This is a genomic window from Rhodanobacter sp. G1, assembly GCF_055397855.1.
The window spans coordinates 56,432-112,526 of record NZ_AP039674.1 but is presented as its reverse complement, the minus strand read 5'-3'; the positions used below and the strand labels follow the sequence as shown (position 1 = coordinate 112,526).

The 56,095-nt window shown below is 68.0% G+C and carries 47 protein-coding genes, 2 tRNA genes and 3 rRNA genes (2 of these 52 cut by a window edge); 21 read left to right on the top strand and 31 right to left on the bottom strand.

The annotated features are described in order from the left end of the window. Both ACZ5Z2_RS00500 and ACZ5Z2_RS00495 read left to right on the top strand, forming a co-directional pair. A protein-coding gene (locus ACZ5Z2_RS00500; RefSeq protein WP_464760027.1) for a Tex family protein crosses the window boundary here: on the top strand, window positions 1-2,276 show its 3' portion. It extends 55 nt beyond the left edge of the window; 2,276 of the gene's 2,331 nt are visible here — the last part of the coding sequence; the start codon falls outside the window, past its left edge; it ends in the stop codon at window positions 2,274-2,276. Window positions 2,277-2,391: 115 nt separating this feature from the next. Beyond that, entirely contained in the window at window positions 2,392-4,230 is a 1,839-nt protein-coding gene (locus ACZ5Z2_RS00495) for an autotransporter outer membrane beta-barrel domain-containing protein (RefSeq protein ID WP_464760026.1), read from the top strand. Window positions 4,231-4,354: 124 nt separating this feature from the next. Here the strand turns inward: ACZ5Z2_RS00495 and ACZ5Z2_RS00490 are convergent, their stop codons facing one another. Further along, complete coding sequence (locus ACZ5Z2_RS00490; RefSeq protein ID WP_464760025.1) at window positions 4,355-5,221, bottom strand: YbaY family lipoprotein; 867 nt, start codon at window positions 5,219-5,221, stop codon at window positions 4,355-4,357. A 389-nt stretch (window positions 5,222-5,610) separates the two neighbouring features. On the opposite strand from ACZ5Z2_RS00490, the gene ACZ5Z2_RS00485 reads away from it, so the two are divergent. Then, window positions 5,611-6,189: a helix-turn-helix domain-containing protein gene (locus ACZ5Z2_RS00485; protein WP_464760024.1), complete on the top strand. Its 579-nt coding sequence runs from the start codon at window positions 5,611-5,613 to the stop codon at window positions 6,187-6,189. A 124-nt stretch (window positions 6,190-6,313) separates the two neighbouring features. Here ACZ5Z2_RS00485 and glyS read toward each other — a convergent pair whose 3' ends face one another. Then, window positions 6,314-8,467, bottom strand: coding sequence for a glycine--tRNA ligase subunit beta (gene glyS / locus ACZ5Z2_RS00480; RefSeq protein ID WP_464760023.1), 2,154 nt, complete (start codon window positions 8,465-8,467; stop codon window positions 6,314-6,316). Continuing rightward, a complete protein-coding gene (gene glyQ / locus ACZ5Z2_RS00475) occupies window positions 8,464-9,375 on the bottom strand; it encodes a glycine--tRNA ligase subunit alpha (RefSeq protein WP_464760022.1) in 912 nt (303 codons plus the stop codon). Before glyQ ends, glyS begins: the two co-directional genes overlap by 4 nt. Before the next feature lie 95 nt (window positions 9,376-9,470). On the opposite strand from glyQ, the gene tfpB reads away from it, so the two are divergent. Both tfpB and ACZ5Z2_RS00465 read left to right on the top strand, forming a co-directional pair. Next, on the top strand, window positions 9,471-11,306 hold the full coding sequence (tfpB, locus tag ACZ5Z2_RS00470; protein WP_464760021.1) for a type IV pilus assembly ATPase TfpB: 1,836 nt from the start codon (window positions 9,471-9,473) through the stop codon (window positions 11,304-11,306). After that, a complete protein-coding gene (locus ACZ5Z2_RS00465) occupies window positions 11,303-12,028 on the top strand; it encodes a glutamine amidotransferase (RefSeq protein WP_464760020.1) in 726 nt (241 codons plus the stop codon). Before tfpB ends, ACZ5Z2_RS00465 begins: the two co-directional genes overlap by 4 nt. Here the strand turns inward: ACZ5Z2_RS00465 and ACZ5Z2_RS00460 are convergent. From ACZ5Z2_RS00460 to tyrS, 7 genes are all read right to left on the bottom strand, one after another. Continuing rightward, window positions 12,025-12,708, bottom strand: coding sequence for a rhomboid family intramembrane serine protease (locus ACZ5Z2_RS00460; protein WP_464760019.1), 684 nt, complete (start codon window positions 12,706-12,708; stop codon window positions 12,025-12,027). The genes ACZ5Z2_RS00465 and ACZ5Z2_RS00460 overlap by 4 nt on opposite strands. 136 nt (window positions 12,709-12,844) lie before the next feature. Beyond that, window positions 12,845-12,957 (bottom strand): 5S ribosomal RNA (gene rrf, locus ACZ5Z2_RS00455). Between the two features lie 108 nt (window positions 12,958-13,065). After that, window positions 13,066-15,942: ribosomal RNA gene (locus ACZ5Z2_RS00450) — 23S ribosomal RNA — on the bottom strand. A 186-nt stretch (window positions 15,943-16,128) separates the two neighbouring features. Then, window positions 16,129-16,204: transfer RNA gene (locus tag ACZ5Z2_RS00445), tRNA-Ala, on the bottom strand. Window positions 16,205-16,271: 67 nt separating this feature from the next. Further along, window positions 16,272-16,348 (bottom strand) — tRNA-Ile (locus ACZ5Z2_RS00440). Window positions 16,349-16,432: 84 nt separating this feature from the next. Then, window positions 16,433-17,973 (bottom strand): 16S ribosomal RNA (locus ACZ5Z2_RS00435). The 16S, 23S and 5S rRNA genes sit together here with 2 tRNA genes alongside, the layout of an rRNA operon. Window positions 17,974-18,399: 426 nt before the next feature. Further along, a complete protein-coding gene (gene tyrS / locus ACZ5Z2_RS00430; RefSeq protein WP_464760018.1) occupies window positions 18,400-19,611 on the bottom strand; it encodes a tyrosine--tRNA ligase in 1,212 nt (403 codons plus the stop codon). Between the two features lie 184 nt (window positions 19,612-19,795). Here tyrS and ACZ5Z2_RS00425 point away from each other — a divergent pair, with 184 nt between their 5' ends. Together ACZ5Z2_RS00425 and ACZ5Z2_RS00420 are read left to right on the top strand one after the other, a co-directional pair. Beyond that, window positions 19,796-21,247, top strand: coding sequence for an OapA family protein (locus ACZ5Z2_RS00425; RefSeq protein ID WP_464760017.1), 1,452 nt, complete (start codon window positions 19,796-19,798; stop codon window positions 21,245-21,247). 13 nt (window positions 21,248-21,260) lie between these two features. Then, complete coding sequence (locus ACZ5Z2_RS00420) at window positions 21,261-22,388, top strand: anhydro-N-acetylmuramic acid kinase (RefSeq protein WP_464760016.1); 1,128 nt, start codon at window positions 21,261-21,263, stop codon at window positions 22,386-22,388. A 10-nt stretch (window positions 22,389-22,398) separates the two neighbouring features. Here the strand turns inward: ACZ5Z2_RS00420 and ACZ5Z2_RS00415 are convergent, their stop codons facing one another. From ACZ5Z2_RS00415 to ACZ5Z2_RS00405, 3 genes are all read right to left on the bottom strand, one after another. Then, the gene (locus tag ACZ5Z2_RS00415; RefSeq protein WP_464760015.1) at window positions 22,399-22,686 is read right to left on the bottom strand and encodes a hypothetical protein; all 288 of its coding nucleotides are present in this window, start codon (window positions 22,684-22,686) and stop codon (window positions 22,399-22,401) included. A 106-nt stretch (window positions 22,687-22,792) separates the two neighbouring features. Next, window positions 22,793-24,097, bottom strand: coding sequence for an AmpG family muropeptide MFS transporter (locus tag ACZ5Z2_RS00410; protein WP_464760014.1), 1,305 nt, complete (start codon window positions 24,095-24,097; stop codon window positions 22,793-22,795). Further along, complete coding sequence (locus tag ACZ5Z2_RS00405; RefSeq protein WP_464760013.1) at window positions 24,087-24,854, bottom strand: exodeoxyribonuclease III; 768 nt, start codon at window positions 24,852-24,854, stop codon at window positions 24,087-24,089. The genes ACZ5Z2_RS00410 and ACZ5Z2_RS00405 overlap by 11 nt, the downstream gene beginning before the upstream one ends. A 37-nt stretch (window positions 24,855-24,891) precedes the next feature. Here ACZ5Z2_RS00405 and ACZ5Z2_RS00400 point away from each other — a divergent pair, with 37 nt between their 5' ends. Genes ACZ5Z2_RS00400 through ACZ5Z2_RS00390 form a run of 3 tightly spaced genes read left to right on the top strand, consistent with a single transcriptional unit; the run spans window position 24,892 to window position 26,736 of the window. After that, window positions 24,892-25,386, top strand: coding sequence for a GNAT family N-acetyltransferase (locus ACZ5Z2_RS00400; protein ID WP_464760012.1), 495 nt, complete (start codon window positions 24,892-24,894; stop codon window positions 25,384-25,386). 11 nt (window positions 25,387-25,397) lie between these two features. Continuing rightward, the gene (gene pyrE, locus ACZ5Z2_RS00395) at window positions 25,398-26,045 is read left to right on the top strand and encodes an orotate phosphoribosyltransferase (protein WP_464760011.1); all 648 of its coding nucleotides are present in this window, start codon (window positions 25,398-25,400) and stop codon (window positions 26,043-26,045) included. A 43-nt stretch (window positions 26,046-26,088) separates the two neighbouring features. Beyond that, complete coding sequence (locus tag ACZ5Z2_RS00390) at window positions 26,089-26,736, top strand: DUF4124 domain-containing protein (RefSeq protein WP_464760010.1); 648 nt, start codon at window positions 26,089-26,091, stop codon at window positions 26,734-26,736. Between the two features lie 62 nt (window positions 26,737-26,798). On the opposite strand, the gene ACZ5Z2_RS00385 is transcribed toward ACZ5Z2_RS00390, so the two are convergent. The 3 genes from ACZ5Z2_RS00385 to coaBC are packed head-to-tail and all read right to left on the bottom strand — an operon-like array spanning window position 26,799 to window position 30,862. After that, on the bottom strand, window positions 26,799-29,147 hold the full coding sequence (locus ACZ5Z2_RS00385) for a phosphomannomutase/phosphoglucomutase (RefSeq protein WP_464760009.1): 2,349 nt from the start codon (window positions 29,145-29,147) through the stop codon (window positions 26,799-26,801). A 45-nt stretch (window positions 29,148-29,192) separates the two neighbouring features. Continuing rightward, window positions 29,193-29,648, bottom strand: coding sequence for a dUTP diphosphatase (gene dut, locus ACZ5Z2_RS00380; RefSeq protein WP_464761741.1), 456 nt, complete (start codon window positions 29,646-29,648; stop codon window positions 29,193-29,195). Window positions 29,649-29,656: 8 nt separating this feature from the next. Continuing rightward, entirely contained in the window at window positions 29,657-30,862 is a 1,206-nt protein-coding gene (gene coaBC, locus ACZ5Z2_RS00375) for a bifunctional phosphopantothenoylcysteine decarboxylase/phosphopantothenate--cysteine ligase CoaBC (protein WP_464760008.1), read from the bottom strand. Between the two features lie 96 nt (window positions 30,863-30,958). Between coaBC and radC the strand changes: the two genes are divergently transcribed. The 4 genes from radC (at window position 30,959) to ACZ5Z2_RS00355 (ending at window position 35,350) form a co-directional block, all read left to right on the top strand. Then, window positions 30,959-31,630, top strand: coding sequence for a RadC family protein (gene radC, locus ACZ5Z2_RS00370; protein ID WP_464760007.1), 672 nt, complete (start codon window positions 30,959-30,961; stop codon window positions 31,628-31,630). A 534-nt stretch (window positions 31,631-32,164) separates the two neighbouring features. After that, the gene (gene argS, locus ACZ5Z2_RS00365; RefSeq protein ID WP_464760006.1) at window positions 32,165-33,853 is read left to right on the top strand and encodes an arginine--tRNA ligase; all 1,689 of its coding nucleotides are present in this window, start codon (window positions 32,165-32,167) and stop codon (window positions 33,851-33,853) included. Continuing rightward, a complete protein-coding gene (locus ACZ5Z2_RS00360) occupies window positions 33,853-34,569 on the top strand; it encodes an SPOR domain-containing protein (RefSeq protein ID WP_464760005.1) in 717 nt (238 codons plus the stop codon). Before argS ends, ACZ5Z2_RS00360 begins: the two co-directional genes overlap by 1 nt. A 28-nt stretch (window positions 34,570-34,597) precedes the next feature. Further along, on the top strand, window positions 34,598-35,350 hold the full coding sequence (locus tag ACZ5Z2_RS00355) for an SDR family NAD(P)-dependent oxidoreductase (protein ID WP_464760004.1): 753 nt from the start codon (window positions 34,598-34,600) through the stop codon (window positions 35,348-35,350). Between the two features lie 60 nt (window positions 35,351-35,410). Here the strand turns inward: ACZ5Z2_RS00355 and ACZ5Z2_RS00350 are convergent, their stop codons facing one another. The 6 genes from ACZ5Z2_RS00350 to ACZ5Z2_RS00325 all read right to left on the bottom strand — a co-directional run bounded on the left by ACZ5Z2_RS00350 (window position 35,411) and on the right by ACZ5Z2_RS00325 (window position 40,594). Beyond that, entirely contained in the window at window positions 35,411-36,580 is a 1,170-nt protein-coding gene (locus tag ACZ5Z2_RS00350; protein ID WP_464760003.1) for a DUF3734 domain-containing protein, read from the bottom strand. Continuing rightward, a complete protein-coding gene (locus tag ACZ5Z2_RS00345) occupies window positions 36,577-37,362 on the bottom strand; it encodes a 3-hydroxybutyrate dehydrogenase (protein ID WP_464760002.1) in 786 nt (261 codons plus the stop codon). The genes ACZ5Z2_RS00350 and ACZ5Z2_RS00345 overlap by 4 nt, the downstream gene beginning before the upstream one ends. A gap of 98 nt (window positions 37,363-37,460) precedes the next feature. After that, window positions 37,461-38,399: a c-type cytochrome gene (locus ACZ5Z2_RS00340; RefSeq protein ID WP_464760001.1), complete on the bottom strand. Its 939-nt coding sequence runs from the start codon at window positions 38,397-38,399 to the stop codon at window positions 37,461-37,463. After that, the gene (locus ACZ5Z2_RS00335) at window positions 38,396-39,037 is read right to left on the bottom strand and encodes a c-type cytochrome (RefSeq protein WP_464760000.1); all 642 of its coding nucleotides are present in this window, start codon (window positions 39,035-39,037) and stop codon (window positions 38,396-38,398) included. The genes ACZ5Z2_RS00340 and ACZ5Z2_RS00335 overlap by 4 nt, the downstream gene beginning before the upstream one ends. A 49-nt stretch (window positions 39,038-39,086) precedes the next feature. Then, window positions 39,087-39,632, bottom strand: a complete 546-nt coding sequence (locus ACZ5Z2_RS00330) for a DsrE family protein (protein WP_464759999.1) — start codon at window positions 39,630-39,632, stop codon at window positions 39,087-39,089. A gap of 89 nt (window positions 39,633-39,721) precedes the next feature. Beyond that, window positions 39,722-40,594, bottom strand: a complete 873-nt coding sequence (locus ACZ5Z2_RS00325; protein ID WP_464759998.1) for a helix-turn-helix transcriptional regulator — start codon at window positions 40,592-40,594, stop codon at window positions 39,722-39,724. A 276-nt stretch (window positions 40,595-40,870) separates the two neighbouring features. On the opposite strand from ACZ5Z2_RS00325, the gene ACZ5Z2_RS00320 reads away from it, so the two are divergent. Continuing rightward, entirely contained in the window at window positions 40,871-41,125 is a 255-nt protein-coding gene (locus ACZ5Z2_RS00320) for a hypothetical protein (protein WP_464759997.1), read from the top strand. An 11-nt stretch (window positions 41,126-41,136) separates the two neighbouring features. On the opposite strand, the gene ACZ5Z2_RS00315 is transcribed toward ACZ5Z2_RS00320, so the two are convergent. Next, window positions 41,137-41,955 (bottom strand): AraC family transcriptional regulator, encoded by an 819-nt coding sequence (locus ACZ5Z2_RS00315; protein WP_464759996.1) that lies wholly within the window; start codon window positions 41,953-41,955, stop codon window positions 41,137-41,139. 148 nt (window positions 41,956-42,103) lie between these two features. On the opposite strand from ACZ5Z2_RS00315, the gene ACZ5Z2_RS00310 reads away from it, so the two are divergent. From ACZ5Z2_RS00310 to ACZ5Z2_RS00290, 5 genes are all read left to right on the top strand, one after another. Continuing rightward, the gene (locus ACZ5Z2_RS00310) at window positions 42,104-42,352 is read left to right on the top strand and encodes a hypothetical protein (protein WP_464759995.1); all 249 of its coding nucleotides are present in this window, start codon (window positions 42,104-42,106) and stop codon (window positions 42,350-42,352) included. 161 nt (window positions 42,353-42,513) lie between these two features. Further along, on the top strand, window positions 42,514-42,885 hold the full coding sequence (locus ACZ5Z2_RS00305; protein ID WP_464761740.1) for a MarR family transcriptional regulator: 372 nt from the start codon (window positions 42,514-42,516) through the stop codon (window positions 42,883-42,885). A 22-nt stretch (window positions 42,886-42,907) separates the two neighbouring features. Next, on the top strand, window positions 42,908-44,371 hold the full coding sequence (locus ACZ5Z2_RS00300; RefSeq protein ID WP_464759994.1) for an efflux transporter outer membrane subunit: 1,464 nt from the start codon (window positions 42,908-42,910) through the stop codon (window positions 44,369-44,371). 8 nt (window positions 44,372-44,379) lie between these two features. After that, a complete protein-coding gene (locus tag ACZ5Z2_RS00295) occupies window positions 44,380-45,558 on the top strand; it encodes an EmrA/EmrK family multidrug efflux transporter periplasmic adaptor subunit (RefSeq protein ID WP_464759993.1) in 1,179 nt (392 codons plus the stop codon). 157 nt (window positions 45,559-45,715) lie between these two features. Further along, the gene (locus tag ACZ5Z2_RS00290) at window positions 45,716-47,245 is read left to right on the top strand and encodes a DHA2 family efflux MFS transporter permease subunit (protein WP_464759992.1); all 1,530 of its coding nucleotides are present in this window, start codon (window positions 45,716-45,718) and stop codon (window positions 47,243-47,245) included. Between the two features lie 46 nt (window positions 47,246-47,291). On the opposite strand, the gene ACZ5Z2_RS00285 is transcribed toward ACZ5Z2_RS00290, so the two are convergent. The 8 genes from ACZ5Z2_RS00285 to ACZ5Z2_RS00250 form a co-directional block, all read right to left on the bottom strand. Then, on the bottom strand, window positions 47,292-47,819 hold the full coding sequence (locus ACZ5Z2_RS00285) for a lipid A 3-O-deacylase (protein WP_464759991.1): 528 nt from the start codon (window positions 47,817-47,819) through the stop codon (window positions 47,292-47,294). Between the two features lie 190 nt (window positions 47,820-48,009). Beyond that, entirely contained in the window at window positions 48,010-49,503 is a 1,494-nt protein-coding gene (locus ACZ5Z2_RS00280; RefSeq protein ID WP_464759990.1) for a M16 family metallopeptidase, read from the bottom strand. Next, window positions 49,500-50,876: a M16 family metallopeptidase gene (locus tag ACZ5Z2_RS00275; protein ID WP_464759989.1), complete on the bottom strand. Its 1,377-nt coding sequence runs from the start codon at window positions 50,874-50,876 to the stop codon at window positions 49,500-49,502. Before ACZ5Z2_RS00275 ends, ACZ5Z2_RS00280 begins: the two co-directional genes overlap by 4 nt. 107 nt (window positions 50,877-50,983) lie before the next feature. Next, the gene (locus ACZ5Z2_RS00270) at window positions 50,984-51,316 is read right to left on the bottom strand and encodes a hypothetical protein (RefSeq protein WP_464759988.1); all 333 of its coding nucleotides are present in this window, start codon (window positions 51,314-51,316) and stop codon (window positions 50,984-50,986) included. Beyond that, the gene (locus ACZ5Z2_RS00265) at window positions 51,313-53,040 is read right to left on the bottom strand and encodes an ArnT family glycosyltransferase (RefSeq protein ID WP_464759987.1); all 1,728 of its coding nucleotides are present in this window, start codon (window positions 53,038-53,040) and stop codon (window positions 51,313-51,315) included. The genes ACZ5Z2_RS00270 and ACZ5Z2_RS00265 overlap by 4 nt, the downstream gene beginning before the upstream one ends. An 86-nt stretch (window positions 53,041-53,126) precedes the next feature. Beyond that, complete coding sequence (locus ACZ5Z2_RS00260) at window positions 53,127-54,140, bottom strand: YheT family hydrolase (protein ID WP_464759986.1); 1,014 nt, start codon at window positions 54,138-54,140, stop codon at window positions 53,127-53,129. Then, window positions 54,137-54,937, bottom strand: coding sequence for a lysophospholipid acyltransferase family protein (locus ACZ5Z2_RS00255; RefSeq protein ID WP_464759985.1), 801 nt, complete (start codon window positions 54,935-54,937; stop codon window positions 54,137-54,139). The genes ACZ5Z2_RS00260 and ACZ5Z2_RS00255 overlap by 4 nt, the downstream gene beginning before the upstream one ends. 12 nt (window positions 54,938-54,949) lie before the next feature. Continuing rightward, on the bottom strand, window positions 54,950-55,462 hold the full coding sequence (locus ACZ5Z2_RS00250; protein WP_464759984.1) for an Lrp/AsnC family transcriptional regulator: 513 nt from the start codon (window positions 55,460-55,462) through the stop codon (window positions 54,950-54,952). Window positions 55,463-55,695: 233 nt separating this feature from the next. Here ACZ5Z2_RS00250 and phhA point away from each other — a divergent pair, with 233 nt between their 5' ends. After that, window positions 55,696-56,095, top strand: the start of a protein-coding gene (gene phhA / locus ACZ5Z2_RS00245) for a phenylalanine 4-monooxygenase (RefSeq protein WP_464759983.1). 494 nt of this gene lie beyond the right edge of the window; 400 of the gene's 894 nt are visible here — the first part of the coding sequence; the start codon lies at window positions 55,696-55,698; its stop codon lies beyond the right edge, outside the window.

The following is a 56,095-nucleotide window of genomic DNA, read 5'->3' as shown; positions in this document are numbered from 1 at the left end:
TGCGCGCGGCGGTCGATCTGCTCGACGGCGGCGCCACCGTGCCGTTCATCGCGCGCTACCGCAAGGAAGTCACCGGCGGCCTCGACGACACCCAGTTGCGCACGCTGGAAGAGCGCCTGCGCTACCTGCGCGAGCTGGAGGAACGCCGTGCGGCGATCCTCGCCAGCGTCGAGGAACAGGGCAAGCTCAGCGATGCGCTGAAGGCCGACATCCTCGCCGCCGAAACCAAGGCCACGCTGGAAGACCTCTACCTGCCCTACAAGCCCAAGCGCCGCACCAAGGCGCAGATCGCGCGCGAAGCAGGGCTGGAGCCGCTGGCGCTGGGCCTGCGCGACGATCCCACGCAGTCGCCGGAAACCTTCGCCGCGCCCTTCGTCGACACTGACAAGGGCGTGGCCGACGTGCGCGCCGCGCTGGACGGCGCCCGCGCGATCCTGATGGAGTCGATCGCCGAGGATGCGCACCTGGTGGGCGAGCTGCGCGACTGGCTGTGGGACAAGGGCCAGATCCGCGCCAAGGTGGTCGCAGGCAAGGAGAACGAGGGCGCTAAGTTCCGCGACTATTTCGACCATGTGGAACCCATCGGCAAGATCCCCTCGCACCGCCTGCTGGCGCTGATGCGCGCGCGCAACGAGGGCATCATCGAACTCGACCTGCAGCCCGCGCTGGATGCCGAGCAGGGCCATGCCGAAGGCGAGGGCCGCGTGGCCGCGCATGCCGGCATCCACGACCGCGGCCGCGCCGCCGACGCGTGGCTGCGCGAGACCGTGCGCCTGACCTGGCGCGTGAAGCTGCACCTGCACCTCACGCTGGATCTGTTCGGCCGCGTGCGCGAAGGCGCCGAGGACGAAGCCATCCGCGTGTTCGGCGACAATCTCAAGGATCTGATGCTGGCCGCGCCGGCCGGCGCCAAGACCGTGCTGGGCCTGGATCCCGGCATCCGCACCGGCTGCAAGGTCGCCGTGGTCGATCCCACCGGCAAACTGCTCGCCACCGACACCATCTATCCGCACGAGCCGCGCCGGCAGTGGAACGAATCGCTGGCCGCGCTGGCCCGGCTGTGCCAGAAGCACGGCGTGGATCTGATCGCCATCGGCAACGGCACCGCCTCGCGCGAGACCGACAAGCTGGCCGGCGAGCTGATCAAGGGCCTGGCCAAGAGCCATCCCGAGCACAAGCTGTCGAAGGTCGTGGTGAGCGAGGCCGGCGCCTCGGTGTACTCCGCCTCGGAAACCGCCGCGAAGGAATTCCCGGAACTGGACGTGAGCCTGCGCGGCGCCGTCTCCATCGCGCGCCGCCTGCAGGATCCGCTGGCCGAGCTGGTGAAGATCGAGCCCAAGGCGATCGGCGTGGGCCAGTACCAGCACGACGTGAACCAGGTGAAGCTGGCCCGCGCGCTGGACGCCCGCGTCGAGGACTGCGTGAACGCGGTGGGCGTGGACGTGAACACCGCCTCCGCCGCGCTGCTCTCGCGCGTGGCCGGCCTTTCCGCCAGCGTGGCCGAGAACGTGGTGAAGCATCGCGACGCCAATGGCGCCTTCGCCAACCGCAAGGCGCTGCTCAAGGTGCCGCGCCTGGGCGACAAGGCGTTCGAGCAGTGCGCGGGCTTCCTGCGCGTGCCCAGCGGCGACAATCCGCTGGACGCCAGCGCGGTGCATCCGGAAGCCTATCCGGTGGTGGAACGCATCATCGCCCAGTGCGGCCGCGAGGTGCGCAACATCATCGGCGACACCGGCTTCCTGCGCGGCCTCAAGCCCGAGCAGTTCACCGACGAGAAGTTCGGCGTGCCCACGGTGCGCGACATCCTGAAAGAACTGGAGAAGCCCGGCCGCGACCCGCGCCCCGAGTTCGTCGCGCCCAGCTTCGCCGAGGGCGTGGAGGATGTGAAGGATCTGCGCCCCGGCATGATCCTCGAAGGCCGCGTCACCAACGTGGCCGCGTTCGGCGCGTTCGTGGACATCGGCGTGCACCAGGACGGCCTCGTCCACGTCTCCGCGCTGTCGCACACCTTCGTCAAGGATCCGCGCGACGCGGTGAAGGCCGGCGACATCGTCAAGGTGAAGGTGATGGAGGTGGATCTCCCGCGCCAGCGCATCGGCCTGTCGATGCGCCTCGACGACGAGCCGGGCCAGGCGCGCGGCAAGCCCGCCGGCGGCGATGCCCGCCCCGGCCAGCGCGACAACCGCGGCCCGCGCCCGGGCGCCGCGCCCAAGCCGGCGCCCGCCCCGGCCAACAGCGCCTTCGCCGACGCACTGGCGCGCGCGATCAAGCGCTGAAATCCCGGCATCGGAACCGCATGCCGCGCGCGATGCGCTGCAGCATGCGGTTCCGTATGGAATGCCTTACCGTAACGCCCAGCTAACAAGGCCATCCCGGCCCAGGAGTGTCTCCATGCTTCGTACCCGCCATCTGGCCGGCGCCATCGTCGCCGCCCTCGCGTTCAGCAGCGCCGCCAGCGCCACGGATTTCAGCAAGGTCGTCGTGTTCGGCGACAGCCTGAGCGACGCCGGCAACGTGTCGCTTTCGAAGGGTTCGACCACGCCGCTGCGCTTCACCACCAACCCGGGCAAGACGGCGGAGGAGCTGGTTGCCGCCGACCTGGGCGACCCGATCCAGGCCTCGCTGCTGGGCGGCACCGACTACGCCTTCGGCGGCGCCGGCGTGGTGCAGGGCGTGGCACCCGTGCCGACCCTGCCGCAGCAGTTCCAGATGTACCTGGCGGCCAACGGCGGCCATGCCGACGCGAACGCGCTGTACCAGGTCTGGGGCGGCGCCAACGACATCTTCTACCTGCTCGGCTCCACCACCGACAGCAACGCGCTGGCCGCCGGCACGATCAACGTCGCCAAGACCGAGCTCGGCCTGCTGAACCAGATGCAGACCAGCGGCGCCCGCTACGCGGTGGTCTACAACCTGCCGAACATCGGCGCGACGCCGGAATTCACCGCGCAGGGCGCCACCGTCTCCGCGGGCGTCACCCAGCTGTCGGTGCTGTTCAACAGCACGCTGAACTCCGGCCTGGCGCAGCTCAGCAACGCCGGCCTCAACGTGATCCCGGTGAACACCTACGCGCTGATCAACGAGGTGATCGCCAATCCGTCGGCCTACGGCTTCAGCAACGTCACCACGCCGGCCTGCGGCGCCGGCTCCAGCTCGGTGCAATGCGGCCCGCAGGGCTCGGGCCTGCCCTATACCTACGCCGCGGGCACCGACCAGACCTACCTGTTCGCCGACGGCGTGCACCCGACCACCGCCGCGCATGCGATGCTGGCCCAGGTCGTGTTGTCCGAAATCGCCGCGCCGGGCCAGATCTCCCTGCTGGGCGAGGCGCCGCTGGCCGCCAGCACCGCGCAGACCCGCGCGATCCGCAACGAGATGCTGGCCGACGGCAACGGCAGCGACACCCGCGTCTTCGTCAACGTGGACTACGCGCACCAGAGCTTCGACGCGCAGAGCAACTCGCCCAAGGCGACCAGCAACGACGTCAACCTCACGCTGGGCGTGGACGTGCGCGCCAGCGACAACGTCTCCGCCGGCATCGCGCTGGGCGTGGGCCAGAGCAATGCCAACACCGCCGGCGGCGGCGGCTACAAGCTGCAGGACATCAACGGCCTGGGCTACGTCACCTACCACCAGGGCGGCGGCTACGTGGGCGGCTACGCCAACTTCGGCCAGTCCAACTTCAGCGACATCGACCGCCGCATCCAGATCGGCGCCGCCTCGCGCAACGAGAGCGGCAAGGCCGACGGCTCGCACTTGGGCGGCGGCCTCACCGGCGGCTGGTGGTTCGACGTGGGCAGCCTGCGCACCGGCCCGTTCGCCAACGTGGAATGGCAGACCATCAAGATCAACGGCTACAACGAGCACGGCGACGACAGCACCGCGATGTGGTTCGGCCGCCAGCAGCGCAATGCGCTGATCGGCACGCTGGGCTGGCGCGTGCAGGGCCATTGGCAGGCCGGCAACACCGTGCTGTCGCCCTACGCCGAGGTGGCGTGGAACCACGACGACAAGGCCGAGGCGCGCGACATCACCGCCGGCCTCAACAGCATGAACGGCAGCTTCGCATTGAGCGGCTTCGTGCCGGACAAGACCTGGGGCAGCGCCGACCTCGGCCTGTCCGCACAGTTCAATCCGCGCCTCAGCGGCTGGGTGGGGTATAGCGGCCACTTCAGCGACGACAGCCAGAAGTACAACAGCGTCAACCTGGGCTTGAAGTACGCCTTCTGATGAGAAGTGCGGCCATGGATGGCCACCCGTTTGATCCTGACGATCAGGATGATCGCAAAAATACGGAAGTCCACGAAAAAGGCCGGCAATGCCGGCCTTTTTCGTGGGTTCGCGCTGCAGCGGCTTACTTCTTCCGGTTGCCACCGGCAAGATTGAAGATGGACAGCGCCTGCTGGCGCAGGCTGCCGGCATCGTCGGAACCCAAGTCGCTGGTGTTGCTGCCGGACTGCTGCTCGTGCAGCACCAGCATGCCGTTCTCGGTCCAGCTGGCGCGCAGGACGGTGCTGGCAGCGGCGTCCTTGCTGGCCTTCTTCTGCTGCACGGCCACCCACGGCGAACCGTTCTTGTAGGCGAAATCGGTGCTGGTGAAACCCTTGTCGCCGTAGTCCACCAGCTCGCGGATCACCTTCACCTCGCCGTTCTGGCGGAACACCTGCCAGCCGCGCGAGGCATTGGCGTCCAGCTTGGTGCCGGTGCTCACCTTCATGCCGCCGATCTGCTTGATCAGCGCGTTGAAATCGGCCAGATCCTTCTCGGCCGGGGTCTGCTCGGCCACCAGCTCGATGTTGGCCTGGTTCTTGTTGCCGCCGGTGAGCACCGGTGCCTGGATCGGCATGCTGTAGTGGCGCGCACCATCGGTGAGGATGGCCTTCACCACGTACACGTCGGCCGGCTTGATGTCGCCGGGCTTGAAGTCCAGCTGGAACGAATACGGGAAAGCGATGCCCGAGGCCACCGTCTTGCTTGCCACCGGCGCCGAACCGGCCGCGGAGGGCGACACGTCCACCAGGTTGATGACCAGCTGCGCATTCGGCGACGGCTGGATCGTGCCGCGCACCGAGATGGTGCCATTCACCGAGCTGGCGGTGACGGCAGCCGTCGAACTGGCGCTGGCGGTGCCGTCCTGCGACGGCGACGGCGCCGACGAGCCGCAGCCAGCCAGGGCGGCCAGCATGGCCAACGACATCACCGACAGAACCATCTTGCGCATGGGGTAAGCCTCGTCAACTGAATTGGGGGGTCGAACACGGAAACCGTGTGGCTATGCGCCTGGGGTTTCGTCGCGGGGGAAACGCCGAGAATAGCCGAAATGGCCAGTTGCGGGAAAGTCAAGCCGGTTCGACCGCAAATTTTCGTGAACGGACGCCAAACAGCCGCAGGCTCCTGTCAACCGAAATTTTTTGTGGGCGTTAGCCCATCCCGCGCAAGGTCTCGCTCCTTGGCTGCGGGAATGGCCACCGGCTCCAGTAATGGCCTATTCAACAAGAAAGCGGCGCGAAAGCTGTCCGGTTCAATACTGCGAATGCCCCATCCCTGATGTTTTCCCGCACGGAAGCGTACGATCTTGCGGCCATCCTCCTGCCCTGCCGACGCCACCCCATGAACACGCAAAAGCATCCCCACGACCCACTCCAGTCAAGCTTCGCCGACCGCATCAAGTTGCTGATCCAGCGCGTGGGCAGCGCCACCGAGATCGCCCGCCTGTGCGGCTTCTCCGAAGGCGTGGTGCGCAGCTGGCGCGACGGCAATACCGACCCCTCGCGCGCACGCTGCGTCACCATGGCGCGCACGCTGGGCATCTCGCTGGTGTGGCTGGTCGCTGGCGAGGGCGCCTTGCAGATCGACCCGAGCGTCACCGGCGGCGACGATGCCCAGTACAGCAGCGAAACCACCACGCACCGCGCGCGCAGCCGCTTCTCCCACCACGCCCAGCAGGCGACAACGGATACCGAAGCGGTCGCCGTCGATCCGTACCGCCTGAACACCGCCATGCAGATCCTGCAATCGGAGCTGGAGTTGGCGAACAGCCCGATGACGCTGGCCGACAACACCGACATGCTCAGCCATCTCTACGAGATCCTGGGCAAGGACGGCTCCAGCGTGGATGCCGCGGCGATGCTGAAATTCAACCGTCAGTTGTTCGAGCGCATCCGCCAATCCAAGGCGCGTGTCGCCTGAGTCCACCCGGACCTTGCGATCCGGACAAAACGCGGCGCCCCTCAAGCGGCGCCGCGTTTTGCTTGAGGGATGAGGCCACTCCCGGTCGCCCGTTGATCCTGGCGACCGGGAGTGGCCGCCAGGATCACTCGCGCAGCAGCGCGATGTCGGCCACCGCGCCGAACGCGGCCTTGAGCCGCCCCAACAAGGCGAGGCGGTTGCGGCGCACCGCCGGATTCTCGGCGTTCACCAGCACCTGCTCGAAGAAGGTATCCACCGGCGCCTGCAACTGCGCGAGCCGCTTCAGCACGCTGGTGTAGTCGCCGCGCTGCAAGGGTTCGGCGGCTTCCTTGCCCGCTGCGGCCAGCGCATCGGCCAGCGCCCGCTCGGCATCGTTCTCGAAATGCGCGGGATCGACCTCATGGGCCGGCGCCGGCTCGCCGGCTTCCTCGGCCTGCTTGCGCAGGATGTTCGCCACGCGCTTGTTCGCGGCGGCAAGGCTGGCCGCTTCCGGCAGGCGACCGAACTCGACCACGGCGCGCAGGCGACGATCGAAGTCGGGCAGCGTCTCCGGCCGCACCGCCAGCACGGCCTCGTAGGCCTCGGCCGGGCAGCCCTGCTCCGCGTAGTAACCGCGCAGGCGATCCAGCACGAAATCGGCCAGCTCGCCCGTCAGCGCGGCGCGGCGCTGTCCCGCGTCGATTGCGGGCGGCTTGCCGTCCTTGCCGGGCTTAACACCGGCTGCGAAGGCGGCCTCGGGCAGCAGCTCCAGCGCCTCGGCGAAAGCGGCGCGCAGGTCGATTTCCAGGCCGCCTTCGATCAGGGTGCGCGCCAGGCCCAGCGCGGCGCGGCGCAAGGCGAACGGATCCTTGTTGCCGCTGGGTTTCATGCCCACGGCGAAGATGCCGGCCAGCGTGTCGAGGCGTTCCGCGACGGCCAGCACCTGGCCCACCTTGTCGGCGGCGATGCCGTCGCGCGCGAAGCGCGGCTGGTAGTAGCTGTCCAGCGCCAGCGCCACCTCGGCCGGCTCGCCGTCGTGGCCGGCGTAGTAACGCCCCATCACGCCCTGCAGCTCGGGGAACTCGCCGACCATGCGGGTGAGCAGGTCGCACTTGCTCAAGCTCGCCGCGCGGGTAGCGGCGCCCGCATCGACGCCGACGCGGCCGGCGATCACGCGCGCCAGTTCGGCCACGCGCACGCTCTTGTCCCACAGGCTGCCCAGCGCCTGCTGGTAGGTGACGTTCTTGAGCTGCTCCTGGTAGCTGGCCAACGGCGTCTTCAGGTCTTCGTCCCAGAAGAACTTGGCGTCGGCGAAGCGCGGGCGGATCACGCGCTCGTAGCCCTTGCGGATCTCGGCGGGCTGCTTCGACTCGATGTTGGCGAGTCCGATGAAGTGCTCGGTAAGCTTACCGGCGGCGTCGAACACCGGCACGAACTTCTGGTTGGTCTCCATGGTGGTGACCAGCGCTTCCTGCGGCACGGCGAGGAAGCTGCGTTCGAAATTGCAGGCGATCGCCACCGGCCACTCGGTGAGGTTGGCGATCTCGTCGAGCAACGCGTCGTCGAGCCGCGGTACGCCGCCGGTCTCCTGCGCCGCACGCGCCACTTCCTCGCGCACGCGCTGGCGGCGCTCGGTCGGATCGGCCAGCACCTTGGCGCCGCGCATCGCATCGAGCCAGCCGTCGGCGTCGGACACGTGCACCGGGTGCGAGTGCATGAAGCGGTGGCCGCGCGACTTGCGGCCGCTGGCCAGGCCCAGCACCGCGCCGTCGACGATGTCCGCGCCGTGCAGCATCACCAGCCAATGCACGGGGCGCACGAAGGCGTAGTCGTGGTCGGCCCAGCGCATCGGGCGCGGAATCGGCAGGCCCTTGAGCGCCTCGTCCACGATCTCCGGCAACAGCGCGGCCAGCGACTGGCCCGGCTTCACCGCGCGGAACACGAACCACGCACCCTTGTCGGTTTCGAGCTTTTCCAGCTGCTCCACGGTGACGCCGCAGGACTGCGCGAAACCCGCGAGCGCCTTGGACGGCTGGCCCTGCGCATCCAGCGCGGCATTGACCGCCGGGCCGCGGCGCTCGACCGACTGCTCCGGCTGCATCGCGGCAACGTGCGGGATATGGACGGCCAAACGCCGCGGCGAGCAGTACGCCTTCGCCTTGTCCAGCGCGGCCTCGATGCCGCGCCTGGCCAGCCCGTCGCAGATGCCGCGCGCAAACGCGGCGGACAGCTCGTCCAGCGCCTTCGGCGGCAGCTCCTCGGTGCCCAGTTCGATCAGCAGCGATTTGGCGGCGCTCATGCGGCCTGCTCCTTGGTGTTCTTCTTCAGGCCCGGGAAGCCGAGCTTCTCGCGCTGCGCCACGTAGGTCTCGGCCACGCTGCGCGCCAGCGTGCGCACGCGCAGGATGTAGCGCTGGCGCTCGGTGACGCTGATCGCGCGGCGCGCGTCGAGCAGGTTGAAGGTGTGGCTGGCTTTCATCACCTGTTCGTACGCCGGCAGCGGCAGGTTGGCGGCGATCAGCTGGTTGGCGGTGGCCTCGCACACGTCGAACCAGCGCAGCAGTTCCGGCACGTTCGCGTGCTCGAAGTTGTAGGTGCTCTGCTCCACCTCGTTCTGGTGGAACACGTCGCCGTAGGTGACGGTGCCGTGCGGGCCTTCCGTCCACACCAGGTCGTACACGTTGTCCACGTTCTGCAGGTACATCGCCAGGCGTTCGAGGCCGTAGGTGATCTCGCCGGTGACGGGGCGGCACTCCAGGCCACCGGCCTGCTGGAAATAGGTGAACTGGGTGACTTCCATGCCGTTGAGCCAGACTTCCCAGCCCAGGCCCCAGGCGCCCAGCGTGGGCGATTCCCAGTTGTCCTCGACGAAGCGCAGGTCATGCACCAGCGGATCGAGGCCGAGTTCCTTCAGCGAGCCGATGTACAGCTCGAGGATGTTCTCCGGGTTCGGCTTCATCACCACCTGGTACTGGTAGTAATGCTGCAGGCGGTTGGGGTTCTCGCCGTAGCGGCCGTCGGTGGGGCGGCGCGAGGGTTGCACGTAGGCCGCCGACCACGGCTCGGGCCCCAGCGAACGCAGGAAGGTGGCGGGGTGGAAGGTGCCGGCGCCGACCTCGGTGTCGAGCGGCTGCAGCAAGACGCAACCCTGCGCCGCCCAGTAGCGGTTGAGGGTCTGGATCACATCCTGGAATGTGCGCGCGGACATGGCTTTCCGTGGGCTTCGGTAAAGCGGGTTAGTATAGCCGCAGCACGCTTGCGCACTGGTTTCCGCCGCTGCGCCACGCACGGGGGAATCGTCCGATGGCCGCATCACCGCAAATCGCAACTCTGCTCGGCCGCCGTGGCCGGCTGGAACTGGACGAGCTGCTCGCCGCGCTGGTGGTGGACGGCTACGTGAGTGCCGAGGATGCCAAGCAGGTGCGCCTGGGCTCGCGCGCCGGCCGCAGCACGGTGGAGCTGCACCCGCTGGTGCTGATCGCCAACGCCAAGCTGCCGAACCAGCGCGAGCCCGGTCGCCCGTTGAGCCTGGAGAGCCTGGTCGAATGGCTGGCCGGGCACGCCGGCCTGCCCTACCTCAAGATCGACCCGATGAAGGTCAACGTGGCCGCGGTCACCCAGGTGGTGAGCCACGGCTATGCGCAGCGGCACCGCATCCTGCCGGTGGCGATGGCGCCGGGCGAGGTGACCTTCGCCACCGCCGAGCCGTTCGACGAGGCCTGGGCCAAGGATCTCTCGCAGATGCTGCGCCGGGACGTGCACCGCGTGGTGTCCAGCCCGATCGACATCAACCGCTACCTGCAGGAGTTCTACGGTGTCCAGCGCTCGATCCAGCTGGCGCAGGACGCGAAGGCCAACGGTGGCTACGACACCTCGGCGATCCTCAACTTCGAGCAGCTGGTGGAGCTGGGCAAGAGTGGCGAGGTCGGCGCCGACGACCGCCACGTGGTGCACATCGTCGACTGGCTGCTGCAGTACGCGTTCGAGCAGCGCGCTTCGGACATCCACCTGGAGCCGCGCCGCGAGGCTGGCCAGATGCGCTTCCGCATCGATGGCGTGATGCACAAGGTGTTCGAGCTGCCGCCGCCGGTGATGAGCGCGGTGACCGCGCGCATCAAGATCCTGGCGCGCATGGACGTGGCCGAGAAGCGCCGCCCGCAGGACGGCCGCATCAAGACCCGTTCCAGCACCGGGCGCGAGGTGGAACTGCGTGTCTCCAGCATGCCCACCGCGTTCGGCGAGAAGATGGTGCTGCGCATCTTCGACCCCGACCTGGTCGTGAAGGACTTCGCACAGCTCGGCTTCTCCGCGGGCGAGACCACCCAGTGGCGGCACATGGTGGAGCGCCCGCACGGCATCGTGCTGGTCACCGGCCCCACCGGCTCGGGCAAGACCACCACGCTGTACTCCACGCTCAAGCACCTCGCCACCCCGGCGATGAACGTCTGCACGGTGGAAGACCCGATCGAGATGGTCTCGCCCGAGTTCAACCAGATGCAGGTGCAACCCTCGATCGACCTCGATTTTGCGGCCGGCGTGCGCACCCTGCTGCGGCAGGATCCCGACATCATCATGGTGGGCGAGATCCGCGACCTGGAAACCGCGCAGATGGCGGTGCAGGCCTCGCTCACCGGCCACCTGGTGCTCTCCACCCTGCACACCAACGACGCGCCCAGCGCGGTGACCCGCCTGCTCGACCTCGGCGTACCGCACTACCTGATCCAGTCCACGCTCACTGGCGTGGTGGCGCAACGCCTCGTGCGCACCCTGTGCCCCTACTGCAAGCGCGAAACCGCGCAGGATCCGCACGAGTGGAACGCGCTCACCCACGGCTGGCCGCTGCCCGTGCCGGAAAAGGTCTGCGCGCCGGTCGGCTGCATCGAGTGCCGCAACACCGGCTTCATGGGGCGCACCGGCATCTACGAGATGATGCCGATTTCGCCGCGCCTGCGCGCGCTGGTTTCCGCGCAACTGGAACTGGGCAACTTCGGCCAGACCGCGCTTGCCGATGGCATGCGCCCGCTGCGCATTTCCGCCGCCGAACAGGTGGCCCGCGGTCTCACCACCGTGCAGGAAGTGCTGGCCGTGCTGCCGCCCATCGAAATGCCCGACGACCACGTGCCTGCCGATCCCGCATGAAGCCCATCCTGATCATTCGTACCGGCCGTGCGCCGGATGCCATCCGCGCCCGCCACGGCGACTTTCCGCACTGGTTCCGGCTGAGCGCGTTGCTGCCGGCGCAACGCCTGCACGTCGTCGACGTGGAAGCCGGCGATGCGCTGCCCGCGCCGGGCGCGGCGGCCGGCGCCCTGATCACCGGCTCGGCGGCGATGGTCACCGAGCGCGCCGCATGGAGCGAACGCACGGCGGGATGGATCCGCAGCGCGATGGATGCGGAGCTGCCGCTGTTCGGCGTCTGCTTCGGCCACCAGTTGATGGCGCACGCACTGGGAGGCCGCGTCGATTATCTTCCCGGCGGTCGCGAGATCGGCACGCAAACCATCGAGACGCTGGATGCGATGGCGCGCGATCCGCTGGCCACCGACCTGCCGGCAAACTTCCGCGCCCACACCACGCACGAACAGAGCGTGCTGGAAGTCCCGCCCGGCGCCGTCGTGCTCGCACGCTCGGCGCGCGACCCGCACCAGTTGCTGCGCTACGGGCCGAACGCGCTCAGCACGCAATTCCACCCTGAATTCAGTGCCGACGTGATGCGCGCCTACATCCGCCGCAAGCGCGGCGACATGCGTCGCGAGGGCTCCGATCCGCAGCGCTGTTTCCGCGAAGTCGCCGCCACACCGGTTGCGCGCAGGCTGCTGCAACGCTTCGCCGGTCAGCACGGTCTATCCAGACCGCGTTAGTACCGCAAACGCCTTGCGATTGCATCGCGCGAAAGCATGGCAAACAGCAGGCCGAACAGGAATCCGCCGATGTGGGCCCACCACACATAGGCGCCATAGCTCGGGCCTGCATAGCTGAAGAGCAACTGCAGCAGCGCCCAGATGCCGATCAGCAGAAAGGCCGGTACGCGCACGAATTCCAGATAAAGGCCCAGCGGCAGCACCAGACCCAGACGCGCACGTGGGAACAGCGCAACGTAGGTGCCGACCACGGCCGATACCGCACCGCTGCAGCCAATGATCGGCAGTCGCACTCCTGCCAGCGACACTGCGCCAATCAGGTTGGCCACGATGCCGCCGATCACGAACAACAGCAGGAAACGCAGCGATCCCAGCGCGCGCTCCCCCGGCAAGCCGAAGATCATCAGGAACAGCAGGTTGCTGAGCAGATGCAGCCAGGTGACGTGGATGAACAGGGCGGTGAACAGGCGCAGCAGCGACGGGTCGGTCAGCTGCGGCCATACGGGTTGATGCGCGTCAAAGATGTTTGCCGGGACGGTTCCCCATTCCAGGAGCACGGCGAGGCGCTGCTGCTGCGGCATGAGGGCGAGCCAGACGAAGCACAACGCGCATACGCTGACGATGAGCAACGTGGCCCATTGCCATTGCTGGCGTCGGCGTGTTTCGACATGTACGAACAAATGCGCGCTCCGCGTTGCCCAGTAGCCGGTTTGGGATGATAGGCGATAGGGTCGCCAAGGCACGGTGGAGAGGTTATGTGGAGCCCCAAAAGCAAACACCCCCACCGGTATCGGTGAGGGTGTTTGGGGATAAAGCCCCTGGCGGTGACCTACTCTTGCATGCAAGTGCACACTACCATCGGCGCGGCTGCGTTTCACTTCCGAGTTCGGGATGGGATCGGGTGGGACCACAGCGCTATGGCCGCCAGGGAAGGGGTTGAAGCAGCGCAGATGCGCCGGCTTCAAGAATTTGGCAAACGAGTGACAAGCGTCCGGGTTGAAGTACCGGGATACGTGGTGAAGGCCACTTGGGGTTATATGGTCAAGCCGCACGGCTCATTAGTACGCGTAAGCTCAATGCATTGCTGCACTTCCACACCGCGCCTATCAACCACTTAGTCTAAATGGTGCCTACAGGAGAGTTGAACTCTCGGGAGATCTCATCTTGGGGCGCGCTTCCCGCTTAGATGCTTTCAGCGGTTATCGCTTCCGTTCATAGCTACCGGGCAATGCCATGGGCATGACAACCCGAACACCAGCGGAACGTCCACTCCGGTCCTCTCGTACTAGGAGCAGCCCCCCTCAAATCTCCAACGCCCACGACAGATAGGGACCGAACTGTCTCACGACGTTCTGAACCCAGCTCGCGTACCACTTTAAATGGCGAACAGCCATACCCTTGGGACCGGCTACAGCCCCAGGATGTGATGAGCCGACATCGAGGTGCCAAACACCGCCGTCGATATGAACTCTTGGGCGGTATCAGCCTGTTATCCCCGGAGTACCTTTTATCCGTTGAGCGATGGCCCTTCCATACAGAACCACCGGATCACTAAGACCTACTTTCGTACCTGCTTGATCCGTCGATCTTGCAGTCAAGCACGCTTATGCCTTTGCACACAGTGCGCGATGTCCGACCGCGCTGAGCGTACCTTCGTGCTCCTCCGTTACTCTTTGGGAGGAGACCGCCCCAGTCAAACTACCCACCATACACGGTCCCTGACCCGGATTACGGGCCGAGGTTAGAACGTCAAGCACTTCAGGGTGGTATTTCAAGGATGGCTCCACCGAAACTGGCGTCTCGGTTTCGTAGCCTCCCACCTATCCTACACAGAAGAACTCAACGTTCAGTGTAAAGCTATAGTAAAGGTTCACGGGGTCTTTCCGTCTTGCCGCGGGAACGCTGCATCTTCACAGCGATTTCAATTTCACTGAGTCTCGGGTGGAGACAGCGCCGCTGTCGTTACGCCATTCGTGCAGGTCGGAACTTACCCGACAAGGAATTTCGCTACCTTAGGACCGTTATAGTTACGGCCGCCGTTTACTGGGGCTTCGATCAAGAGCTTCGCCTTGCGGCTGACCCCATCAATTAACCTTCCAGCACCGGGCAGGCGTCACACCCTATACGTCCACTTTCGTGTTTGCAGAGTGCTGTGTTTTTGATAAACAGTCGCAGCGGCCAGGTTACTGCGACCCTCTAACGCTCAGTCACGCACGTGACCACGTCGGAGGGCGCACCTTCTCCCGAAGTTACGGTGCCATTTTGCCTAGTTCCTTCACCCGAGTTCTCTCAAGCGCCTTGGGATTCTCACCCTGCCTACCAGTGTCGGTTTACGGTACGGTTGGCTGTAGCTGAAGCTTAGTGGCTTTTCCTGGAAGCGTGGTATCAGTCACTTCGCCCAAAAGGGCTCGTCTCGGTGCTCGGCATAAAGAGGGCCGGATTTGCCTAACCCTCATGCCTACCGCCTTTCCCCGGGACAACCAACGCCCGGTAGACCTAACCTTCTCCGTCCCCACATCGCACTACAGACCAGTGCTGGAATATTAACCAGCTTCCCATCGACTACGCATTTCTGCCTCGCCTTAGGGGCCGACTCACCCTGCGCCGATGAACGTTGCGCGAGGAAACCTTGGGCTTTCGGCGTGCGGGCTTTTCACCCGCATTATCGTTACTCATGTCAGCATTCGCACTTCCGATACCTCCAGCAGACTTTACAATCCACCTTCACAGGCTTACGGAACGCTCCTCTACCGCGCACATTGCTGTGCACCCCGAGCTTCGGTGTCTAGCTTAGCCCCGTTAAATCTTCCGCGCAGACCGACTCGACCAGTGAGCTATTACGCTTTCTTTAAAGGATGGCTGCTTCTAAGCCAACCTCCTGGCTGTCTATGCCTTTCCACATCGTTTTCCACTTAGCTAGAACTTGGGGACCTTAGCTGCGGGTCTGGGTTGTTTCCCTTTTCACGACGGACGTTAGCACCCGCCGTGTGTCTCCCGGATAGTCTGTCCTGGTATTCGGAGTTTGCCATGGTTTGCTAAGTCGCGATGACCCGCTAGCCATAACAGTGCTCTACCCCCAGGAAGATTCGTCCGAGGCGCTACCTAAATAGCTTTCGAGGAGAACCAGCTATCTCCGAGTTTGTTTAGCCTTTCACTCCTATCCACAGCTCATCCCCATCTATTGCAACAGATGTGGGTTCGGTCCTCCAGTGCGTGTTACCGCACCTTCAACCTGGCCATGGATAGATCACTCGGTTTCGGGTCTACTGCCAGAGACTATGCGCCCTATTCAGACTCGGTTTCCCTTCGCCTCCCCTAGACGGTTAAGCTTGCCACTGACAGTAAGTCGCTGACCCATTATACAAAAGGTACGCAGTCACCCTTACGGGCTTCCACTGCTTGTACGTATACGGTTTCAGGGTCTATTTCACTCCCCTCTCCGGGGTTCTTTTCGCCTTTCCCTCACGGTACTTGTTCGCTATCGGTCAGTCAGGAGTATTTAGCCTTGGAGGATGGTCCCCCCATGTTCAGACAGGGTTTCTCGTGCCCCGCCCTACTCAATTTCATGCACGGTGCCCTTTCGCCTACCGGGCTATCACCGTCTGCGGCGGGCCTTTCCAGACCCTTCGACTAAAACACTGTGCACTTTTGGGCTAGTCCGCGTTCGCTCGTCGCTACTGACGGAATCTCGGTTGATTTCTTTTCCTCCGGGTACTTAGATATTTCAGTTCCCCGGGTTCGCTTCCGCAACCTATGAATTCAGTTACGGATACCTATTGCTAGGTGGGTTTCCCCATTCGGACATTGCCGGATCAAAGCTTGTTGCCAGCTCCCCGACACTTTTCGCAGGCTGCCACGTCCTTCATCGCCTCTGACTGCCAAGGCATCCACCGTATACGCTTGGTCGCTTGACCATATAACCCCAAGTCGCCTCAGGGCCATACTTTCAAACCACCTGTTCGTGCCTCAACACGTGTCTCGGTTCAGTTCGAACCAAGACGCTTGTCACTCGTTTGCCAGTTTTCAAAGAACACAAGAACGGCCTCAACGCCGCCTCGCTTCAAAATCTTTTAGTGTGCTTGTCTTCACGCAGTCCATCGTGGTGGAGCCAGTCGGGATCGAACCGACGACCCCCTGCTTGCAAAGCAGGTGCTCTCCCAGCTGAGCTATGGCCCCATAGCCTTTGGTGAAGAGTCCGGCCAAGGATGGCCAGTTTTCCGCCGAAGGATCCGGCGACCAGTGATGGTGGGTCTGGGAGGACTCGAACCACCGGCCTCACCCTTATCAGGGGTGCGCTCTAACCACCTGAGCTACAGACCCGCAAAGCTTTCTTGCAGGGACGCTACGTGAAATACAGGTGTCTTGTGTGGACGTCTTGCGCGACGGATCGCGCTGTCGTTCTCGAAAGGAGGTGATCCAGCCGCACCTTCCGATACGGCTACCTTGTTACGACTTCACCCCAGTCATGAACCACTCCGTGGTCGTCGTCCCCCTTGCGGTTAGACTAACGGCTTCTGGAGCAACTCACTCCCATGGTGTGACGGGCGGTGTGTACAAGGCCCGGGAACGTATTCACCGCAGCATAGCTGATCTGCGATTACTAGCGATTCCGACTTCATGGAGTCGAGTTGCAGACTCCAATCCGGACTGGGATCGGCTTTCTGGGATTGGCTCCACCTCGCGGTATTGCAACCCTCTGTACCGACCATTGTAGTACGTGTGTAGCCCTGGCCGTAAGGGCCATGAGGACTTGACGTCATCCCCACCTTCCTCCGGTTTGTCACCGGCAGTCTCCTTAGAGTTCCCACCATTACGTGCTGGCAACTAAGGACAAGGGTTGCGCTCGTTGCGGGACTTAACCCAACATCTCACGACACGAGCTGACGACAGCCATGCAGCACCTGTGTTCCGATTCCCGAAGGCACTCCCGCATCTCTGCAGGATTCCGGACATGTCAAGGCCAGGTAAGGTTCTTCGCGTTGCATCGAATTAAACCACATACTCCACCGCTTGTGCGGGCCCCCGTCAATTCCTTTGAGTTTCAGTCTTGCGACCGTACTCCCCAGGCGGCGAACTTAACGCGTTAGCTTCGACACTGATCTCCGAGTTGAGACCAACATCCAGTTCGCATCGTTTAGGGCGTGGACTACCAGGGTATCTAATCCTGTTTGCTCCCCACGCTTTCGTGCTTCAGCGTCAGTGTTGTCCCAGATGGCCGCCTTCGCCACTGATGTTCCTCCCGATCTCTACGCATTTCACCGCTACACCGGGAATTCCACCATCCTCTGACACACTCTAGCTCGCCAGTATCCATCGCCATTCCCAGGTTGAGCCCGGGGATTTCACGACAGACTTAACGAACCGCCTACGCACCCTTTACGCCCAGTAATTCCGATTAACGCTTGCACCCTTCGTATTACCGCGGCTGCTGGCACGAAGTTAGCCGGTGCTTATTCCTCAGGTACCGTCAGCTCCACGGGGTATTGGCCCATGGCATTTCGCTCCTGATAAAAGTGCTTTACAACCCGAAGGCCTTCTTCACACACGCGGCATTGCTGGATCAGGCTTGCGCCCATTGTCCAATATTCCCCACTGCTGCCTCCCGTAGGAGTCTGGGCCGTGTCTCAGTCCCAGTGTGGCTGATCATCCTCTCAGACCAGCTAGCGATCGTCGCCTTGGTAGGCCATTACCCTACCAACTAGCTAATCGCACATCGGTTCGTCCAACCGCGCGAGGTCTTGCGAGCCCCCGCTTTCTCCCATGGGACGTATGCGGTATTAGCGTAAGTTTCCCTACGTTATCCCCCACGTTTGGGTAGATCCCGATGCATTACTCACCCGTCCGCCACTCGCCACCCGGTATTGCTACCTGTGCTGCCGTTCGACTTGCATGTGTTAGGCATGCCGCCAGCGTTCAATCTGAGCCAGGATCAAACTCTTCACTTAAGTTTTCGATCTCCCGAAGAAGATCTATCTTTCTGAAGCGTGACCCCAACCAATCAAAACTCATTACTGACTTTCTTTTGGGTGGGACGCTTGCATTGCTTGGACAGGTCATCGACCCGCCAGCGCAAGGCGTCCACACAATTCACCTGTGCACACTGTCAAAGATCACTTCACCGCGGAGCTTTCCGCCGTGGGACATTTCGTCCCGGTGAACCGCCTACTATACATCGTCTTTCCTGTCCGTCAACACCCGCTGCGAAGAATCTTTTTCTGCAGAGTGGTGACGCACCGTGCCGATGCAGCAGTGGGGCGCGAATAGTAGGCAGGCACCCCGATATTGGCAAGCGATTTCTTCGAAGAATTTTCACTCTTTCGCGCAAGCCTTTGATCTTGCGCGAAACAAAGCCTTGAAAGCGCGCCCGGCGATCAGCCGCCGGTCAATCGCACCCGGGCGAAGTTGCGCTTGCCGACCTGCAGCACGCCCTCGAAACCCGCGGCGAACACGCGCTGCGCATCCTCCACCACCTCCGCGTCGATGCGCACCGCACGCTCCTTGAGCTTGCGGTTCGCCTCGGAGTTACTGGCGGTAAGTCCCGCCGCAGTGAGCAAGGCAGGCAGGCGCAGGCCTTCGGCTGTCGCAACGATTTCCGTGAGCGGCAACAGCGAGGTGTCGCCCTCGCCGCGCACCACCGCATGCCAGCCCGCAATGGCCTGCTCGGCGGCAGCCGCGTCGTGGAAGCGGGTGGCCAGTTCGCGCGCCAGGCGCAGCTTCACGTCGCGGGGATTCAGGTTGCCGCTTTCGATGGCGTGCCGGAGCACCTTCGCTTCATCGACGCCGATCTCGAAGCTGAGCAGGTCGATCCACTTCCACATCAACTCGTCGCCGATCTTCATGGTCTTGGTGACGATGTCGATCGCCGGTTCGTCGATGCCGATGTAGTTGCCCAGCGACTTGGACATCTTGTGCACGCCGTCCAGGCCTTCGAGCAGCGGCATGGTGAGCACGATCTGCGGCTTCTGCCCGAAGTGTTCCTGCAGGCCGCGGCCCATCAGCAGGTTGAACTTCTGGTCGGTACCGCCCAGCTCGACGTCGGCCTCCAGCGCCACCGAGTCGTAGCCCTGGGTAAGCGGATACATGAACTCGTGGATGGCGATCGGCTGCTGCGCGGCGTAGCGCTTGGCGAAATCGTCGCGCTCCAGCATGCGCGCCACGGTGTGCTGCGCGGCGAGCCGGATCATGTCGGCCGCCGTCATCTTGCTGAACCACTCGGAATTGAAGCGCACCTCGGTGCGCTCGCGGTCGAGCACCTTGTACACCTGCGCGGCGTAGGTCTCGGCGTTCTTCAGCACGTCCTCGCGGGTGAGCGGCTTGCGCGTGGCGTTCTTACCGGTGGGGTCGCCGATCATGCCGGTGAAGTCACCGATCAGGAAGATCACCTGGTGCCCCAGATCCTGGAACTGGCGCATCTTGTTGAGCAGCACGGTATGGCCCAGGTGCAGATCCGGCGCGGTGGGATCGAAGCCAGCCTTGATGCGCAGCGGGCGGCCCGTCTTCAGCCGCTCCAGCAGATCCTCGCGCTTGATGATTTCGTCGGCGCCACGCGCAATCGTGGCCAACGCCTGCTCAGCTTCGCTCATGCCTTCCTCGAAAAGTTATGGTTGCCATGACAGCCATTGGGGCGATGGCAATCACGTTTCAGCGTTAATTGTGCGTTAATCGAAAACCTGACGCAAACCCTTGATGGAAAAGGGATTGACGCACTCGTCATGCGGCATCTATGGTACGCGGGTTTGTTACTTTGTACGACGAGGTTCGCGCAGCATGAGTGGGAAAATCCGGGGGGGGCTCCGCGCACGCAAGCAGGCCATTTGCCGCAAGGCGCAGCGTCGGCACTGCAGCTTCTACGAGCGTTGCGCGCACTGGTCGTTCGACCGTTCGGAATCCTCCACGCCGATCCATTGGCACCGCGAACGCTGGGTGCTGGCCGGCACCGCGCTGATGGCGACCCTGCTCTCCGGCTTCATCATGCCGGCTTGGGCCACCGCGATGAAACCCGCGCCCATGGCCGAGGCGCACACCCTGCTGCCGCTGGCACTGCCGAAGCTGAGTCCGATCCAGCAGACCGCCTCCACGGTGGATGACTGGCAGGTAGTGCGCGTGCAGCCGGGCCAGACGCTTTCCGACATCTTCGGTGGTCGCGGCCTCAGCCTCACCGACCTGCAGAAGGTGATGAATGCCGCCGGCGACGCGAAATCCGCGTTGCACAACATCCGTCCCGGCGAGGAGTTCGACTTCCTGCTCGGCCCCGGCGGCAGCCTGCGCGGCTTCCGCTTCGACAAGGATCAGGCAAACCGCGCCATCGTGCGCCTCGACGGCCCGCAGCCCACGCTGACACTGCAGCCGCGCGAGATGGACGTGCGCGAGGAAGTGGCGCACGGCGTGATCCGCAGCAGCCTGTTCGCCGCCGCCGCCAAGGCCGGCATGAACGACTCGATGGTGGTGAAGCTGGCGGACATCTTCAAATACGACGTCGACTTCATCAAGGACATCCGCAGCGGCGACAGCTTCACGGTGATCTACAACGACGTCTACCGCGACGGCGCCTACCTGCACGAAGGCGACATCGTGGCCGCGGAGTTCGTCAACCAGGGCAAGCGCTACACCGCCTACCGCTTCAGGCAGGCCGACGGCAGCGTGGGCTGGTTCAGCGAGGACGGCCGTCCGCTGCGCAAGTCGCTGATGCGCACGCCGGTGGCGTTCACGCGCATCTCCTCGGTCTTCAGCATGGCCCGCAAGCACCCCATCCTCGGCTACACGCGCGCACACAAAGGCGTGGACTACGCCGCACCGGCCGGCACGCCGATCCACGCCGCGGGCGACGGCACCATCGTCTACCGCGGCTGGGAGAACGGCTACGGCAACTTCGTGCTGATCAAGCACAACGCCACGTATTCCACCGCCTACGCCCACATGTCCCGTTTCGCCAGCGGCGAGCGCGTGGGCAGCCATGTGAGCCAGGGCGAGGTGATCGGCTACGTCGGCATGACCGGCCTGGCCACCGGCCCGCACCTGCACTACGAAGTGCGCATCGACGGCAACCAGGTCAATCCGCTGACCGTGACCATGCCCAAGCCGCAGCCGCTTCCGGCCGCAGAGCTGGCGAAGTTCGAGTCCACTGTGGTGAAGCCGCAACTTGCACGCCTGCAGATGCTCGACAAGCGCTACCAGATGGCGCGCGCCGACGCTGCTGCCACGACGCCGGACAGCGATTGACGCGTACTCCCGCATGAATGATTCACGGTCGTTGTACATCGGCCTGATTTCCGGCACCAGCGCCGACGGCATCGACGCCGCGCTGGTACGCTTCGAGGGCGACACGCCGCATCCCGTCGCCGCGCGCACTCACCCGTGGCCGGCCGGTCTGCGCGAGCGCATTCTCGCGGTCGCGCAGGACGAGACGCGGCTCGACCTGGACGCCTACGGCCGCCTCGACGTCGCGATCGGCGCCTGCTTCGCGGAAGCCGCGCAGGAGCTGCTCGAACAAAGCGGCACGCCGGCCTCCGCCGTGCGCGCGATCGGCTCGCACGGCCAGACCCTGCGCCACCGTCCCTGCGGCGAGCACCCGTTCACCCTGCAGGTGGGCGACCCCAGCGTGATCGCCGAGCGCAGCGGCATTGATGTGGTGGCGGACTTCCGCCGCGCCGACGTGGCCGCCGGCGGCCAGGGCGCGCCGCTGCTGCCGGCTGTGCACGCGATGCTGCTGGCGCGCCCCGGCCATGTCCGCGTGGTGCTGAACCTCGGCGGCATTGCCAACATCACCGTGCTGGGCGCCGACGGCGGCGTGATCGGCTTCGACACCGGCCCGGCGAACGGCCTGATGGACGCGTGGTGCCTGCGCCATCGCGGCGAGGCATTCGACCGCGACGGCGCATTCGCCGCCAGCGGCAGGATCGACGACGCCTTGCTCGATGCCTTGCTCGCCGATCCCTATTTCGCGCTGCCGCCACCCAAGAGCACCGGCCGCGAACACTTCCATCTCGACTGGCTGGCCACGCATCCGCGCGTGGCCGCACTGGCACCCGCCGACGTGCAGGCCACGCTGCTCGAACTCTCCGCGCGCAGCGTGACGGAAGCCATCGCGCGCCATGCACCGGACGCGGAGGACGTGCTCGCCTGCGGCGGCGGCGTACACAACGGCGCGCTGATGCGCCGGCTCGCCGAACTGCTGTCGCCGCGCACGCTGGCCAGCACCGCCGCGTTCGGCGTCGATCCCGATTTCCTCGAAGCCACCGCGTTCGCGTGGCTGGCCCGGCAACGCCTGCTCGGCCTGCCCGGCAACCTGCCCGCCGTCACCGGCGCGCGCGGGCCGCGCGTGCTCGGCGCGATCCATCCCGCGCCGCGCCCAAGCGGCTAGACCGGCGTTCTCAGGCCTCGCGCAAAACCGGCAACAGCGCATCCCCCCGCGTGGTCGAAAGCGCCTGCACGGTTTCGCTGAACACGGCCTGCTCGGTTGCGTTCCACGAACCGGCCAGCATGCTGAGCTCGTCGGCCTCGACCGAGGTTTCGGCATGCTGGCCGCTTTCGGCGGCGCCGAGGCCGCGCCGCAACGCATGCAGCAACACCTCGTTGAGGCTCCACTCGCGCGCCTTGGCGAAGGCGCGGATGCGTTCGGCCAGCAGATGGTCGACCTGGCGTATCACGAGATCAGGCATGGCACCGCCCTTCGTTGTCCGCCCCCTGTGCCGAGGATCGTCGCCTGCGGCACGGCGGCCGGCAACAGCCGGCGCGGCAATCCGTGGCGCAGTTCGCAAAGCGCCTTCAGCTTTCCTCGGCGGAAGGCGAAGAGAGCGGATCGAAGCGCCGCCACAGGGCGGCGAACAGCAGCATCGCCGGCAGCACCGAGAACACCGTGATGACGAAGTAGCCGCCGTAGCCCGAGACGGCCACGATGGCGCCGGCGAAGAAGCCGAGCACCTTGCCGGACAGGTTCACCAGCGAGCTGAGCAGCGCGTATTGCGTGGCCGTGTGCTGCCGGTTCACCAGCAGGGACAGGAAGGCCACCGTCGGCGGCCCGAGCATGCCCTCGAAGAAATTCTGCCCGGAAATCGCCAGCGTCAGCATTGCGAGGTGGCCGGGATGATGGGTCAACAACAGGTACAGCAGGTTGCTGACCGCGCCGAGCACGATGCAGCCGCCGAGCGAGCGCCACGCGCCCCAGCGCGCCACTGCCACGCCGCCGGCGAAGGCGCCGGCAATGCCGATCCAGATGCCGTAGATCTTGGTGACCGCGCCGATCTCGGTATTGGAAAAGCCCATGTCGCGGTAGAACGGCCCCATCACGCCGCCGATGATGGCCTGCTCGGGGATCTTGAACAGCAGGATGAACAGCAGGGTCAGCAACGCCAGCGGTATGCCGTAGCGCCGGAAGAAATCGGCGAACGGATCGACCACGCTTTCGCGCATCGCCTGCCGCCACGAAGCCGGTGAGCGACGCAGCACCTCCGGCTCGCGCATCGCCAGCGTGACCAGCAACGGCAGCGCCATCGCCACGGCCATCAGCACGTAGATCTGCGCCCAGCGGATGTGGTCGGCGAGAATCAGCGCCAGCGCGCCGGAAACCAGCAGGCCGAGCCGGTAACCCAGCGAATACGTCGCCACCAGCGCGCCCTGCGCCGAGGGCGGCGCGATCTCGATGCGGTAGGCGTCGATGGCGATGTCCTGGGTGGCGCCCATGAAGGCGACGAACAGCGTGGCCGCCACGAACAGCGGCAATTGCCGCGGCGTCAGCGCGGCCATCGCCAGCAGGCCCGCGGCGACGCCGACCTGCGCGAGCAACAGCCAGCCGCGCCGCTGGCCCAGCCGCGCCAGTAACGGCAGCTTCCAGTGATCCAGCAGCGGTGCCCACGCGAACTTGAACACGTAGGTCATGCTGGCGCTGGCGATCATCGTGATCTCCTTCAGCACGATGCCGTCCTGCTTCAGCCAGAACGACAGCGTGTAGGACACCAGCAGGAACGGCAGCCCGGAGGAAAACCCGAGCAGGCACATCGTCCATGCGGCCGGCTGCGAGAACGCCTGCCAGATCGACGGGCGGCGCGCCGGCGCCGCGGCTTCAGTCGGCATAGTCGACGGTGTACGGCGCGTGGTCGGAGAAGCGCTCGTCGCGGTAGATCGCGCAGCGCTGCATTCGCTTGGCCAGCGCGGGCGTGACGAGCTGGTAGTCGATGCGCCAGCCCACGTCGTTCGCGCGCGCGTTGCCGCGGTTCGACCACCACGTGTAGTCCTCGCCCTCCGGATGCAGGGTGCGGTAGCTGTCCACCCAGCCGCGCTCGATGAGGCCGTCCATCCACGCGCGCTCCTCCGGCAGGCAGCCGGAGTTCTTCTGGTTGGACTTCCAGTTCTTGATGTCCTTGGCGCTGCGCACGATGTTCCAGTCGCCGCACAGCACGTAGTCGCGCCCACTCTTCAGCCACTCGTCGAGGATGGGCGCCAGCCGATCCATCGCCTTGAACTTGAACTGCTGGCGCTCGTCGCCGGAGGAGCCGGAGGGGATGTAGAACGACACCACGCTCAGGTTGCCGAAGCGCGCCTCGACGTAGCGGCCCTCGTCGTCGAAGGCGTCCCAGCCCAGCGCGGTGCGCACCTCGTCGGGTTCGCGCTTCGCGTAGATCGCCACGCCGGAGTAGCCCTTCTTGCTGCTGGCGTCGCGGTAGAAGCAGTGGTGGCCGTCGGGGCGGAACATCGGATCGGCGAGCTGGTCTTCCTGCGCCTTGGTTTCCTGCAGGCAGACCACGTCGGCCTTTTGCTGGCGCAGCCACCCGAACACGCCCTTGGTCGCGGCGGAACGGATGCCGTTGGCGTTGAGGCTGATGATGCGCATGCGCGGCTCCCTGGGCAATGCGGGCATCATAGCAACCATGCCCGCATCGCCCATCCTTCGCGTCCAGCCCGTCAGCCCCGAATGGCGCGAGGCGGTGCTGCGTCTGCACGTGCGGCCGGAGCAGGACGGTTTCGTGAGCCCGCCCGCGCACACCCTGCCCGACGCCGAGCAGTGCCCGGGCAGCCAGCCGATGGCGATACTGCTGGACGACACGGTGATCGGCTACTACCGCATCGAACGCAGCGCGCGCAGCCTCGCCGGACGCGACGCCGACGCGGAAGCGCTGGGCCTGCGCTCGTTCCAGCTCGATGCCGCGTGGCAGGGCCGCGGCCTCGGCGCGCACGCGCTGGACGCCCTGCTGGCCGACCTCGCGCAGCGCCACCCGCAGGCGCGCCGCATCGTGCTCACGGTGAACTGCAGCAACGCCGCCGCGCTGGCGCTGTACCGGCGCGCGGGCTTCGCGGACAGCGGCACGCTGTACCATGGCGGACGCTCCGGGCCGCAGCACCTGCTGTGGCGCGCCCTTCCCTGACGAGAGTTGCCATGCAGGACTACCAGCGCGATTTCATCGAACTCACCCTGCAACGCGAAGTGCTGCGCTTCGGCGAGTTCACGCTGAAGTCCGGACGGCAGAGCCCGTATTTCTTCAACATGGGGCGCATCGACTCCGGCGCCGCGCTGGGCCAGCTCGGCCGCGCCTATGCCGCCGCGGTGGTCAACGCGGGCATCCACGTGGACATGCTGTTCGGCCCGGCCTACAAGGGCATCGCGCTGGCCGCCGCCACCGCCATCGCGCTGGCCGACCGGCACGGCCGCGACCTGCCCTGGGCGTACAACCGCAAGGAGGCCAAGGATCACGGCGAAGGCGGCATGCTGGTGGGCGCGCCGCTCAAGGGCCGCGTGCTGATCGTGGACGACGTGATGACCGCCGGCACCGCGGTGCGCGAGTCGCTGGCGCTGATCCGCGCGCACGGCGCCACGCCGGCCGGCGTGCTGATCGCGCTGGATCGGCAGGAGCGCGGCCAGGGCGAGCTCTCCGCCGCGCAGGAAGTGGCGCGCGACCACGGCATCCCGGTGATCGCAATCACCAGCCTCGCCGACGTGCTGGCCTACGCGGGCGAACGGCCGGACTTGGCCGCCGAGCATGCCCGGCTCGTGGCCTATCGCGAACGCTACGGCGCGCACGGCTGAGGACGGCACCGGCGTCTATACTGCCGGCCAAGGGGAGACTTACATGCGCAAGCCATATTCCATCCTGTTCGCCGCCGCGCTGCTTGCCAGCGCCTCGGTCTGCGCCCAGCAAAACGCCAACAACAGCGGCCTGCGCTACAAGTGGGTGGACGGCCAGGGCCTGCCGCACTTCAGCGACAGCCTCACCCAGGACGCGCTCAAGTACGGCTACGTCGTGGTCAACGACCAGGGCATGGTGGTGCAGCGCGTGCAGCGCCAGCTCACCCCGGAGGAACGCGCCGCCGCGCAGAAGCTGGCCAAGCAGCAGGCCGACGCCAGGCGCGCCGCCGAGGATCAGGCCCGTACCGACGAGCAGATCCTTGCCGCTTATCCCGACGAAGCCTCGTACAAGACCTCGCTGCAGCAGGCGCTGGCGAACATGGATCAGCAGATCCACACCAGCAAGCTCAACCTGCGCAGCCAGGAGCAGGCGCTGACCGACCTGCTGGCCCGCGCCGCGGAAGCCGAGCACGACAAGCAGCCGGTGCCGAAATTCCTGCAGGACGGCATCGCCAAGCAGCGCGGCGTGGTGAGCGGCCTGCAGGCGGTGCTGCAGCACCAGCAGGCGCTGCGCGACCAGGCCGCGCAGCAACAGGCGCAACAGCTGGCGCATTACCGCGACCTGCAAGCGGCGCAGAACGAGCAGCACTGACCGACGCGACCTGCTTCAACTCCGCGGCCTGAATCGCGCGCGCCGCGATCGGCGCGCACGCGTCAGAATGGCATCTTCAGCCGGAAATCCACCGCCAGCAGGCGCCGGCGGAACGCCTGCTGGATGCGCTTGAGCGCCACCGGGTTGTCGGCGTCGAAACGCAGCACCAGCACCGGCGTGGTGTTCGACGCGCGCACCAGGCCCCAGCCGTCCGGCCAGTCGGCGCGCACGCCGTCGATGGTGATGATGGTGGCGTCGTCGAAGCTCGCATCCGCCACGAACTTCTCCATGAAGCGGTAGTGCTCGCCTTCGGCCATCGGGATCTTCAGCTCGGGCGTGGAAACGCCCTTGGGCAGGGTGTCGAAGATCTCCTCGGGGCTGCGCTCCTCGAGGTCGCCGGCAAGGATTTCCATCAGGCGCGCGCCGGCGTAGATGCCGTCGTCGAAGCCGTACCAGCGCTCCTTGAAGAAGAAGTGGCCGCTCATCTCGCCGGCCAGCTCGGCGCCGGTCTCGCGCATCTTGGCCTTGATCAGCGAGTGGCCGGTGCGCCACATCAGCGGGCTGCCGCCGGCCTCCAGAACCTGGCCCTTGAGGTGGCCGGTGCACTTCACGTCGTAGATGATGGTGGCGCCCGGCTGGCGCGATAGCACGTCGCGCGCGAACAGCATCAGCAGGCGGTCGGGGAAGACGATCTCGCCCGCCTTCGTCACCACGCCGAGGCGGTCGCCGTCGCCATCGAAGGCCACGCCGAGATCCGCGCCAGTCTGCTTCACCGCGAGGATCAGGTCTTCGAGGTTGTGCGGATCGGACGGGTCGGGGTGATGGTTCGGGAACGTGCCGTCCACGTCGCAGTACAGCGGCACCACTTCGCAGCCGATGCCGGCCAGCACCTGCGGCGCCACCGCGCCGGGGATGCCGTTGCCGCAGTCCACCACCACCTTGAGCCGGCGCTCGGCCTGCACGTCGGAGACGATGCGCTCGAGGTAGTCCGGCAGCACGTCGAGCTGGCGCAGCTGGCCGCCGCCGCCGTGCTCCAGCGCATTGTCGGCGATGCGCCGGTACAGATCCTGGATCGCGCCCTCGGCCAGCGTCTGGCCGCCGACCACGATCTTGAAGCCGTTGTAGTCCGGCGGGTTGTGGCTGCCGGTGACCGCGACGCCGCAGCCGGTGTTGTAGTGGTAGGCGGCGAAGTACACCACCGGCGTGGGCACCGCGCCGAGATCGATCACGTCCACGCCGGCCTCGCGCAGGCCGTCGGCCAGCGCACCGGCCAGTTCCGGGCCGGACAGGCGGCCGTCGCGGCCCACCACGATCTCGCCGAGGCCCTGCTCGCGCATCAGCGTGCCGATGGACTGGCCCAGCAGGCGCGCCACGTCGGCGTCCAGGGATTGGCCCACCACGCCGCGGATGTCGTAGGCGCGGAAGATGGCCGGATCGACCGCCACGTTCGACGCCGGCCTGGCCACCGGCGCGGGCGCGGCGGCCACCGGGGCGGCGAGCCTGGGAATCACCGGCTCGGGCGGCGCGGCCTTGCGCGCGGCCTCGTCGGCCTGCTTGAACTCGTCGATGTCGATGCCCTGCTCGACCACCGATCCGGCGCGCCGGCGCTGACGCCACCACAGCAGGTAGAAGCCGCCGCCCAGGCCGGCCAGGGCCAGCAGGGCCGCCAGTGGCCACGAGCGCGGCAGCACGATGAAGGCCACCGGCAGCGCCGCGGCCACGCTGAACGTGCTGCCCGGCACCATCTTGGCGACGGGCTCAACCTGGGCGCCCGCGCTGCCGTGCGAAAGGATGCGCATGTCGGCGCTGGCGTCGCCCTGCCGCAGATCCAGCCGCCCGCCCGCGGGCGATACCGCGTCGAGGGCTCGCCGCAGCGGCGCGAACGGCAGCTCCACCCACAGCCAGGCCTGCTGCGGCGAGCCCAGCGGCACTATCACGCTGAGGCGGCGATCGTTCGCGCCCGGCGCCACGCTCTGCACCGGCGGCAGGCCATCGGCGGTCTGCGCGGCCATCAGTTGCGCCGCCTTGGCGTAGCCGAACGCGCGGAAATCCGCGTGCACCACTTCATTGAGGCTGGCGCTGTAGACGTCGATCTGCCGCGCCTGCGGCAACCTGGCCTGCAGCGCCGCCGTCAATGCGGCGCGGTCGCCTTGCAGCAGGGCCGGATCCAGCGACGCAGCCGCCTTCCGCACCGTTTCGCGCTGCGCGGCCACCACCTGCGCCAGCTGCTGCACCGCGACGTCGCGCGCCTGCCGCACGCGTTCGGCCGCGTGGCCTTCGTCGGCAATCAGCCACGTTTGCCATGCGCAGAACGCGCCGAGCAGGGTCAGCAGCGTGCCCAGCGCCAGCGGCAGCAGGCGTTGCACGTCCAATTGAGCGCGCCACGATTCCTTGGTTTCACTCATTGCCATCCCCTGCCCTACATCTGCCACACACGCCGGCCGTGCCGGGCCGGACTACTTGATGCCCGTCGATCCGAAACCGCCGGCGCCGCGCGCGCTGGGCGCGAAGTCGGCCACGATCTTCAGCCGCGCCTGCGCCACCGGCACCAGCAGCAGCTGGGCGATGCGGTCGCCCACGCCGATGGTGACCGGCTCGCGGCCGCGGTTCCAGCAGGAAATCATCAGCGGGCCCTGGTAGTCCGCGTCGATCACGCCGACCAGGTTGCCCATCACCAAGCCCTGCTTGTGGCCCAGCCCGGAGCGCGGAACGATCAGCGCGCACCAGCCCGGATCACCGATATGGATGGCGATGCCGCTGGGCACCAGCGCGCTGTCGCCCGGCTGCAGCACGAGCGGCGCGTCGAGCGCGGCGCGCAGATCCATGCCCGCGCTGCCGGCTGTGGCCGCCTCGGGCAGCGGAATCGTGTCGCCCAGCCGCGGGTCGAGGATCTTCAGCTCCACGTCCAGCATCGCCGCGCTCACCCGCGCACCGCGCGATAGCGTTCGGCCACGCAGGCCACCAGTTGCCGCGCCAGCTCGGCCTTGCCGGCGCGCGCCAGCGCCAGCATGCCGTCGGCCCAGTACACATCCAGCGCGTTGTCGGCGGTCTCGAAACCCAGCCCGTCGCCGACGCGGTTGGCGGCGATCATGTCCAGGCCCTTGCGCTGCAATTTGTCCTGCGCGTAGCGCGCCACGTCGTGCGTCTCGGCGGCGAAGCCGACGAGGAAGGGATGCTGCGCCTGTGCCGACAGGCTGCCGAGGATGTCGGGGTTCTCGGCCAGCTGCAGCACGAGATCCGCCCCGGCCTGCTTCTTCAGCTTGCGCTCGGCCACTTCGCACGGCCGGTAGTCGCCCACCGCCGCCGCGCCGACGTAGATCTGCGCCTGCGCGCAGGCATCCAGCACGGCGGCATGCATCTGCGCGGCGCTGCGTACGTCGACGCGGCGCGCCACGCCGGGCGGCGTGGCCAGGCTCACCGGGCCGGCCACCAGGGTCACCCGCGCACCGGCCTCGGCGGCGGCTTGCGCCACCGCGAAGCCCATCTTGCCGGAGCTGCGGTTGCCGATGAAACGCACCGGGTCGATGTCCTCGAAGGTGGGGCCGGCGCTGACCACCACGTCCATGCCGGCCAGCACGCCGCTGCCGAACGAGGCGGCCAGCGCGTCGCGCAGTTCGTGCGGCTCCAGCATGCGGCCCGAACCCACGTCGCCGCAGGCCTGTTCACCCGCCGCCGGGCCGAGCACCTGCACGCCGCGCTGGCACAGCAGGACGATGTTGGCCTGCACCGCCGGGTGCGCCCACATCTGCTGGTTCATCGCCGGCGCCACGTACAGCGGCGCGGCGCTGGCCAGACACAGCGTGGTGAGCAGGTCGTCGGCGTGGCCGTGCGCGAGCCTGGCGAGGATGTCCGCGCTGGCCGGGGCGATCAGGATGCGCTCGGCCCAGCGCGCCAGCTCGATATGGCCCATCGCGGCCTCGGCGTTTTCGTCCCACAGCGTGGTACGCACCGGCTGGCCGGACAGCGCCTGGAAGGTGGCCGCGCCCACGAAGTGCCCCGCGCCCGCCGTCATCACCACGCGCACCTCGGCCCCCTGTTCGCGCAGGCGGCGAACCAGTTCGCAGGACTTGTAGGCGGCGATGCCGCCGGACACTCCCAGCAGGATGCGGCGTTGGGCAAGACTCATGTAGGCAAGGCCTGACGTGCGGGCAGATGGTTAGCTTACCGGAATCGTGCCGCGCGACTGCTGCCTGCATCGCGCGTTCGCCGTCACGCTTCCGGCATGAGCATCCGCGACTGGCCCACTGGCGAACGACCCCGCGAAAAACTGCTGGCGCGCGGCAGCGGCACGCTGTCCGACGCGGAGCTGCTGGCCGTGCTGCTAGGCAGCGGCGTGCGCGGCAAGGACGCGATCGCGCTGGGCCGCGAACTGCTGGTGAGCGCCGGCAGCCTCGGCGCCCTGCTTGGCCGGCCCGACCGCTCGGTGCGCGCCGCCGGCCTCGGCCCGGCGAAACGCGCACGCATCGCCGCCGCACTGGAACTGGCCCGGCGCAGCCTCGCCGAGCAACTGCGCGAAGCGCCCGCGCTGGGCAATCCGCGCGACAGCGGCAGTTACCTCAGCGCCCGGCTGCGCCATCTGCCCTACGAAGTGTTCGGTTGCCTGTTCCTGGACAACCGCCACCGCGTGCTGGCCTTCGAGGAGCTGTTCCGCGGCACGGTGGACGGCGCCAGCGTGCATCCGCGCGAGGTGGTGCGCGCCTGCCTGCAGCACAACGCCTGCGCGGTGATCTTCGCCCACAACCATCCGAGCGGCGTGGCCGAACCCAGCGCGGCCGACCGCGCCATCACCTGCGAACTGCGCGACGCCCTGCAACTGGTGGGGGTGCGCGTGCTGGATCACCTGGTGATCGGCCATGGCGCGCCGGTGTCGATGGCGGCGCGCGGGCTGATCTGAGCAAAGCCGCCGCCGGCGATTTTCCGCATTGCGCCAGCGATGGCGCGGCAACGCCCCCCCAATAACGACAGCGCCAAAAAAAGCGGCGCGGGGATGAGCCGCGCCGTAGGTGCCGATTGCGGGGAGCGGAGAGAGCGGCTTCTCCGGATACCGGGTGGGAGGGGAATTCCACCGGCACGTAGCCAGTGTGGCAGCGCTGCATGACAGGCCGATGACGAACCGGCGCTGCAGACATGGCCGCCAAGCGCCCGTTACTTATGCACAAATGCCCACAACCGGCATTTGCGGGCTCCAGCGCAAGCATGACTTCAAGCATGCTGGATAACTAATTGTTACATATTGCTTTTTTTCAAAGAATGCGAAATGCCCTTGCGAATCGTGCGCAATGCGCCATGCGGCGCGCGGCGTTCCCCACAGACTTATCCACAAGTACCCGGTCGCACCGCCACAAACCGGCGCCACGCTGCCGCCGCGGGCCGCCTCGCCCGCCGCTCTGCTACGATTATCGGTTCCATCCCGGAACCGCATGCGCCCGTGAAAGCCCAGCTGCACGAACTGATCCTCGGGGCCATCCACGCCCTGCAAACGCAGGCCGCCCTGCCCGCCGAGCTGGCGATCCCCGGCTTCGTGATCGAGCGCACGCGCAGCCGCGAGCACGGCGATTTCGCCTGCAACGCCGCGATGCTGCTGGCGAAATCCGCCCGCGCCAAGCCGCGCGAGCTGGCCGAGCAGCTGGTGGCCGCCCTGCCGGCCAACGAGCTGCTGGCCAAGGTGGAGATCGCCGGGCCCGGCTTCATCAACTTCTTCCTCGCCGCCGATGCCAGCCAGTCGCAGGTGCGCCGCATCCTCGAGCAAGGCACCGGCTACGGCCGCAACGCGCAGGGTGCGGGCCGCACGGTGGGCGTGGAATTCGTCTCGGCCAACCCCACCGGCCCGCTGCACGTGGGCCACGGCCGCAACGCGGCGCTGGGCGACTGCGTGGCACGCCTGCTGGAAGCCAGCGGCTGGGACGTGAAGCGCGAGTTCTACTACAACGATGCCGGCGTGCAGATCGGCAACCTCGCCGTCTCCACGCAGGCGCGCGCGCGCGGCCTCGCCCCCGGCGACGAAGGCTGGCCGGAGGACGGCTACCGCGGCGACTACATCGCCGACGTGGCGCGGGCCTATCTCGCCGGCGACAGCGTCACCGTGGAAGGCCATACCGTCACCGGCGCGAAAGATCCCGACAACCTCGACGCGATTCGCGCCTTCGCCGTCGCCGCCCTGCGCCACGAGCAGAACCTCGACCTGCAGGCCTTCGGCGTGGACTTCGACGTGTACTTCCTCGAATCCTCGCTCTACACCGACGGCAAGGTGGAAGAGGCCGTGCGCGAACTCATCGCCCACGGCCACACCTACGAGGAAGGCGGCGCGCTGTGGCTGAAGACCACCGACTTCGGCGACGACAAGGATCGCGTCATGCGCAAGTCGGACGGCACGTACACCTATTTCGTGCCGGACGTGGCCTACCACCTCTCGAAGTGGCAGCGCGGCTACGGCAAGGCGATCACCGTGCTGGGCTCCGACCACCACGGCTCGCTGGCCCGCGTGAAGGCCGGCCTGCAGGCGCTGGACGCCGGCATCCCCAAGGGCTACCCCGACTACCTGCTGTACCAGATGGTCACCGTGATGCGCGGCGGCGAGGAGGTGAAGATCTCCAAGCGCGCCGGCAGCTACGTCACCCTGCGCGACCTGATCGACGAGGTGGGCCGCGACGCCACGCGCTACTTCCTGATCTCGCGCAAGGGCGACTCGCAGCTGGTGTTCGACATCGACCTGGCCCGCTCGCAGACCAACGACAACCCGGTCTACTACATCCAGTACGCCCACGCCCGCGTGTGCAGCGTGTTGCGCCAGGCCGGCGAGAAGGGGTTCACGTTCGATCAGGACAATGGGCTGGCGCAGCTCGCGCGGCTGGACAACGAGCACGAGCAGGCGCTGCTCACCGAGCTGTCGCGCTACCCCGAAGTGGTGGCAGCCTCTGCCTCGAACCTGGAGCCGCACCTGCTCGCCGTCTGGCTGCGCGAGCTGGCCAATGCGTTCCACACCTACTACAACTCGTACCAGTTCCTGGTCGACGACAAGGATCTGCGCGACGCCCGCCTCGCCCTCGTGGTGGCGACCCGGCAGGTGCTGCGCAACGGCCTGGATCTGCTGGGCCTCACCGCCCCGGAGAGCATGTGATGGCAACACGCAAAAGCAGCGGCAAAGGCAAGGGCCGGCAGGCGGTACGCAACAGCGGCGGCGGGTTTCCCACCTGGGCCGCGATCCTCGTCGGCATCCTGATCGGCGGGCTGGCGCTGGCCTTCCTGATGCGCCATTCGCTGCTGCCGATGGCGCCGAAGGCGGGCCCGCAGGCCAATCCGCAAGCCACCGCCGCGGCGCCCAGCGATGCCGGCGCGGTGGCGCCGGGCACGGCCGACAGCGCGCCGAAGAAGCCGCAGTTCGACTTCTACTCCGTGCTGTCGGAGAAGGAAGTGCGCATCCCGGACGCCGAGATCAGCGCGCAGGCCAAGGCCGAGCAGCAGGCCGCCGCCGCGGCCCCGGCGGCCGCTCCCGCCGCCGCGCCCACCGCGCAGCAGCCGGCTGCGCCCACCCGCGCGACCGTGGCCACGCAGAACGTGGAGGCCGCGCCCGCCACCGCGGTGCCGAAGCCCGCCGCCGGCAGTGGCTACCTGCTGCAGATCGGCGCCTTCCCCGACGCCGCGAAGGCCGAAGCCAGCAAGGCACAGCTCGCCATGCAAGGCTTCGTGGCCAACGTGCAGACCGTCACCATCGATGGCCAGACCTTCCACCGCGTGCGGCTGGGGCCGTTCGCCAGCGCCAGTGCGCTGGAGGCGACCAAGCAGCGCCTCGCCAGCGCCGGCATCAGCTCGATCGCGCTGAAGGAAGGCAAGTAAACCACCCGTTGCTTCGAGGCATGCCCGCATGAGCAGCAAGACTGCGTGGATCACCGGCGCCACCGCCGGCTTCGGCGCCGCCACCGTGGAACGTTTCGTGGCCGGCGGCTGGCGCGTGATCGCCAGCGGCCGGCGCGCCGAGCGCCTGCAGAAGCTGGTGGACGCGCACGGCGCCGACAAGGTGCACGCCGTCGCCTTCGACATCCGCGACGAAGCCGCGCTGCGCGCCGCGGTCGCCGGCCTGCCCGCGGATTTCGCCGGCATCGACCTGCTGGTGAACAACGCCGGCCTCGCGCTTGGCACCGCGCCGGCGCAGCAGGCCGACCTCGCGCAGTGGCGGCAGATGATCGACACCAACGTCACCGCGCTGGCGACGATGACGCACGCGCTGCTGCCGCGGCTGATCGAGCGCCGCGGCGCCATCGTCAACATCAGCTCGATCGCGGGCAGCTACCCGTACCGCGGCGGCAACGTGTACGGCGGCACCAAGGCCTTCGTCACCCAGTTCTCGCAGAACCTGCGCGTGGATCTGCACGGCACCGGGGTGCGCGTCACCTCGATCGAACCCGGCATGGCCGAGACCGAGTTCACCCTGGTGCGCACCAGTGGCGACCGGGCCGCGTCGGACAAGCTCTACGCCGGCGCCCACCCGATCACCGCCGGCGACATCGCCGACACCATCTGGTGGATCGCCAACCTGCCGCCGCACCTCGACATCACGCGCCTGGAAATCATGCCGGTGAGCCAGTCCGCGGCGGGGTTGCAGGTGCATCGCGACTGAAAGCCTGTCCGCGGCCTCGCGGTACGGGTCACACGCAGCCATCGAACGGGCGCCAGGGCATCAGCCCTGGTGCACGTCATGCGCCACGAACGGCTGCTCGGGCGACGGCGTTTCCAGCCACGCGGGGTGAGCCAGCGTGTGACGCATGTCGTCGAGGCCGCCCTGCCAGTGGCTGCGCATGCTGGCCGCGCTGAACTCGTAGTCCTTGTAGTGCCCCTCGTAGGGCTTGTCGCGGTAGATCAGGTGGATCAGGTTCACCAGCGCGCCGCGCGCCTCGCATTCGGCGCGTCGATACGCGGGATCCTCGCGCCGCCCAGGCGGCACCAGCGCCATCAGCTCCTTCAGCAGGCGCTGGCGGCGGCGGTTCTCGCGCATGTACTCGGTCATCAGCCGGGTGCGGCTGGAATACTGGATCTCCTTGCTGCGCTCGGCCACGCCGGCCATGTCGCGCGGCAGTTCGCCCTGCGCGCGCCACAGGTCGACCTGGAACACCAGCATGTCGCGCTGCGGCCGCTCGGTGAGCACCTTGTACAGCGGCGTGTTGGAAACCACGCCGCCGTCCCACCAGAACTCGCCGTCGATCTCCACCGCGGGGAAGCCCGGCGGCAACGCGCCGGAGGCCATGAAATGCTCGGGCCGCAGGCGTTCCCTGGTGTTGTCGAAATAGGCGAAGTTGCCGCTGCGCACGTTCACCGCGCCCACCGACACGCGCATTTCGCGCGCGTCGTTGATGCGGTCGAAATCGGCCAGCCGCTCCAGCGTGGCGCGCAGCGGTGCGGTGTCGTACCAGCTCGCGCTGGCAGGCGTGGCATGCGCCTGCAGGAATGGCGGCGGCACGCGCGGGCTGAAAAAGCCGGGCTGGCCTTCGACCAGCGCGCGCCACGCGGCGAGGCCGCTGAAGCCGCTCTGCATCGGCAACGGCCAGTTGGCTGCATCGAGCCACGGCGACGCCGGCCACACCGCCGGCTGGCAGATCGCCTCCCAGAACGCATGCAGGCGCTCGACGCGGCGCTCCGGCGGATTGCCGGCGATGATCGCCGCGTTCAACGCGCCGATGGAGATGCCGGCGATCCAGTCCGGGCGCAGTTGCGCCTCCTCCAGCGCCTCGACCACGCCGGCCTGGTAGGCGCCCAGCGCGCCGCCGCCCTGCAGCACCAGGGCCACGCAGGCGTAGTCGCGCGCCATCCGCGCGGCCAGCGACTCCGATGCCGCGCCTGCGATGCGGCTCACTGCATGTACCAACCGTGGCTCACCACGATGCTCTGCCCGGTCAGCGCGGCGCTGGGGAAGGTGGCGAGGTAGAGCGCGGTCTGCGCGATGTCCTCGACCGTGGTGAACACGCCGTCCACGGTATCCTTCAGCATCACGTTCTTGATCACCTCGGCCTCGCTGATGCCCAGCTCCTTCGCCTGTTCCGGGATCTGTTTCTCCACCAGCGGCGTGCGCACGAAGCCGGGGCAGATCACGTGCGAGCGCACGTTGTGCGCCGCACCTTCCTTCGCCAGCGTGCGCGCCAGGCCCAGCAGGCCGTGCTTGGCGGCGACGTAGGGCGCCTTGAGCTTCGAGGCCTCGTGCGAATGCACCGAGCCCATGTAGATCACCATGCCGCCGCGATCGCCCTTGTACATGTGGCGCAGCGCGGCGCGCGTGGTGAGGAAGCCGCCGTCGAGGTGGATCGCCAGCATCTTCTTCCAGTCCGCGTAGCTGAACTGGTCGATGGGATTGATGATCTGCACGCCGGCGTTGGAGATCAGGATGTCCAGGTGGCCGAACGCCGCCACCACCTTGTCGGTGCCCGCGTCCACCGCGGCCTCGTCGGTGACGTCCATCGCCACGCCGATGGCCTTGCCGCCGGCGACGTTGATTTCCGTGGCGACGGCGTCGGCCGCCTGCTGGTTGATGTCGCAGATCGCCACTGCGGCGCCGTTCTTCGCGTACAACTCGGCCATCGCCTTGCCGAGGCCGCTGGCCGCGCCGGTGATGAGGGCGACCTTGCCGTCGAGACTGCTCATGGGAGGACTCCGGGTGGGGGAAGCCCACATTGTAGGCGCCACCCTCCCCGACGCCATTGGGCTTTGGCACAGTGCCGCCGGTGCCGCGTGGCCGGTGCTCACTTCGCCGGTGCGCTGCCCAGCAGGTGGCCGTTCACCACGGTGCCGTACAGCGACATCGGCGTGTCGTGGTACTTCGCGCGCGTGGCGGCGACGTCGCCGGCGTAGCGCGGATCCTGCGGGCGTTCGTGGGCGTCCATGTACATCGCCACGTCCCAGGCGTCCTGGTCGCTCAGCATGCCGCCGCGGCTGAACGGCATGTTGGCCTTGATGAAGGCGGCGGCATTGTCCAGCTGCTGCATGCCGGCGCCCCAGTTGAAGGACTGCGGCCCCCACAGCGGCGGGAACACGTTGCGCCCGTCCACCTGCTGGCCTTGGCCGTCGGCGCCGTGGCACAGCGCGCAGTTCTTCGCGTACACCGCAGCGCCGCGCGCGTAGTCGGGTGGTTGTGGCGGCTTGAAGCCCCGCTTGGGATAACCCGCGCCGGCCAGCTTCACGCCGTTCGGCGCGCCCTTCGACATCCACCACGCGTAGCTTTCCAGCGCCACGATGATCTCGCCGTCCAGCGGCGGCGCCTTGCCGTTCATGCTGTAGCGGAAGCAACCCTGCAAGCGTTCGCCGAAGCTGTTCACGTGGCCGTTCTTCTTGCGGTATTGCGGGTACATGCCCCAGGCGCCCCACAGCGGCGCGGAATTGGCGAGGCGCCCCGCGTCGAGGTGGCAGTTGCTGCAGCTGAGGCCGCTGCCCACGTAGTCGTGCGCATGCGCGGGCGTGTCGGTGAAGATCGCGCGGCCGAGGCGGATCTCGTCGCCCATGGGGCCATCGGGGATGTCGGCTTCGGCCGGCGGCGTGAAGGCAGGCGCGGCCTCGTGCTTTGCCGGCGCATTGGCAGCGCTGGCGGTCGGCGCGGGCTTTGCGGCCACCGGCGTTTCCGTGGCCGGATGCGAACATCCAGCGAGCAGCAACGCGGCGAGCAAGACGAGCGGCAGGTTCTTCATGGCGCACTTCCCTTGGCTGGCAGCGGCTGCGCAGCGAACCAGCCGGCCACGGCCTCGATCTCCTGCGGCGTGAGCTGCTGCGCGACGTGCCGCATCAGTTGCAGCGGATCGTTGCGGCGCGTGCCCTGTTGCCACGCCCGCAGCTGCGCCGCGATGTAGGCCGCGGGCTGTCCGGCCAGCGGCGGGAAATTCGCGCCCACGCCCACGCCGCCGGGCGCGTGGCATTGCACGCAGGCGGGCAGGCCACGGCTCCAGTCGCCGCGCGTGGCGAGCCGTTCGCCGACGGCATCCGGCCTGGCCGGCGTCGGCGCCGCAAAGCGCGCCGGCACGGGCAGCGCGGCGTAGTACTTCGCCAGCGCGGCGCGTTCATCCTCGCTGAGCAGGGTGGCGTTCGGCTGCATCACCGGGTTGGCGCGCGTGCCGTTGGCGAAGTCGTCGAGCTGGCGCTGGAGATAGGCCTCGTCGAGGCCGGCCAGCCGCGGATAGGCATTGATCGCCATGCCGCCACCATCCACGCCATGGCAGGCCATGCAGGGCGCGGCGCCCTTGCCGTTGCCCTGGCGCGTGATCGTGGCGGCGTCGGTGGCGCTGGCCACGAGCGGCGCCAGCAAGGCGAGTAACCCGAGTGTGCGCAGCATGGCTGGCTCCTTAGCTTCGGCCGGCTTGGGTGGCGGCGGCGGAATGCGCCTACGGCATCAGCGCATAGCCCTGCTGCTGCAGGTCGATGGCCGTGGTGAGCCCCGACAGGGCCAGCGTGACGCTGCCGTCCTTCCACGCGTAGTCGAAGTGGAACCCGGCCCAGGCCTGCCCGCACACGGCCACGTCGACGCCGGCCTTGCGCAGCTGCGCGATCACCGGCAGGTTCGGGTTGTCCACGCCGAATTTCTTTCTGTAGTGCGCGTCGTCGAGCGCCAGCGGCGTGGCCGGGCCCAGAGCGACGGCTACGAACTTCAGGTGATCCAGCGGCACGCCGGACTGCACGTAGAGGTTCACCGCGCGCGCCACGCGCGCCAGCCCCGGGTTCACCTCGTCCGGCTTGGCGGCGCCCTCGGCAAGCACGAACACCGCCTTGTAGGTGGCGTTGCGGTCGGGCTGGTAGGCGGCTTGCGGCAGCGGGTGGATCTTGCCGGCGCCCTGGATGGCGGGCGCTTGCCAAAAACCGCTTTCGCCCGCCAGCGCTGCGGCCGGCAGCAGTCCCAGCACGAACAATCCGGACAGCAACGGACGGAACATGGCAATCCCCTTTCTGCACGGCACGGATGCGTAGCGACGCATGCTAGGCCCGCCTGCCGCGGCATGCCAAGCGTTTTCGCGATGGCGCATCAGACAGCTGCGGCCATCGCCGCCCCGGCGTGCTGCAAGCGCCGCGCCGCCCGTGCGAAGCTCGCGGCGGTGGCCGCGTCCTCCGGCACAAAGAAGAAGGCGGTGGCGCCGCTGGCGGTGCCATCGGCATCGCGCAGCGGAAAGCGGTTGGAGTGCACGCGCACCTCGCCGAATTCCGGATGACGGAAATGCGCGATCCAGGCCGTCAGTGGCGCAACCTGGTGCCGTTGCCACAGCGGCAGAAAATCGGGGCAGGCATCGGACAGCGCCTCGATCAGCGCATCGAAGCGCGGGTCGTCGGGATGCGCGGCCTGGTTCACCCGGAAAATGCCGAGCAGGTTGAGCATGCCGGGCTCGAAGCACGGCGCGTACAGGCGCCGCCGTGCCGGATTCATGAACGCATTCCACAAGTGGTTGGCGGCAAAGCGGCCGTGGAATTCGCCGAACTGGTACAGCGCGTCGGCCATCGCGTTGCATGCCAGCAGGTCGAATGCCGGATCCAGCACGAAGGCCGGCGCCTGGTACAGATCGAGCACGCCCTGCACCGTGGACGGCAGCACCACGTGGTTGCGCACCGGCTCCGCGTGCGCCAGGCCGGCCAGCGAAAACAGGTAGGCCTCGTCGGTCGTGCCCAGCCGCAGCGCCCGCGCGATGCGCGCCAGCGCCGTGGCGGAAACGTTGATCGCGCGCCCCTGCTCCAGCCACGTGTACCAGGTGATGCCCACCTCGGCCAGCGCGGCCACTTCCTCGCGGCGCAGGCCGGGCGTGAGCCGGCGCCCGCCACGCGGCAGGCCCACTTCTTCGGGCGCGAGCGCGGCGCGGCGGCTGCGCAGGAAAGCCTTCAACTCGGTGCGTTGCCGGGAATGCTGCATGCGTGTGGCGTCGGGTGGTGGTGGGAATACCAGCAGCGGGACATGACTGCCGCAGGGCCGCTCGTGCATCTATGGTGATGGTTCCCCATCGATCCAATGGCTGTCCCGGCCCGTTCGTCACGAACGGATTTCGCCTCCGCCCGGGACGCCGCGGCCGCGCGCAATGCGCCGCCGGAACCGGCCGCCGGCCGCACGCTTCGGATGGAAGCGCCGCTCACGCCGCCGGTAACGTCCAAGCCGTATCCCACGTCCCTGCTGCATTGGAAGGAGGTCGCCATGTCCTTGCTGATCGCCGACAACGAAACCGCCGGCCACGCGCCACCGGAAACCGACGCACTGACCGATTTCGTGGTCAACGCGCAACTGATGCTGGATCCGACCACGCCCGAGCCGGTACGCCGCGAAGCCGAACCGCGCCTGCTGGCCGTGCTGCCCACGCTGCACGCGCTGGGCGTGTTCGAGCTGTTCGCCATCCGCGACGCCGCGCTGGCGACGATGGTGCGCGACGAACTGCTGGAGCGGCGGCGCTGAAAGCCCCGGACTCAGCCGGCGACCGGCAGGGCGCGCTCGAAATAGCGCGCCGGCGACTGGCCGTAGGCGCGCCTGAACATCGCGATGAAGGCGCTGGTGCTGGCGTAGCCGGTGGCCTCGGCCACCTGCGCCACCGACATGCCTTCGGCCAGCCGCTCCAGCGCGCGGCTCAACCGCGCCTGCTGGCGCCATTGCGCGAAGCTGAGCGCGGTTTCGTGGCGGAACAGCCGGCTCAGGCTGCGCACCGACAGGCCGGCGCGCCTGGCCCAGGATTCCAGGCCGCGGTTGTCCTGCGGCTCCTGCAGCACCGCCTGGGCGATGCGCAGCAGGCGGCGATCCACCGGCATCGGCAGGTGCAGCGGCTCCTGCGGGGCGCGGCGCAACTCGTCCAGCAGCACCGCGCACACGCGTTCCTGCTCCGGCTCCAGCCGCTCGGCGAACACCCAGTTGCTGGCGCGCCGCACCAGGGCGCGCAGCAGCTCGCTGCTGCCGATCACGCACGGGCGATCGGGCAGGCCGGCACAGGCATCGGGCGCCAGGAACACGCCCCAGCCGCTCATCGGCCCGCTCACGCTCACCGTGTGCAGTTCGCCCGGCGGCATCCAGCCCGCGCGATGCGGCGGCAGCAGCCACGAGCCGTAGCGGGTGCGCGCATGCACCAGGCCGCTCTCGATGCAGTAGACCTGCCCGCGCAGGTGGCGGTGCCAGTCGTGTGTGCGGGTTTCGCCGCTCTGCTCGCTGGCCGCCTCGCCCTCGTCCCAATAGGCGATCACGGCGGGGCCTTCGGCGCACTCGATGCGGTCGTGCAACTGCTCGTGCCAGGTGCCCATGTCCATTTCTCGCTATTTGTTGACCAAATAACGTTATCAGTTTGCGCGCCCGCGTGCGTAAGCTGCCCGCACCCCTCGCCGCTGCCGTCGCCCGCGGTTCCCCTGCTCCCTCGTCCGCCTGTCCCGGCGTTCCCATCGGAGAGCCCGCATGTCCACGTCCTCGCCGTCCATCGCCACCCCGTTCCGTTCGCCGCTGGAGACGTTCGTCGCCTGCGCCCACGAGATGCTCGACCCGGTCACGCCCGAAGCGGCGCGGCGCCGGGCCGAACCCCGCCTGCTGGCCGTGCTGCCCGCGCTGCAGGCGCTGGGCGTGTTCGAGCTGTTCGCCATCCGCGACACGGCGCTGCGCCACCTGGTGCGGGACGAACTGGAGGCACGCCGATCATCACACGGATGAATTTTGCCGAAACAAAATTGGCCGTAGAGATATTTGCCTTGACAAATACTCCTGCGGCAATAGAATGCGCGGCCATGAACAGTGCTCCACACCCCGAATCCCAGCCTCGCGAAAGCCTCGGCGTGCTGCTCGGCCTCGTGCGCAGCGAGCTGGTGCGCAGCATGGAGGCGGAGATCGCCGCCAAGGGGCTGGATCTGAAATTCACCCAGTTCCTGATACTCAAGCGGCTGGCCCTGCTGGGGCCGATGAGCGCCACGGAACTGGCCCGCGCGGTGGAACTGGACGGCGGCGCAATGACCCGCCAGCTCGACCAGCTCGAACGCAAGGGCCACCTGCGCCGCTGCCCGCACGAACAGGATCGCCGCGCGCTGCGCATCGAGCTGACCGCCGAAGGCAACGCGCTGTGGCAGCACCTCACCAGCTGCAACGACCGCGTGCTGGCCGCCGCGCAGGCCTCGCTCAGCGCGGACGAACGGCACCATCTGCACGACTACCTGGAGCGCGTGCTGAGCGCGCTCCGCACCAAGAACTGACTTACACCGGGATCGAAAGCCCATGCGTCTGCATTCCCTTGCGGCAGCGGTCGGACTGACCCTCGCGCTGGCCGGCTGCGCCAGCAGCGGCGGCCTGCATACCGACGGCACGCCGATCGAGCCGTCCTCGCTGCAGTCCGCGCGCAGCCTGGCCAACGTGCCGGCCAGCGCGGCGTGGCCGACGGCCGACTGGTGGACGGGCCTGGGCGATCCCCAGCTCGACGCCCTGATGACCGAAGCGCTGGCCGACAACCCCTCGCTGGCCGTGGCCGATGCCCGCGCGCGGCAGGCTCAGGCGGCGGCGGGCGCCGCCGACGCGGCGCGCAAGCCCAGCCTGGACGTGGGCGGCAGCGTGGCCGAGGCGCGCATCCCCACCACCGTGCCGGGCCTGGGCAACGGCCACATGGCGCCGGCCAAGTACGTGTACGGCAGCTTCAAGTGGAACCTCGACCTGTGGGGCGGCCAGCGCGCCGCCTGGGAAGCGGCGGTGGGCCAGGCCCGCGCCGCCGAGGTCGAGGCCCGCGCCGCGCGCGTGGAGCTTTCCACCAACGTGGCGCGCGCCTACGTGCAGCTCGGCTACGCGTACACCCAGCAGGATCTGGCCAAGGCGGAACTGCAGCGCGCGGGCGAAGCACGCCAGCTCACCGCACAGCGCGTGGCCGCCGGCATCGACAACCGGATGCAGCTGCGCCAGGGCGACGCCGAAGTGGCCAGCGCGCAGGAGCAGCTGGTGGCCGCCGGCCGCGCCATCGACGCCGCGCAATCGGCGCTGTCGGTGCTGCTGGGCAAGGGCCCGGATCGCGGCCGCGAGATCGGCCGCCCGCAGCTGCTGTCACCCGCCCAGCTCGCCGTGCCGGCCAACCTGCCGGTGGATCTGGTGGGCCATCGCGCCGACCTGGTCGCCGCGCGCTGGCATGTGCAGGCCGCCGGCAGGGAGATCAAGGCGGCGAAGACCGCGTTCCTGCCCAACCTCAACCTCGGCGTGATGGCCGGCCTGATCTCGGTGGGCGGCGAAAGCCTGTTCCAGCTGCCCGCGCGCTTCTACAGCGTGGCGCCGTCGCTGAGCCTGCCGATCTTCGACGGCGGCCGCCTGCGCGCGAACCTCTCGTCCAGGGACGCGCAGTACGACCTCGCCGTGGCGCAGTACAACCAGACCCTGGTGCGCGCGATCAACGAGGTCGCCGACGACGTCGACGCCGCGCAGTCGCTCACCGAACAGGCCGAGGCGCAGTCGCGCGCGCTGGCCGCCGCGCAGGACGCGTGGCAGCTCGCCGAACAGCGCTACAAGGCCGGCGTGGGCAGCTACCTGGAAGCGCTCAGCGTGCGCCAGCAGCTGCTCGTCGCCGAGCAGCGCATGGCCGCCGTGAAGGCGCAGCAGGTCGACCAGTCCGTGCAGTTGATCGGCGCGCTCGGCGGCGGCTACCGCCCCGACGCCGGCCAGCAGCCGTCCGCATCCGAATCCCCCGCATCCGCACAGCATTCCTGAGGCACGCCATGTCCAGCCAGAACCCCACCGCGGCCGCCGCGCCGCAGAACAACAAGCGCGGCTTCCTGCTGCGCGCGCTCGGCGTGATCGTGGTGCTCGCCGCGATCGCCTGGGCCGCCTGGTATTTCCTCGAAGGCCGCTGGTACGAGGGCACCGACGACGCCTACGTGGGCGGCAACGTGGTGCAGCTCACCCCGCAGATCCCCGGCACCGTGGTCACCATCGGCGCCGACGACGGCGACCTGGTGAAGCAGGGCGACGTGCTGGTGAAGCTGGACAAGTCCAACGCCGACGTGGCGCTGGCCGAGGCCAAGGCCAACCTCGCCGCCACCGTGCGCAAGGTGCGCGGCCTGTATTCCAGCGTCAACGGCCAACAGGCGCTGGTCGAGGCGCGCCAGACCGCGGTGGCCAAGGCCAAGGCCGACTACGACCGCCGCGTCGGGCTGGCCAAGTCCGGCGCGATCTCCGCCGAGGAGCTGTCGCACGCCCGCGACGAGCTGACCGCCGCGCAGAGCGCGCTGGTCGCCGCGCAGCAGCAGTACCAGACCAGCAAGGTGCTGGTGGACGACACCGTGGTCGCCTCGCACCCCGACGTGCAGGCCGCCGCCGCGAAGCTGCGCGCCGCCTACCTCGACGACCTGCGCACCACCCTCGTCGCGCCGGTGACCGGCTACGTGGCGATGCGCTCGGTGCAGCTGGGCCAGCGCGTGGCGCCGGGCGCGCCGCTGATGGCGGTGGTGCCGCTGCACCAGGTGTGGATCGACGCCAACTTCAAGGAAACCCAGCTCACCCACATGCGCATCGGCCAGCCGGTGGAGATCGAGTCCGACGTGTACGGCGGTGCGGTGAAGTACAAGGGCAAGGTGGAGAGCCTGGGCATCGGCACCGGCAGCGCGTTCTCGCTGCTGCCGGCGCAGAACGCCACCGGCAACTGGATCAAGATCGTGCAGCGCATCCCGGTGCGCGTGGTGTTCACCGACCCAGCCCAGCTGGACAAGCATCCGCTGCGCATCGGCATGTCGCTCGACGTGGAGGTGAACCTGCACGACCAGAGCGGCCCGATGCTGTCGCAGCAGCCGCCGACGCAGCCTGCCTTCAGCACCGACGTGTACGAAAAGCAGTCGGGCAAGGCTGATGCGCTGATCGCCGAAATCATCCACGCCAACATGGCGGGCAGCTCGAAGTGATGAGACGCACCCCTCTCCCGCTTGCGGGAGAGGGGTTGGGGGAGAGGGCCTGGCAAGCTGGCGACACTGCGCTCCGCACGCTCCCTCTCCCGCCCTCCGGGCACCCTCTCCCGCAAGCGGGAGAGGGAAACACCGAATCCACGACCGACACGGTTCCATGAGCACCCATTTCCGTCCGCCGAATCTCGCCGTCACCACGATCGGGCTGTCGCTGGCCACCTTCATGCAGGTGCTGGACACCACCATCGCGAACGTGTCGCTACCGACCATCGCCGGCAACCTCGGCGTGAGCAACGACCAGAGCACCTGGGTGATCACCTCGTTCGCGGTGAGCATGGCGATCTCGCTGCCGCTCACCGGCTTCCTCACCCGCCGCTTCGGCGAGGTGAAGCTGTTCGTGTGGTGCACCATCCTGTTCTCGCTCACCTCGCTCATGTGCGGCGTGTCGCAGAGCATGGGCATGCTGCTGCTGTTCCGCGCGCTGCAGGGCGCGGTGGCGGGGCCGATGTACCCGATCACGCAGAGCCTGCTGATCGGCACCTACCCGTCCGAGAAGCGCGGCATGGCGCTGGCGCTGCTGTCGATGGTGACGGTGGTGGCGCCGATCGCCGGCCCGATCCTCGGCGGCTGGATCACCGACAACTATTCGTGGCCGTGGATCTTCTTCATCAACGTGCCGATCGGCTTCTTCGCCAGCATGGTGGTGGCGAACCAGTTGCGCGAGAAGCCGGAAACGCTGGAACGTCCGCGCGTGGACTACGTGGGCCTGATCACGCTGATCATCGGTGTGGGCGCGCTGCAGATCGTGCTGGACAAGGGCAACGACGAAGACTGGTTCAACTCCAGCTTCATCGTGATCACCAGCGTCGTCGCGGCGATCGCGCTAGCGGTGTTCCTGATCTGGGAGCTCACCGACAAGGATCCCATCGTCAACCTCAAGCTGTTCCGCCACCGCAACTTCAGCGCCGGCACGCTGGCGCTGGTGCTGGCCTACGCCGCGTTCTTCTCGATCTCGCTGCTGGTGCCGCTGTGGCTGCAGCAGACGCTGGGCTACACCTCCACCTGGGCCGGTTTCGCCACCGCGCCGCTGGGCATCATCCCGGTGCTGCTGACCTTCTTCGTGGGCAAGTACGCCACGCGCATGGATCTGCGCCTGCTCGCCGCGGCGTCCTTCGTGGTGATGGCTGGCACCTGCTTCATGCGCTCGGATTTCTACGTGCAGGTGGACTTCTACCACGTGGCGATGGTGCAGCTGTGGCAGGGCCTGGGCGTGGCGCTGTTCTTCATGCCCACGCTGACCATCCTGCTGTCCGACCTGCAGACCAACGAGATCGCCGCGGGCTCGGGCCTGGCCACCTTCCTGCGCACGCTGGGCGGCAGCTTCGCCGCCTCGATCACCACGCTGATGTGGACGCGCCATGCGGTGAACCACCACGAGCAGCTCACCGAGCACATCAACCCGTACAACCCGGTCGCGCAGGCGGCGATGGAGCAGTTCAGCCACGGCAACCCGCAGCGCGGCGCCAGCGTGATCAACGGCCTCATCACGCAGCAGGGCTTCCAGATGGCGTTCAACGACATCCTGCACGCGCTGGGCTGGATCTTCCTGAGCCTGGTCGTGGTGATCTGGCTGGCCAAGCCGCCGTTCACGCCCAAGGCCGGGCCGGCGGCCGGCGGCGGACACTGACGCGTTCACGACAACGGCCCCGCGGGGCCGTTGTCGCGTCAGACGCTCACAAATCGAAGCCCAGGCCCAGCAGCGCCATCGTCTCGCCGCGGTTCGGCAGGTGCAGGTCGCCGTTGGAAACGTGCCGGATCTGCAGGCTCCAGTGCTTCTCCTGCCAGCCCAGCGTGCTGACGAACTCGTAGGACGAGCTCAGCGCCAGCGTGCGTCCGCCGTGCAGGGCCGGCTGGAAGGAAAAGAACAGCGGGCTGTACCAGGCATTGGCGTTGGCGAAGCGCAGCCGCACGCCCGCCGCGCCCAGCCAGGCGTCCGGACGGGTGGAGTAGCGGTACAGCCGGTAACGCGCCGGGTCGCGTCCGTTGATCCAGCCCAGCGACACGTCCGGCGACCACGCCAGGCCGGTGTTGCCCAAGGCGTGTTCCGCGAACACGCCTTCGACGAAGACCGTGTTGGCGCCATAACTTTCCATGTAGCTGCGTCCGACCTGCAGTTCGACATGGGTGGCGGCGGCGGGCAGGGCGGCGAACGCCAGGCCAGCCGCCACGAGGGGGCGAAGAAAGCGCGGGGAGATTTTCATGGTGGATGCCTGTGGGGACAGGGGAGGAAGATTTACGTACTGAACCGAGCAGTATTGTAAATGAACCTTCGTCATCCAGCGTTGCCTGCAGCTGAAAGCACCGTTGCATCAGCCGCAACAATGCCGCGTGCGGGTACGCGCACGCGGGACATGAAGACCCCGGCCAGGGCCGGGGTTCCGGGGTAGCGCTTCAATCCTTGGCGGCGGGCGGCTGCAAACTTGGGCTGTCCAGATCCAGCGTGTCCGCCTGCAGCAGCTCGGCTTTCGCATCGGCCTTGCGCAACGCCGGCGCGAACTGCGCGGCATCGCCGACCACCACCACGCGCACGTGCTTCGCATCGAGGTGCTTGTGCGCGTAGGACTCGACCTGCCGCGGCGTCACCGCCTGCACCTTGTCGATGTACTGGCCGATGCCGTCCAGCGGCAGGCCATACACCGCCAGTTCGGCGACCTGTCCGGCGAGGCCGGCCGTGGTTTCCAGGCTGCGGCCGTAGTCGCCGACCAGGGTGGCCTTGCGCGCGGCCAGTTCCGCCGCGGGCACCGGCTCGTCGCCAAGCCCGGCGAACTGTTCCCGCATCAGCTGCACCACCTGCGGCGCCGAGGGGTTCTTGGTCTGCGCAGCGGCCAGCCACAGCCCGGTGCTGGCCATGGGCTGCAGGCGGCTGCTGGCGCCGTAGGAGAGCCCGCGCTTGATGCGGATCTCCTCGTTGAGCCGCGCCGAATACGAGCCGCCCAGCACCGCGTTGGCGACCACGCCGGCGTAGTAGTCGGCGTCCGTGCGCGGCGGCGCGACGTGCGCGGCGACCACCCCGGCCTGCCCCGCGCCGTGCTGGTCGATCAGGGTCAACGCGGGCAGCGTGCCGTCGCCGCGGCCGCCGGGCTTGGCCGGCAGCGGGGTGGCGGGCTTGCGCCAGTCGCCGAAGCTGGCTTGCGCCAGCTGCAGCGCCTGCGCGGGCGTGACGTCGCCGGCCAGCACGAGGATGGCGTTGTCGGGGCGGTACAGCGCGCCGTGCAGGCGCTCCACGTCGGCGCGCGTGATGCGGGCGATGGAGGCCGGCGTGCCGGTGCGCGAATGGCCGTAGGCGCCATCGCCGAACACCGCGCGGCTGGCCGCCAGCGAGGCCAGTGCGATGGGCCGGCTCAGCATCAGGCGCAGGTCGTCCACCGCCTGCGCCTGCGCTCGCTTGAGTTCGTCCGGCGCGAAGTCGGGATGGCGCACCACGCTGGCCAGCAGATCCAGCGCCTGCGCCAGCTTGGGCGTGGTGATGGTGATGCCCACCGCGCTTTCGTCCCAGCCCGCGGCGGCCTGCAGCGAACCGCCCAGCGCTTCGGCGGCGGCGGCGATCTGCGGCGCCGTCCTGCCGCCGGCGCCCTTGGCCAGCAGGTTGGCGGTGAGGTCGGCGAGGCCGGCCTCGTTCGCCGGATCCATTTCGCCGCCGCTGCGCAGCACCAGCTGCGCGGTGACCAGCGGCAGGTCGGCGCGGCGCACGCTGACCACCTCCAGCCCGTTCGGCAAGGTTTGCGCCACGGGCGCGGGCACGCGCAGCTGCGGCGCCGGGCCGGGCGCGGGCGGCGTGGCGGGGAAATCCGCGCCGCCGGCCAGGGCACTGCCGGCGAAGGCGCACAGGATGGCCGTATGGACGGCCGAACGGAGCAGGCCGGAAGAACGATGGCGGCGGATCATTTCGCGTCTCCCTGCTTGCCGGCCTTGGACTCCGGCATGTAGTCGATGGTGACGCTGTGCGCGCCGGTGACGTAGTCGCGCAACACCCGGTGCACGTCTTCCGCGGTGACTTTCTGCAGGGCGTCGAGGTCGCTGTTGACGCGCGCGGGGCTGCCCTCGGTGAGCGTGGCCTGCCCCAGCGCGAAGGCGACGCCTTGCGCGGTCTGGCGCTGCCTGAGCTCGCTGGTCAGCAGCTGGGTCTTCACCTTGTCCAGCTCGGCGGCGGGAATCGGCTGGGTGGCGAGCCAGACGATCTCCTCGTGCAGCAGCTTCTGCGCCTCGGCGGTGGTATGCCCGCTGGCGAGGATGGCGTACACGGTGAACAGCCCCGGCCCCACGCGGCCGTCGGCATCGGCGCCCACCTGCTGCGCCACCTGGTGGCGGTAGACCAGCGACTGGTACAGCCGCGAGGAATCGCCCTGCGACAGCAGCGCGGCGGCCACCTGCAGCGGGATCAGATCCTTGCCGTCGGCGGCGGGCGGGATCAGCCACGTCATCGCCACCGCGGGCAGCGGCGCGGTCGCGCTGGTCACCGTGTAGCGCTCGTCCTTGCCGCGCTTCGGCTCCTTCGCGTCCACCTGCGGGATCGGCGTGGCGGGCTTGGGGATCCAGCCGAAATACTGATCGACCCACGCATCGAGCTGCTTGGGATCGAAGTCGCCGGCCACGATCAAGGTGGCGTTGTCGGGGCGGTAGAACGTGTTGTGGAACGCGATCACGTCCGGCAGCTTCGCGGCCTCGAGGTCGGGGATGCTGCCGATGGTGGGCCGGTGGTACGGATGCACCTTGTAGGAGTATTCGTCGATGGCGTTGAACAGCTTGCCGTACGGCTGGGCCAGCACGCTCTGGCGGTACTCCTCCTCCACCACGGCGCGCTCGGACTTGAAGTTCTTCTCGTCCACGTTGAGGTTGGACAGGCGCTCCGCCTCGGCCCACAGCAGGGTCTGCAGGTGGTTGCTCGGCACCACCTCGAAGTAGTTGGTGATGTCGTCGCCGGTGGACGCGTTGTTCTCGCCGCCCACGTCCTCGGTGAGCCGATCCATCTGCTCGGCGTGCATGTGCTTCGTGCTCTTGAACATCAGGTGCTCGAACAGGTGCGCGAAGCCCGAGCGGCCCTTGGGATCGTCCTTGGAACCCACGTGGTACCACATCTGCACCGCCACGTTGGGACTGGCGTGGTTCTCCACGCTGAGCACCTGCAAGCCGTTCGGCAGCGTGCGCTCGCGGTACTGGATGGCGGGAATGCTCAGCGTGTCCGCCGCGTGCGCGGGCGGCGCCAGCGTTGCGGCGGACAGGGTAAGGACGGCCAGCAAGGCGGCCGGGCGCAGGCGCATGGGCGAGGCTCCGTTCGGCGGAAAGCCCGAACCATAACAAGGTGGGACGAATCATGCGTGCTGCAGCGAACCATGTGCGGCGCGGGGCCACCGCGCACCGGCAGCCGTCAATCGGCCGGCCCGCGCTCCAGCCGGCGCAGGAACACCACCATCTCCTTCTCCGCCTGCTTGTCGCCGCGTTCCTGCGCCACCGCCCTGCCCTGCCGCCAGGCCTCGGCCGCGCCCGCGCGATCGTCCAGCGCCAGGCACGCCTTGCCGAGCAGCTTCCACGCTGCGGAATAGCGCGCGTCGAAACGCAGCGCGTGGCGCAGCTCCTCGACGGCAGCCACCGCATCGCCGCTGTCGAGCAGCGCGTCGCCCAGCGCATAGCGCAACAGGGCGCCATCGCGCGGGCCGGTGCATTGGCCGCGCAGATTGGCGATCAGCGCCTGCTTGCTCACGGCTGCATGCGCACGCTGCCGCCGTCGGCGGAATAGACCTGCGGCGGCTGCGCGGGCTCGGGCGGCGTCGCGCCGCCGTGCAGCTCGGCCAGCGTGGCGGCGGGCCACACCACCAGCCACGAGGAGCGGAACGGCTGAACCAGCAATGCGTAGCGCGCGGCTTGCGCATCGACCTTCCGGGGATGCTCCACCACCACGCCGTCGGCATGCGCCTGCGCGAATGCGTCGAGTTGCTGCTCGTTGCCCAGCACCTGGATCGGCTGCGTCAGCCGCCCCTGGAAGTGGAACTCGCCTTCGTAGTCGCCGAGGTAGCCGATGGCGTGGCCGGCCCGCTCCGTGTCGCCGAGCAACTGCGAGGTGGGCCGCAAGTCGTAGCGCGGCCACATCGTCAGGGTGAACAGGCTGTTGAGCGCCAGCGTGCCGACCAGCCCGGCCACCGCGAGGCGGCGCAGCTCGCCGCGTCCTCGCAACAGCAGCAGCAGGCCCAGCAGCAGGAACACCACGGCGAAGTAGCGGCTGTACGGCGCGCAGGCGTCGGGCCACTCGCCATGCAGGTGGTTGCCCGCCACCAGGTTGGGCAGCACGAACAAGAGCAGCGCGAACGCGAGGCTGCCGATGCCCAGCGGCCAGGTGCCCAGCCAGCCGGTGTCGGCGAGCCGCGGCTTGCGTTCGCGCAGTATCGCGATGGCCGCCGTGAGCAGCAGCATCGTGCCGGCCAGTTCCGGCAGCAGGTAATACATCTGCTTGCCGCGCACCAGCGAGAACACCAGGAAGGTGGGCAGCACCCAGGCGATGGCGAAGCGCAGGCCCGGCTCCAGCGGCTTGCGCAGCGTGGCCAGTGCCACCCACGCGCGCGGCCAGCCGAAGAAGGGGAACAGCAGCGCCGGCAGCATCAGCACGTACCACAGCACCGGGCGGGCGTGGCTCTGCAGCGGCTCGGCCGTCTGCACGCCGTGGATCACGCGCGCCGCGGTCTGGCTGAAGAACAGCCGGTGCATGTAGGCCTCGCCGCCCGCGAAGCCGGCGGGCAGCGCCCACGCCAGCAGCATCGCGAAGCCGAGCAGCAGCGCCAGCGCGCCGCGGCCGTACCAGCGCGCGCGGCGCGCGCGCGCGAAGCCGCTCCAGTACGGCCCGAGCAGCCACGGGAACGCCACGTGCAGCAGCATCACCGGCCCCTTGGTGAGCAGGCCGAAGCCGATGCACAGGCCGAACAGCCACCAGCGCGGCTCCTCGCGGCGCAGGGTCGGCGTGAGGCACAGCAGCGCCGCCAGCACCCACGCCGCCAGCAGCACGTCGTACATGATCTGCAGGCCGAACAGGAAGCCGTAGCCGAGCGCCAGCAACGCCCACGGCGCCGCCTTGGCCATCCACGCACGATCGGGGAACAGGCGGCGCGCGATCAGCGAGATCAGCACCAGCTCGGTGCCGCCGAAGATCACTTCCAGCACGCGCGGCCACGCGTCGCTCACGCCGAACACGAACCAGCCGGCGTGGATCAGCCAGAACAGCAGCGGCGCCTTCTCGCTGTACGGCGCGCCGTTGATGTGCGGCACCAGCCAGTGGTGGCCGTGCCACATCTCCCACGCCACGGCCAGCGTGCGCGTGGAATACAGCGGCATCGGGCCATGCGAGAAGATCGCCAGCAGCGCCACCGCCGCCCACAGCGGCAGCCACGGCCAGAGCGAGCGCAGGTGTTCGGAGCGGCTGTAGGGGCTGAGGGTCACGGGCGGGCTCGCGCAGGGGTACGGCGCGATTCTAGCGGCCACGGGGCTGAACGCGGCCGGCGCAGGCGCACGGCGCGCCGGTTCCGCTAGCGCAAGGTTCCGTCGGCCAGGGCGTTGAAGCGCGCCGCGATGTAGTCGTCGGTGAAACTGGTCATGTCGCGGCCGCGGATGAAGCCGCAGTGGCCGCCATGGTCGGCGATGTCCAGCTCCACGTTCGACGGCAGGCGCAGTTGCTCGAACGCGCCCACCGGGATCACCGGATCGTCGCGCGCGGTGAGGATGGCGGCGGGAATCTGCATGGCCGCCAGCGCGTCGCCGGCCACCGAATAGCCGTCCAGGTACGCCTGCAGCGAACCGAAGTCGGTGTGCCGCATGACCAGCGACTCGGTGAGGCCGCGCAGATCCTGTTTCAGCTCGGCGAGCTCGAAATACTGGTGCTGCGGGAACGCGCTCTGCTTGGCGAGCAGCGACTTGCGCCACTTGCGCACGAAGTAGGCCTGGTAGAACCAGGGCGCGGCCTCCTCCAGCGAGAACAGGCCTTCGCCCGGATCGACGATCGGGCACACCGCCAGCGCGTAGTCGAGCGGGATGCCGAGGCGCGGCGTGTGCAGCGCGGCGCGCAGCGCGAAGTTGCCGCCCAGCGAGAAGCCCGCCAGCGCCATCGGCCGCGCCGGCCAGCGCGCGGCGATGTCGCCCAGCGCGTGGATCACTTCGTCGAGCCGGCAGGAGTGGAACAACGCCTCGTTCAGGCCGTGGCTGTCGCCGTGGTCGCGGAAATTGAGCCGGAAGATGTCCCAGCCGTCGGCAAGCAGGCGGCTGCCGGTCTGCAGCACGTAGGTGGAATCGACGCTGCCCTCCCAGCCGTGGAACAGCACGGCCAGGCCGCGCGGCTGCGGACGGGCCTTCTGCGCGGTGAACGCGCCGGTGAGGCGCACGCCGCCGCCGCCGTCCACCATCACTGCCTCGGCGCCTTCCTGCACCGCGCGCGCGGCGCGCGGCAGCAGCAGGCGGCGCACGCCGCTGGAAGACAGCATGGTCTGGATGTGCCCGCTGCTGAGCGGCCAGGCCGGCCGGAAATCCTTTCCGCTCGGCAGGCTCATGCGGCGCGATCCTCCAACGCCGCGGCGATGCGTTCGCGCGACAGGTCGGCCATCTTGCGTCGCGCATCCGGGCTGGCCGGCACAGGCTGCAGGAAATGCACCTCCGCATCCATCGGCGCGCCGCCGAGCAGGCGCAGGAAGTTGCCCATGAAGCTTTCGTGCTCGCGGAAGCCGGCGTCGACGATGCGTTTGCCGTCGCGCGCGAAGCGCAGCGCCACCGGCTGCAGCGGCACCTCGGCGTCCAGCGCGGCCTGGAAGATGCGCGCATGGAACACCTTGAGCACGCCGTCGTGGCCGGTGCCGCCTTCGGGAAACACCGCCACCGAACGGCCGCCGCGCAGGCGCTCCACCATCACCTGCATCACCGCCGCCAGCGAATGGTTGCTGCCGCGGCGATGGAAGATGGTGCCGCCGCTGGCCGCCAGCCAGCCCACCAGCGGCCAGCGCGCGATCTCCGCCTTGGCCACGAAACAGGCCGCGCGCTGCGAATGCAGCAGCACGATGTCGATCCACGAGGTGTGGTTGGCCACGAACAGCACCGGGTCGGCCAGCGGCTGGCCGAAACGCACCGAGCGCAGGCCGAAGAGGCGCATCAGCGCGGTGGACCACCAGCGGATCAGCTTGTGCGCGAACGGCTCGCGGCCGTCCTTCATCACGCTGTCGCGGTTCCAGCTCATCACGAACGCGGCGAGCAGGATCGCCAGCACGACGTGCAGCAGCAGCAGCGGCACGCGCCACAGGTAGCGCAGCGGGCGCAGGCGGTCGCGGGTCGGCGGGGGCGGCGTGGCGGTATCCATCAGCCGGCAAGTCTAGCGTTTATTGCCCGCGTCGTTATGCGGCTGCGGATGGTTTTCCGCGCGCGTCAGCGGCAGCGAGGGCGAGCGCTTCACCGTGCGCAGCACGAAGCTGGAATTGACGTCGGCCACGCCGGCGTCGTTGAGCAGGCGGTCGAGCAGGAAGCGCGAGAAGTCCGCGAGATCGGCCACGAACACGTGCAGCAGGTAGTCCATGTCGCCGGTGAGCGCGTGGCAGGCCACCACCTCGTCCCAGCCGCCGATGCGCTCCACGAAGCGTTCGATCATCGCCGCCTCGTGCTTCACCAGCTGCACGCGCACGAAGGCCTGCAGGCCCAGCCCCACCACCTGCGGATCGACCTGCGCGGCATAGCCGGTGATGACCTTGTCCGCCTCCAGCCGCTGCAGCCGGCGCAGGCAGGCCGAAGGCGACAGGTTCACCCGCTCGGCCAGCTCGGCATTGGTGATGCGGCCCTCGGTCTGCAGCACGGCGAGCAGGCGCAGGTCGGTGCGATCCAGCGCAGTCATGCACGATACCTCGCAAAGAGCATGCTTTGGAGCATGATTATTGCTCACTAGGCTGCTTTCCGCACAAGATTGCAATCTTCCTGCGGCTGGATCGCCGTATGCTCTTGACCGTCATTCCGGCGCAGGCCGGAATCCAGTACCACGCGCGGTCAATGATCGCGACAGGCACACGCTGCCGCCGCTGGATCCCGGCCTGCGCCGGGATGACGAGCCTCCCCCACCCGGAACCCGCCATGGATCACAACACGCCCCGCAAGGTCGAACACCAGCAGACCGACCGCGGCTACATCCCGGTCTACGCCACCGGCGTGGTGGAGCAGCCCTGGGACAGCTACACGCGCACCGACCACGAGGTATGGGACACCCTCTACAAGCGCCAGCGCGAACTGCTGCCCGGGCGCGCCTGCAAGGAGTTCCTCGCCGGCGTGGAGCGCTTCGGCCTGGGCGACGGCGGCATCCCGAAGTTCTCCGATCTCAACAAGGTGCTGGCCGAGGCCACCGGCTGGGAGCTGGTGGCCGTGGAAGGCCTGCTGCCGGACGAGGTGTTCTTCGACCACCTCGCCAACCGCCGCTTCCCGGTGAGCTGGTGGATCCGCAAGCCGGATCAGCTCGACTACCTCAGCGAGCCCGACC

Bases quoted from the DNA above. Each gene is read 5' to 3' on its own strand.
- ACZ5Z2_RS00495 (WP_464760026.1), top strand. From the start codon at position 2,392: ATGCTTCGTACCCGCCATCTGGCCGGCGCCATCGTCGCCGCCCTCGCG.
- ACZ5Z2_RS00490 (WP_464760025.1), bottom strand. From the start codon at position 5,221: ATGCGCAAGATGGTTCTGTCGGTGATGTCGTTGGCCATGCTGGCCGCC.
- ACZ5Z2_RS00485 (WP_464760024.1), top strand. From the start codon at position 5,611: ATGAACACGCAAAAGCATCCCCACGACCCACTCCAGTCAAGCTTCGCC.
- glyS (WP_464760023.1), bottom strand. From the start codon at position 8,467: ATGAGCGCCGCCAAATCGCTGCTGATCGAACTGGGCACCGAGGAGCTG.
- glyQ (WP_464760022.1), bottom strand. From the start codon at position 9,375: ATGTCCGCGCGCACATTCCAGGATGTGATCCAGACCCTCAACCGCTAC.
- tfpB (WP_464760021.1), top strand. From the start codon at position 9,471: ATGGCCGCATCACCGCAAATCGCAACTCTGCTCGGCCGCCGTGGCCGG.
- ACZ5Z2_RS00465 (WP_464760020.1), top strand. From the start codon at position 11,303: ATGAAGCCCATCCTGATCATTCGTACCGGCCGTGCGCCGGATGCCATC.
- tyrS (WP_464760018.1), bottom strand. From the start codon at position 19,611: ATGAGCGAAGCTGAGCAGGCGTTGGCCACGATTGCGCGTGGCGCCGAC.
- ACZ5Z2_RS00425 (WP_464760017.1), top strand. From the start codon at position 19,796: ATGAGTGGGAAAATCCGGGGGGGGCTCCGCGCACGCAAGCAGGCCATT.
- ACZ5Z2_RS00420 (WP_464760016.1), top strand. From the start codon at position 21,261: ATGAATGATTCACGGTCGTTGTACATCGGCCTGATTTCCGGCACCAGC.
- ACZ5Z2_RS00415 (WP_464760015.1), bottom strand. From the start codon at position 22,686: ATGCCTGATCTCGTGATACGCCAGGTCGACCATCTGCTGGCCGAACGC.
- ACZ5Z2_RS00410 (WP_464760014.1), bottom strand. From the start codon at position 24,097: ATGCCGACTGAAGCCGCGGCGCCGGCGCGCCGCCCGTCGATCTGGCAG.
- ACZ5Z2_RS00405 (WP_464760013.1), bottom strand. From the start codon at position 24,854: ATGCGCATCATCAGCCTCAACGCCAACGGCATCCGTTCCGCCGCGACC.
- ACZ5Z2_RS00400 (WP_464760012.1), top strand. From the start codon at position 24,892: ATGCCCGCATCGCCCATCCTTCGCGTCCAGCCCGTCAGCCCCGAATGG.
- pyrE (WP_464760011.1), top strand. From the start codon at position 25,398: ATGCAGGACTACCAGCGCGATTTCATCGAACTCACCCTGCAACGCGAA.
- ACZ5Z2_RS00390 (WP_464760010.1), top strand. From the start codon at position 26,089: ATGCGCAAGCCATATTCCATCCTGTTCGCCGCCGCGCTGCTTGCCAGC.
- ACZ5Z2_RS00385 (WP_464760009.1), bottom strand. From the start codon at position 29,147: ATGGCAATGAGTGAAACCAAGGAATCGTGGCGCGCTCAATTGGACGTG.
- dut (WP_464761741.1), bottom strand. From the start codon at position 29,648: ATGCTGGACGTGGAGCTGAAGATCCTCGACCCGCGGCTGGGCGACACG.
- coaBC (WP_464760008.1), bottom strand. From the start codon at position 30,862: ATGAGTCTTGCCCAACGCCGCATCCTGCTGGGAGTGTCCGGCGGCATC.
- radC (WP_464760007.1), top strand. From the start codon at position 30,959: ATGAGCATCCGCGACTGGCCCACTGGCGAACGACCCCGCGAAAAACTG.
- ACZ5Z2_RS00360 (WP_464760005.1), top strand. From the start codon at position 33,853: ATGGCAACACGCAAAAGCAGCGGCAAAGGCAAGGGCCGGCAGGCGGTA.
- ACZ5Z2_RS00355 (WP_464760004.1), top strand. From the start codon at position 34,598: ATGAGCAGCAAGACTGCGTGGATCACCGGCGCCACCGCCGGCTTCGGC.
- ACZ5Z2_RS00345 (WP_464760002.1), bottom strand. From the start codon at position 37,362: ATGAGCAGTCTCGACGGCAAGGTCGCCCTCATCACCGGCGCGGCCAGC.
- ACZ5Z2_RS00340 (WP_464760001.1), bottom strand. From the start codon at position 38,399: ATGAAGAACCTGCCGCTCGTCTTGCTCGCCGCGTTGCTGCTCGCTGGA.
- ACZ5Z2_RS00335 (WP_464760000.1), bottom strand. From the start codon at position 39,037: ATGCTGCGCACACTCGGGTTACTCGCCTTGCTGGCGCCGCTCGTGGCC.
- ACZ5Z2_RS00330 (WP_464759999.1), bottom strand. From the start codon at position 39,632: ATGTTCCGTCCGTTGCTGTCCGGATTGTTCGTGCTGGGACTGCTGCCG.
- ACZ5Z2_RS00325 (WP_464759998.1), bottom strand. From the start codon at position 40,594: ATGCAGCATTCCCGGCAACGCACCGAGTTGAAGGCTTTCCTGCGCAGC.
- ACZ5Z2_RS00320 (WP_464759997.1), top strand. From the start codon at position 40,871: ATGTCCTTGCTGATCGCCGACAACGAAACCGCCGGCCACGCGCCACCG.
- ACZ5Z2_RS00315 (WP_464759996.1), bottom strand. From the start codon at position 41,955: ATGGGCACCTGGCACGAGCAGTTGCACGACCGCATCGAGTGCGCCGAA.
- ACZ5Z2_RS00310 (WP_464759995.1), top strand. From the start codon at position 42,104: ATGTCCACGTCCTCGCCGTCCATCGCCACCCCGTTCCGTTCGCCGCTG.
- ACZ5Z2_RS00305 (WP_464761740.1), top strand. From the start codon at position 42,514: ATGGAGGCGGAGATCGCCGCCAAGGGGCTGGATCTGAAATTCACCCAG.
- ACZ5Z2_RS00300 (WP_464759994.1), top strand. From the start codon at position 42,908: ATGCGTCTGCATTCCCTTGCGGCAGCGGTCGGACTGACCCTCGCGCTG.
- ACZ5Z2_RS00295 (WP_464759993.1), top strand. From the start codon at position 44,380: ATGTCCAGCCAGAACCCCACCGCGGCCGCCGCGCCGCAGAACAACAAG.
- ACZ5Z2_RS00290 (WP_464759992.1), top strand. From the start codon at position 45,716: ATGAGCACCCATTTCCGTCCGCCGAATCTCGCCGTCACCACGATCGGG.
- ACZ5Z2_RS00285 (WP_464759991.1), bottom strand. From the start codon at position 47,819: ATGAAAATCTCCCCGCGCTTTCTTCGCCCCCTCGTGGCGGCTGGCCTG.
- ACZ5Z2_RS00280 (WP_464759990.1), bottom strand. From the start codon at position 49,503: ATGATCCGCCGCCATCGTTCTTCCGGCCTGCTCCGTTCGGCCGTCCAT.
- ACZ5Z2_RS00275 (WP_464759989.1), bottom strand. From the start codon at position 50,876: ATGCGCCTGCGCCCGGCCGCCTTGCTGGCCGTCCTTACCCTGTCCGCC.
- ACZ5Z2_RS00260 (WP_464759986.1), bottom strand. From the start codon at position 54,140: ATGAGCCTGCCGAGCGGAAAGGATTTCCGGCCGGCCTGGCCGCTCAGC.
- ACZ5Z2_RS00255 (WP_464759985.1), bottom strand. From the start codon at position 54,937: ATGGATACCGCCACGCCGCCCCCGCCGACCCGCGACCGCCTGCGCCCG.
- ACZ5Z2_RS00250 (WP_464759984.1), bottom strand. From the start codon at position 55,462: ATGACTGCGCTGGATCGCACCGACCTGCGCCTGCTCGCCGTGCTGCAG.